The 57,671-nt window shown below is 49.2% G+C and carries 50 protein-coding genes and 2 tRNA genes (1 of these 52 running past the window's edge); 26 read left to right on the forward strand and 26 right to left on the reverse strand.

What is annotated here, in order from left to right; all coding sequences use genetic code 11:
- The first annotated feature begins 273 nt into the window (after positions 1–273).
- From H5985_RS02240 to H5985_RS02290, 11 genes are all read left to right on the forward strand, one after another.
- A complete protein-coding gene (locus tag H5985_RS02240) occupies positions 274–1,287 on the forward strand; it encodes an RNA methyltransferase (protein WP_205049697.1) in 1,014 nt (337 codons plus the stop codon).
- Positions 1,284–2,606 (forward strand): DEAD/DEAH box helicase, encoded by a 1,323-nt coding sequence (locus H5985_RS02245; RefSeq protein WP_205049698.1) that lies wholly within the window; start codon positions 1,284–1,286, stop codon positions 2,604–2,606. The genes H5985_RS02240 and H5985_RS02245 overlap by 4 nt, the downstream gene beginning before the upstream one ends.
- 47 nt (positions 2,607–2,653) lie before the next feature.
- The gene (locus tag H5985_RS02250) at positions 2,654–2,959 is read left to right on the forward strand and encodes a membrane lipoprotein lipid attachment site-containing protein (RefSeq protein WP_205049699.1); all 306 of its coding nucleotides are present in this window, start codon (positions 2,654–2,656) and stop codon (positions 2,957–2,959) included.
- On the forward strand, positions 2,959–4,626 hold the full coding sequence (locus tag H5985_RS02255; protein WP_205049700.1) for a M24 family metallopeptidase: 1,668 nt from the start codon (positions 2,959–2,961) through the stop codon (positions 4,624–4,626). Before H5985_RS02250 ends, H5985_RS02255 begins: the two co-directional genes overlap by 1 nt.
- A gap of 26 nt (positions 4,627–4,652) precedes the next feature.
- Positions 4,653–6,230: an AAA family ATPase gene (locus tag H5985_RS02260; protein WP_205049701.1), complete on the forward strand. Its 1,578-nt coding sequence runs from the start codon at positions 4,653–4,655 to the stop codon at positions 6,228–6,230.
- 87 nt (positions 6,231–6,317) lie between these two features.
- Positions 6,318–7,658, forward strand: coding sequence for an MATE family efflux transporter (locus tag H5985_RS02265; RefSeq protein ID WP_205049702.1), 1,341 nt, complete (start codon positions 6,318–6,320; stop codon positions 7,656–7,658).
- 90 nt (positions 7,659–7,748) lie between these two features.
- A complete protein-coding gene (locus tag H5985_RS02270) occupies positions 7,749–8,033 on the forward strand; it encodes a helix-turn-helix domain-containing protein (RefSeq protein WP_275096051.1) in 285 nt (94 codons plus the stop codon).
- A 130-nt stretch (positions 8,034–8,163) separates the two neighbouring features.
- On the forward strand, positions 8,164–9,150 hold the full coding sequence (locus H5985_RS02275) for a TRAP transporter substrate-binding protein (protein ID WP_205049704.1): 987 nt from the start codon (positions 8,164–8,166) through the stop codon (positions 9,148–9,150).
- Between the two features lie 20 nt (positions 9,151–9,170).
- Positions 9,171–10,448 carry a TRAP transporter large permease gene (locus H5985_RS02280; RefSeq protein WP_239481556.1) on the forward strand — a complete coding sequence of 426 codons (1,278 nt, stop codon included), beginning with the start codon at positions 9,171–9,173 and terminating at the stop codon, positions 10,446–10,448.
- 9 nt (positions 10,449–10,457) lie between these two features.
- The gene (locus tag H5985_RS02285) at positions 10,458–10,955 is read left to right on the forward strand and encodes a TRAP transporter small permease (protein WP_205049706.1); all 498 of its coding nucleotides are present in this window, start codon (positions 10,458–10,460) and stop codon (positions 10,953–10,955) included.
- 118 nt (positions 10,956–11,073) lie between these two features.
- Positions 11,074–11,961: a hypothetical protein gene (locus H5985_RS02290; protein WP_205049707.1), complete on the forward strand. Its 888-nt coding sequence runs from the start codon at positions 11,074–11,076 to the stop codon at positions 11,959–11,961.
- Between the two features lie 126 nt (positions 11,962–12,087).
- Here H5985_RS02290 and H5985_RS02295 read toward each other — a convergent pair whose 3' ends face one another.
- The 3 genes from H5985_RS02295 to H5985_RS02305 all read right to left on the reverse strand — a co-directional run bounded on the left by H5985_RS02295 (position 12,088) and on the right by H5985_RS02305 (position 16,003).
- Positions 12,088–13,704 carry a gamma-glutamyltransferase family protein gene (locus H5985_RS02295; protein WP_205049708.1) on the reverse strand — a complete coding sequence of 539 codons (1,617 nt, stop codon included), beginning with the start codon at positions 13,702–13,704 and terminating at the stop codon, positions 12,088–12,090.
- A 39-nt stretch (positions 13,705–13,743) separates the two neighbouring features.
- The gene (locus tag H5985_RS02300) at positions 13,744–14,922 is read right to left on the reverse strand and encodes a hypothetical protein (protein WP_205049709.1); all 1,179 of its coding nucleotides are present in this window, start codon (positions 14,920–14,922) and stop codon (positions 13,744–13,746) included.
- Between the two features lie 283 nt (positions 14,923–15,205).
- Entirely contained in the window at positions 15,206–16,003 is a 798-nt protein-coding gene (locus H5985_RS02305; RefSeq protein ID WP_205049710.1) for a hypothetical protein, read from the reverse strand.
- A 126-nt stretch (positions 16,004–16,129) separates the two neighbouring features.
- On the opposite strand from H5985_RS02305, the gene H5985_RS02310 reads away from it, so the two are divergent.
- Positions 16,130–17,041, forward strand: a complete 912-nt coding sequence (locus H5985_RS02310) for a DMT family transporter (protein ID WP_205049711.1) — start codon at positions 16,130–16,132, stop codon at positions 17,039–17,041.
- 278 nt (positions 17,042–17,319) lie between these two features.
- On the opposite strand, the gene H5985_RS02315 is transcribed toward H5985_RS02310, so the two are convergent.
- Positions 17,320–18,618, reverse strand: a complete 1,299-nt coding sequence (locus H5985_RS02315; protein ID WP_205049712.1) for a M20/M25/M40 family metallo-hydrolase — start codon at positions 18,616–18,618, stop codon at positions 17,320–17,322.
- A 201-nt stretch (positions 18,619–18,819) separates the two neighbouring features.
- Here H5985_RS02315 and H5985_RS02320 point away from each other — a divergent pair, with 201 nt between their 5' ends.
- The 6 genes from H5985_RS02320 (at position 18,820) to gltX (ending at position 25,251) form a co-directional block, all read left to right on the forward strand.
- Positions 18,820–19,962 carry an iron-containing alcohol dehydrogenase gene (locus tag H5985_RS02320; RefSeq protein ID WP_205049713.1) on the forward strand — a complete coding sequence of 381 codons (1,143 nt, stop codon included), beginning with the start codon at positions 18,820–18,822 and terminating at the stop codon, positions 19,960–19,962.
- Between the two features lie 239 nt (positions 19,963–20,201).
- Entirely contained in the window at positions 20,202–22,115 is a 1,914-nt protein-coding gene (gene thrS / locus H5985_RS02325) for a threonine--tRNA ligase (RefSeq protein ID WP_205049714.1), read from the forward strand.
- A gap of 211 nt (positions 22,116–22,326) precedes the next feature.
- Positions 22,327–22,848 carry a translation initiation factor IF-3 gene (gene infC, locus H5985_RS02330; RefSeq protein ID WP_205049873.1) on the forward strand — a complete coding sequence of 174 codons (522 nt, stop codon included), beginning with the start codon at positions 22,327–22,329 and terminating at the stop codon, positions 22,846–22,848.
- Between the two features lie 177 nt (positions 22,849–23,025).
- Positions 23,026–23,223 (forward strand): 50S ribosomal protein L35, encoded by a 198-nt coding sequence (gene rpmI, locus H5985_RS02335; RefSeq protein ID WP_022473627.1) that lies wholly within the window; start codon positions 23,026–23,028, stop codon positions 23,221–23,223.
- Between the two features lie 16 nt (positions 23,224–23,239).
- A complete protein-coding gene (rplT, locus tag H5985_RS02340) occupies positions 23,240–23,590 on the forward strand; it encodes a 50S ribosomal protein L20 (protein ID WP_205049715.1) in 351 nt (116 codons plus the stop codon).
- Positions 23,591–23,841: 251 nt separating this feature from the next.
- Positions 23,842–25,251 (forward strand): glutamate--tRNA ligase, encoded by a 1,410-nt coding sequence (gene gltX, locus H5985_RS02345; RefSeq protein ID WP_205049716.1) that lies wholly within the window; start codon positions 23,842–23,844, stop codon positions 25,249–25,251.
- Positions 25,252–25,310: 59 nt separating this feature from the next.
- On the opposite strand, the gene H5985_RS02350 is transcribed toward gltX, so the two are convergent.
- From H5985_RS02350 to H5985_RS02370, 5 genes are all read right to left on the reverse strand, one after another.
- Entirely contained in the window at positions 25,311–26,084 is a 774-nt protein-coding gene (locus H5985_RS02350; protein WP_205049717.1) for a hypothetical protein, read from the reverse strand.
- Positions 26,085–26,086: 2 nt separating this feature from the next.
- Positions 26,087–30,313, reverse strand: coding sequence for an acyl-CoA dehydratase activase (locus H5985_RS02355; protein WP_205049718.1), 4,227 nt, complete (start codon positions 30,311–30,313; stop codon positions 26,087–26,089).
- A 230-nt stretch (positions 30,314–30,543) separates the two neighbouring features.
- Positions 30,544–31,041, reverse strand: a complete 498-nt coding sequence (locus tag H5985_RS02360) for a peptidylprolyl isomerase (protein ID WP_205049719.1) — start codon at positions 31,039–31,041, stop codon at positions 30,544–30,546.
- Positions 31,042–31,044: 3 nt separating this feature from the next.
- The gene (locus tag H5985_RS02365) at positions 31,045–31,623 is read right to left on the reverse strand and encodes a peptidylprolyl isomerase (protein ID WP_205049720.1); all 579 of its coding nucleotides are present in this window, start codon (positions 31,621–31,623) and stop codon (positions 31,045–31,047) included.
- A gap of 12 nt (positions 31,624–31,635) precedes the next feature.
- Positions 31,636–32,211 carry a tetratricopeptide repeat protein gene (locus H5985_RS02370; RefSeq protein WP_205049721.1) on the reverse strand — a complete coding sequence of 192 codons (576 nt, stop codon included), beginning with the start codon at positions 32,209–32,211 and terminating at the stop codon, positions 31,636–31,638.
- 163 nt (positions 32,212–32,374) lie between these two features.
- Here H5985_RS02370 and cysS point away from each other — a divergent pair, with 163 nt between their 5' ends.
- Genes cysS through tilS form a run of 4 tightly spaced genes read left to right on the forward strand, consistent with a single transcriptional unit; the run spans position 32,375 to position 37,052 of the window.
- A complete protein-coding gene (cysS, locus tag H5985_RS02375) occupies positions 32,375–33,799 on the forward strand; it encodes a cysteine--tRNA ligase (RefSeq protein WP_205049722.1) in 1,425 nt (474 codons plus the stop codon).
- Positions 33,800–33,806: 7 nt separating this feature from the next.
- A complete protein-coding gene (locus H5985_RS02380) occupies positions 33,807–34,478 on the forward strand; it encodes a DNA-3-methyladenine glycosylase family protein (protein ID WP_205049723.1) in 672 nt (223 codons plus the stop codon).
- Positions 34,478–35,569, forward strand: a complete 1,092-nt coding sequence (locus tag H5985_RS02385) for an acetyl-CoA carboxylase carboxyltransferase subunit alpha (protein ID WP_205049724.1) — start codon at positions 34,478–34,480, stop codon at positions 35,567–35,569. The genes H5985_RS02380 and H5985_RS02385 overlap by 1 nt, the downstream gene beginning before the upstream one ends.
- A 49-nt stretch (positions 35,570–35,618) precedes the next feature.
- Positions 35,619–37,052 carry a tRNA lysidine(34) synthetase TilS gene (gene tilS, locus H5985_RS02390; RefSeq protein ID WP_205049725.1) on the forward strand — a complete coding sequence of 478 codons (1,434 nt, stop codon included), beginning with the start codon at positions 35,619–35,621 and terminating at the stop codon, positions 37,050–37,052.
- 85 nt (positions 37,053–37,137) lie between these two features.
- Here the strand turns inward: tilS and H5985_RS02395 are convergent, their stop codons facing one another.
- The 7 genes from H5985_RS02395 to pepT form a co-directional block, all read right to left on the reverse strand.
- A complete protein-coding gene (locus tag H5985_RS02395) occupies positions 37,138–38,241 on the reverse strand; it encodes an amidohydrolase (protein WP_205049726.1) in 1,104 nt (367 codons plus the stop codon).
- Between the two features lie 122 nt (positions 38,242–38,363).
- Positions 38,364–38,440: transfer RNA gene (locus tag H5985_RS02400), tRNA-Arg, on the reverse strand.
- Between the two features lie 48 nt (positions 38,441–38,488).
- Positions 38,489–39,856, reverse strand: a complete 1,368-nt coding sequence (locus H5985_RS02405; RefSeq protein ID WP_205049727.1) for an ATP-binding protein — start codon at positions 39,854–39,856, stop codon at positions 38,489–38,491.
- A gap of 118 nt (positions 39,857–39,974) precedes the next feature.
- Positions 39,975–40,766, reverse strand: coding sequence for an SDR family NAD(P)-dependent oxidoreductase (locus H5985_RS02410; protein ID WP_205049728.1), 792 nt, complete (start codon positions 40,764–40,766; stop codon positions 39,975–39,977).
- Entirely contained in the window at positions 40,757–41,440 is a 684-nt protein-coding gene (locus tag H5985_RS02415) for a hypothetical protein (RefSeq protein ID WP_205049729.1), read from the reverse strand. The genes H5985_RS02410 and H5985_RS02415 overlap by 10 nt, the downstream gene beginning before the upstream one ends.
- Positions 41,441–41,495: 55 nt before the next feature.
- A complete protein-coding gene (locus H5985_RS02420; RefSeq protein WP_205049730.1) occupies positions 41,496–42,272 on the reverse strand; it encodes a UDP-2,3-diacylglucosamine diphosphatase in 777 nt (258 codons plus the stop codon).
- A 115-nt stretch (positions 42,273–42,387) separates the two neighbouring features.
- Positions 42,388–43,674 carry a peptidase T gene (gene pepT, locus H5985_RS02425; protein ID WP_205049731.1) on the reverse strand — a complete coding sequence of 429 codons (1,287 nt, stop codon included), beginning with the start codon at positions 43,672–43,674 and terminating at the stop codon, positions 42,388–42,390.
- A gap of 271 nt (positions 43,675–43,945) precedes the next feature.
- Here pepT and dcuC point away from each other — a divergent pair, with 271 nt between their 5' ends.
- Positions 43,946–45,211 (forward strand): C4-dicarboxylate transporter DcuC, encoded by a 1,266-nt coding sequence (gene dcuC / locus H5985_RS02430; RefSeq protein WP_205049732.1) that lies wholly within the window; start codon positions 43,946–43,948, stop codon positions 45,209–45,211.
- Between the two features lie 148 nt (positions 45,212–45,359).
- On the opposite strand, the gene H5985_RS02435 is transcribed toward dcuC, so the two are convergent.
- The 9 genes from H5985_RS02435 to earP form a co-directional block, all read right to left on the reverse strand.
- Positions 45,360–47,111 (reverse strand): C69 family dipeptidase, encoded by a 1,752-nt coding sequence (locus tag H5985_RS02435; protein ID WP_205049733.1) that lies wholly within the window; start codon positions 47,109–47,111, stop codon positions 45,360–45,362.
- 161 nt (positions 47,112–47,272) lie between these two features.
- Complete coding sequence (locus tag H5985_RS02440; protein WP_205049734.1) at positions 47,273–47,626, reverse strand: DMT family protein; 354 nt, start codon at positions 47,624–47,626, stop codon at positions 47,273–47,275.
- Positions 47,627–47,733: 107 nt separating this feature from the next.
- Positions 47,734–47,810: transfer RNA gene (locus tag H5985_RS02445), tRNA-Arg, on the reverse strand.
- A 36-nt stretch (positions 47,811–47,846) separates the two neighbouring features.
- The gene (locus tag H5985_RS02450; RefSeq protein ID WP_205049735.1) at positions 47,847–48,788 is read right to left on the reverse strand and encodes a nitroreductase family protein; all 942 of its coding nucleotides are present in this window, start codon (positions 48,786–48,788) and stop codon (positions 47,847–47,849) included.
- A gap of 22 nt (positions 48,789–48,810) precedes the next feature.
- A complete protein-coding gene (locus H5985_RS02455; protein ID WP_205049736.1) occupies positions 48,811–49,200 on the reverse strand; it encodes a nitrous oxide-stimulated promoter family protein in 390 nt (129 codons plus the stop codon).
- An 8-nt stretch (positions 49,201–49,208) separates the two neighbouring features.
- Complete coding sequence (uriH, locus tag H5985_RS02460; protein WP_205049737.1) at positions 49,209–50,147, reverse strand: uridine-preferring nucleoside hydrolase UriH; 939 nt, start codon at positions 50,145–50,147, stop codon at positions 49,209–49,211.
- 7 nt (positions 50,148–50,154) lie between these two features.
- Positions 50,155–51,081, reverse strand: a complete 927-nt coding sequence (locus tag H5985_RS02465; RefSeq protein ID WP_205049738.1) for a ribokinase — start codon at positions 51,079–51,081, stop codon at positions 50,155–50,157.
- A 152-nt stretch (positions 51,082–51,233) separates the two neighbouring features.
- Positions 51,234–51,791 carry an elongation factor P gene (efp, locus tag H5985_RS02470; RefSeq protein ID WP_205049739.1) on the reverse strand — a complete coding sequence of 186 codons (558 nt, stop codon included), beginning with the start codon at positions 51,789–51,791 and terminating at the stop codon, positions 51,234–51,236.
- Between the two features lie 151 nt (positions 51,792–51,942).
- A complete protein-coding gene (earP, locus tag H5985_RS02475; protein ID WP_205049740.1) occupies positions 51,943–53,040 on the reverse strand; it encodes an elongation factor P maturation arginine rhamnosyltransferase EarP in 1,098 nt (365 codons plus the stop codon).
- Between the two features lie 58 nt (positions 53,041–53,098).
- On the opposite strand from earP, the gene uvrC reads away from it, so the two are divergent.
- From uvrC to H5985_RS02490, 3 genes are all read left to right on the forward strand, one after another.
- A complete protein-coding gene (gene uvrC / locus H5985_RS02480) occupies positions 53,099–54,967 on the forward strand; it encodes an excinuclease ABC subunit UvrC (protein ID WP_205049741.1) in 1,869 nt (622 codons plus the stop codon).
- The gene (pgsA, locus tag H5985_RS02485) at positions 54,957–55,559 is read left to right on the forward strand and encodes a CDP-diacylglycerol--glycerol-3-phosphate 3-phosphatidyltransferase (RefSeq protein ID WP_205049742.1); all 603 of its coding nucleotides are present in this window, start codon (positions 54,957–54,959) and stop codon (positions 55,557–55,559) included. The genes uvrC and pgsA overlap by 11 nt, the downstream gene beginning before the upstream one ends.
- A gap of 157 nt (positions 55,560–55,716) precedes the next feature.
- On the forward strand, positions 55,717–57,255 hold the full coding sequence (locus H5985_RS02490) for a Na+/H+ antiporter NhaC family protein (protein ID WP_205049743.1): 1,539 nt from the start codon (positions 55,717–55,719) through the stop codon (positions 57,253–57,255).
- 73 nt (positions 57,256–57,328) lie between these two features.
- Here the strand turns inward: H5985_RS02490 and H5985_RS02495 are convergent, their stop codons facing one another.
- Positions 57,329–57,671 carry the 3' portion of a NirD/YgiW/YdeI family stress tolerance protein gene (locus tag H5985_RS02495; RefSeq protein WP_205049744.1) on the reverse strand. Its footprint extends 47 nt past the window's final position, so the window shows 343 of its 390 coding nt (coding positions 48–390); its start codon lies beyond the right edge, outside the window; the stop codon is at positions 57,329–57,331.

Genomic DNA, 57,671 nt, shown 5'->3' on the forward strand with positions numbered 1-57,671 from the left:
TGATAAAGACTCTGGAAGGTGCGAAACAGCTCCTGAGAGACGCGGGGTATGTGATATTAAAACCATCGAGTAATGGGGACAATTGTCAGCCATTTGCGTCGGAGCCGAATGCTGCGACGCCGGAGAGGGTTCGTCTTGCAATCTTTTGTGGTACGGGTGACAGTCATCTGTAGCCCTATTGAGAAGAGATTCTTAATGGGGGCGGGTGAAAAAGTTCGTGCTTGGTCAAAAGAAATTTTCCCTCTTTAGAGGGGAGTTGTTTAGTTTATATTCATGACGCTAGAGACCCTTAACGAAAAGCTTCTGTCACTGGGAGCTAAACCGCAGCATATTCAACGCCTCTATCGAGCGATGATGGGGATTGTGGCTTGGCCATCAGAAAATGATCTCGCCTTTCCCAAAAAGGTTCGTGATGCGCTTGCCGATCTCCGCAACGAGTTAAATCAAGTACTCACCGTCGTCGCAAAGGACGAGGGTGAGGAGGGAGCCAGTCTTAAATTACTTTTTAGACTCACTGACGGCCACACAATCGAGAGCGTTTTACTGCCCCGTGAAGGCGTTTGTGTGTCCACGCAAGTGGGCTGTGCCGTAGGCTGCGTCTTTTGCATGACCGGGCAGTCGGGGCTCATCCGACAGCTCACCGATCTTGAAATCGTCGCTCAGGTGATGCATGCCAGAAAGCTTCGCCCTGAAACTAGAAAAGTGGTCTTTATGGGCATGGGCGAGCCCTCGCACAACTTAAAAAACGTGATGCGTGCCATTGATTTTCTGGGTCGATACAGTCAGATTCCGCACAAAAATCTGGTGCTCTCTACCGTGGGCGATCAGCGGGTATTCGATGCCCTAGCGGCTTCAGAAGTAAAACCTGCTTTAGCCATCTCGCTTCATTCAACGATTGAGGATAAACGCAGAAAATTGTTGCCCCGAGCAGGGAAAATTGCAATTGAGTCGCTCATTGATCAGGCCGAGCAGTACGCCCGCCAAACGGGCTATCCGATTCAGTATCAATGGACCCTGATTAAAGGAGTTAATGACGGTGATGATGAACTCGAATCGATTGCCGGGCTTTTAAAGGGCAAGTACGCTCTCATGAATTTCATTCCGGTCAATACGGTTGAGAATCGCACGTTTGAGCGCCCCGAGTGGTCTCGCTGTCAGGAAATGGCTGATTATTTAAAACGCGTTCGGGTGCTCGCCAAATTCAGGCACTCGGCTGCTCAGGATGTTGAGGGTGGTTGCGGACAATTAAGAAGCCGCTACAGCCAAGAAAAGGAAGGTCAGGTATGACTTCATTTCACGATTTAGGATTATCTTCTGCGCTTTGTGAGGCGGTAAAAAATAAGAAGTGGCAGGAGCCTTCCGCTGTTCAACAAAAAGCTATCCCGTCTGTTTTAGAGGGGCGCGACGTGATGGCCATTGCTCAGACAGGAAGTGGCAAAACAGGCGCTTTTTTACTGCCGATTCTTCAAAGACTCACGCAGGAAAAGGGTAAGAGTGGCTTCCCCTTGGCTTTGATTTTGGCACCGACCCGTGAATTGGCTCTTCAGATTTTTGAAAACGTCGAGTTTTTCGGAAACAGTGTCTCCAAAAGCGGTGCGCTTTTAATCGGAGGTGTGAGTCCCGTTCACCAGATGAAAGCGCTGCAGTCAAAACCCGACATCCTCGTGGCCACGCCCGGTCGTCTTTTGGATCACATCCGACAACAAAACCTGAGTCTGGATTCAATTAAATATCTGGTACTTGATGAAGCAGACAGAATGCTCGATATGGGCTTTTGGCCGGATATTAAAAAGATTCTTTCGCATTGCTCACAAAAGCGTCAGTCGCTTTTATTTTCGGCAACGCTCTCAGACGACATTCATCTTTTATCTCAATCGCTTTTACGAAAGCCGCTTTTAATTGAAATCAATGCCAATCGTGATGCAGCTAGCGTCAATCAAACGTTTTTTCAGGTGCCGACGAGCGAAAAAGCCCTTTTCTTGCGCGACTTAATTGTTGATAACGGCCTCGAGCAGGTGTTGGTGTTTACGCGTGAGAAAGCCTCGGCTGCAAAACTTGCGGCTCATTTGAAAAAAGACGGCTTCACGGTCGACGCTTTGCATGGTGATAAGACTCAGGCGCAACGCATCCGAATCCTTGAAGCGTTTAAAAACCATAGCCTTCGCGTTTTAGTGGCAACGGACTTAGCTAGCCGCGGTCTGGATATTAAAGCGCTTCCCGTTGTGATCAATTACGAGTTACCGGCTGATCCCCACGACTACATTCACCGGATCGGTCGCACCGGCCGAGCGGGCAGTGCCGGTTTAGCCTACTCGCTTGTAGGGGAAAAAGATTTCTACAGATTTCAGGCAATCGGATCGCTTCTGAAAAAAAGACCGGATCTTGAAACACCTGAAAAGTTTAAGGCCTACTTTGAAACGCTTCAAAGTCGGGAGCAAAAACAAAGAGAGTCTGATGATCAAAAAAGTTTTAAAAAATCGGTACGTGACCGAAAGTCGAAAGCTTGCCGACCTCCGCGGAAGGACTTTAAAAAGAATTCGCCGGATCGTGACAATAAGTCTTCTATCCAAAAAGACTCTTTTGAATACCTAATGCCTGATTTTTAGAACAGAATTCTCGATACAATGCTTACCGATGACGACTGAAAAAAATCATGAGAAAAGTAATTTTTATTTTGACTCTGACTCTGGCGCTTGCAGGTTGTTCAAATAGTCCCAGTGATCCGCTTTTTGATGCGCCGCTCGGGCAGCGAACGACTTGTGCAGCTGTCAACCCTGTGAAGGGCTCCGATACCTTAAGCGTTGTGCCGTTTAATTGTCCCGATTTGGAAATTTCCACAACGCTAAACGAATTGCGCGATGCCGGTTGGCGCTTAGAGAGCGTGAACATGGGTGAGGATGTTCGCATCAACGACACACTTGCCTCTGATGTCTCCATTACGGTAAGGAAGGCCTACTGATGTCTTTTATTAATCAACGTCTTCAAAACCTGCGCCAAGCGATGCACCGCCTTGGCGCAAATGCTTTTTATTGCACCTTATCCGACGCGCATTTATCGGAATACATCCAGGAAGCGGACAAATTTTTAACTTTTCTCTCTGGGTTTACGGGTTCAAACGCTCAATTAATCGTGACCGATCATCAGGCGCTTTTATGGACTGATTCGCGCTACTGGGAGCAGGCAGCACTTGAGCTCAATGACAGTGGCATCGTGTTGATGAGAGAAGGAAAAGAGGATGTCCCTGCGCCCGATAAGTGGCTCGCATCTCAACTCGATCACACACAAATGACTCTTGCCGTTGCGTTGGAGTCAGTGAGTTCGACAACTTTTAAAAAACTCAAGGAAAGTGTTTCGGCTGTTGTTGATTTTCAGCCATCCGAAATTGACCACCTTTGGACCGATCGCCCGCATCGTACGATCAAGGGCCTCTATATTCATCACGCGAGTTCGGTTTCAGCCCACGATAAACTCAAACGCCTGCAGAGCTATCTTCAATCGCAAAACGGTTTTGCCGACTCAGACAGTCTTTTATTGACGCGTCTGGATGATATTGCGTGGTTGACGAATCTGAGAGGCTCAGATATTGAATTTAATCCGATCTTTTTAAGTTGGGCTTTGGTCTCAAAACGTGAGGCGTGTCTTTTTGTTCATACCCAGGCACTAACCGAAGAAATCACCTTACATCTGCAAAGAGCCGGCTGGCGTGTTTTGCCTTACGAGACTTTCGAAGACGAGTTATCGAAAATGAACGCCTCGATTTGGGCTCGAGAAGAGGACTTAAATGCGAAAGTCTTCACACTGATCCACGATCGTTTTAAACCCTGCAAGCACCCGGTTGCTCTTTGGAAATCCGTTAAAACACCTGAGGAAATTGCGGGTTTAAAAGAAGTCATGAAAGCCGACGGGCAGGCGCTTGAAGACTTTATCGAAGAAATCAAAGATAGACTGGCAAGAGGGGAGCGCCTCACGGAAAACGATGCGGTGGATATTTTGCATCAGAAACGATCGGCTATCCCCGGTTTTATTGGAGAGAGTTTCGGCACAATTGCAGCGGTTAACGCCAATGCCGCATTGCCTCACTATGAACCGATCTCCGGCCTCGGTGCCCCGATTGAGCCGCCTTGCCTTTTACTTGTTGATTCCGGCGCCCATTACGATAAGGGGACAACGGATACTACACGGGTTTGGTTTTTAGGTGATTCCCAAGACTATCCGAGTGCAGACTTACAGGCGTTAAAGCGTGATTACACGGCAGTTTATAAAGCGATGAAGGCCTTATCTGAAGCAACATTTAAACCGGGGACAACGGGTTTTGAGCTCGACAAAATTGCCCGAGCGCCCATCCACGCCATCGGGGCGGATTTCGGTCACGGAACAGGACACGGAATCGGTTTGACGCTCAATGTGCATGAAACACCTCCGAGTATTTCCCCTCGCGAGCGAGAGGGGACGATGACGCCCTTTGAACCCGGCATGATCGTAAGCGATGAGCCCGGTATCTATCGGCCCGGCCAATGGGGTATTCGCATTGAAAATATGCTCGTGTGTGTTCAAAAGGCTGAAAATCTCTTAGGGTTTGAGACGCTCACACAATGCAAGATTGACACGACGTTATTGCTACAATGAAGAGGATTGAATTTGAGGAAAAAATAATGCCGAAACTGTTACCGTTGGGCACATCAGATTTTCAAGCCTTGCGTTTAAACAACGAAATCTACGTTGACAAAACGGATTTGATTTTCCAGTTAGCAAAGGGTCGTGGGAAAATTTTTTTGGCTCGTCCCAGACGTTTCGGCAAGTCCTTGTTAATTTCAACCTTTGAGTCGTTATTCAAATCCGGTCTTCAGAATTTCCGGGGTTTGGCGATTGAAGACCTTTGGGAAGATAAGCTTTACCCGGTCGTACGCTTGGATTTCTCAAAATTAAAGGGCTATGACAGTGTGGAATTTTTCCGGGAGGCCTTCTTTAACTATCTTCAAGAGTCTTTTTATCCTTTGGGTTTCCGCTATGACGCCTCTCGTACCTCAGTTTTGGCTCAGTTAGACAGTTGGACTCAAACGCTTGAGACCAGTTCGCTGGTCATACTGATTGACGAGTATGACGCACCTCTGACAGAAAGACTGCACGATGATTCTCAATTTAACCAAGTCAGAGACATTCTGTCTCAGTTTTTCGCGATTTTGAAATCCAATGAGGGATGCCTGCGCTTTTTCTTTATGACGGGCATCACTAAATTCAGTAACACGAGTATTTTCTCTGCATTTAATAATTTGCAGGACATCTCGATGAATCCGATCTTCGGGACTTTGTTGGGATATACGCAGGAAGAAATAATCGAAAATTTCTCAGAGTACCTGACATCGGCGGCTCAAAAACTGAAGGTGTCCGAACAGGATCTTTTGGATCAGCTAAAACTCCATTATGACGGATTCTGTTTTGATTCTTCGGCGAAGACGCATGTTTATTGTCCTTGGTCAGTTTTAAATTTTTTAAATTATCCGGAATTAGGTTTTCAGAATTATTGGTATAAGAGCGGCGGACAACCGACAGTGTTGTTGAAATTCCTGGTTAATCACGCCTTGGAAAAGCCGGTTGACTATGCCGAGGATAAACTCATTCGACTTTCGGATTTAAACACGGCCAGGCAATATGATGAAATTTGTCTGGATGCTCTATTAACTCAAGCAGGATACCTCTCGATCAGCGAAGTTTTAAAAAACGGCTATGCCGTGCTCACTTACCCCAATAAAGAAGTAGCTGTCTCGATGGCTCAGCTTTATGCCGACGAGTTGTTGAAAGGTCGCCCCCTTGAGCATTCCCGCGGTCCTTTGATTGCGGATGTAATGGCAAGCGGTCGCGTTGAAGACGTTATTGATGTATTCAATAAGACCGTAACTTCAATTGACTATTCTCGCTATCCGATCACGGATGAATCAACCTGTCGAGCCTATTTGCAAGTTCTTTTAATCGGTGCGGCGATGCTGCCGAGAGTTGAAGTGCATAACGCTTTGGGCCGAAGCGATTTGGAAGTAGAGATCGGTACTCGTCATTGGGTTTTTGAGTTTAAATTTGCGCATCGCAACAGTCAGGTTCAATCGCTCTTGAGTCAAGGTCTGGAGCAACTTAAGGCAAACCGTTATGGCAAACAGTCGACTTTAAACGAACTGATTCGCGTAGCACTGGTTTTTTCTGAAGAAGATAGAAAGTTTACGGCTTGGCAATGCGTATAGTCAAAGCGCTGAAGTTGAAGACTCGGATCGCGACTTATGACTAATGAGGATTCAGTCAAAAACACAGCAAACCGGACCTACCAAAAAATGACCCGGGAACCGGTCGCAGGTTTGGTTTTGAAATTGGGCATCCCGACGATGCTCTCGATGTTGGTGACTGCGCTCTATAACACGGCATCGACCTACTATGTGTCCTATTTAGGCACTTCTGCCGTCGGTGCTATGGGGGTCGTCTTTGCGCTTCAGACCATCATTCAGGCAATCGGTATCATGATCGGTCAGGGCTGTGCTTCGCAAACCTCCCGTCTTTTAGGTGCTCAAAACTACGTCAAAGCCAATGCTTTAGCTTCTTCTGGACTTTTTCTGAGTCTGGTCTTTGCATCCGTATTCGGCCTTATCGCTTTTGTGCTCATGGAGCCTCTCATGATGATTATGGGAGCCACACAAACCATTTTGCCGTATGCGGAGACCTACTCCGAAGTCATACTGTTAGCGGCGCCTTTTATGGCTGCGTCTTTTACTCTTAATAATCTTTTGCGCTCCGAAGGCTTGGCCGTGATCGGCATGATTGGATTGGGTGTGGGCGGTATTCTCAATATTGCGATCTGTCCGATCTTCATTTTTGTTTTTAATTGGGGAATCGCAGGGGCAGCTTGGGCAACGGCGCTTTGCCAATTCATTTCGTTTTTAATTCTGCTTACTCACTATTTGAGAGGAAAAGGCACGATGCAGATGCATTGGGCTTTTGTTTCCAAGTCACCGAGTCTATACGCATCAATATTTAAAAACGGTATGCCCTCCTTAACCCGCAACGGTTTAGGTGCTGTTGCGGCGAGCGCCTTAAATCTGATGGCCGGTCAATACGGCGATGCGGGCGTTGCCGCTATGAGTATTGTCGGTCGTGTGATGATGATCACCAACGCTTTTTTAATCGGTCTGGGGCAAGGGTATCAGCCGGTGTTGGGCTACAACTGGGGGGCCAAGCTTTTTACCCGAGCCAAAGCGGCGCTTGATGCAACAATCACCATAGGGATGGTCATGATGGCTGTCTTGGGGTCAATCGGATTTATTTTTGCCGAAGAGGTGGTGAGCTTTTTTGAAACGAATGACCCGGAAGTTCTCGCAATAGGCGTTTTAGCTTTGAAGCTTCATTGCTCGGCCGCTTTGATTATTCCTGTCAATGTCATTGGCAACATGTCCTATCAGGTTTTGGGGCGCGCAGCCATCGGGACGCTTTTAGCTGCCACTCGCCAAGGACTCTTTTTCTTACCGTTAATTTTCTTTTTGCCTTCTCAGATCGGACTTTTAGGTGTTCAGTGTGCTCAGCCTTTGGCTGAAGTCGGAGCGTTTTGTGTCTGCGGCTATTTCTTGTGGCATTTCAGAAATGAATTGAATTATCGTATTTCTGTTCAAAACTATAAATACTAAAATACGAATAATAAGCCATTAAAAATGACATTAACTGTTAAAATGAGCGTAATTAACAATCTTCGTCCGCCCAAAGATATTCGTTTGGAAATGGCTGAGCGTTTCAAACACGTCCGTTTGGACCGGAACATGACTCAGGAACAGCTCTCTGAGCGCTCAGGTGTTTCCCTAGGCTCGTTGAGACGCTTTGAAGCAGAAGGCGAGATTTCGTTAAAACATCTCGTTAATTTGTCCATCGCACTAAACTGTGCTCAAGACTTTGATGAACTGTTCCAACTTGAAGAAAAATTGGATTTGTTTAAACCGAAGCCGAAACGTAGACAGCGCGCAACAGGAAAACGTCGGTTGTCAAAAGTAGAGAACTTATTCAAATAAGAGCTTTTCTGAACTGACACTGCCTTGCCAATCTTGGGAATTGTCCGCAGAACTCGGTTAAAAGTGCACCGGACCGCTATACTTAAGAGATAATATTTTCAGTCGGCATTCTTCCCGGAGGATTCAATTTATGCGAACCGCTGTCAAAGCTATGTTTGTCGCAGGCGCTTGTCTTGTTGCTGCGGCGTTTTCCGCACAGGCTGCCCAAACCATTCGTTTGGCGCACACGGCCGCCACAAGTCATGCCCATCATGCGGCCGCTCTTCAATTTGCCAAGAATGTTGAAGCTCGGACAAAAGGGGAATTGAAAGTTGAAGTGTATCCTTCGGGAGAATTGGGTGATCAGCCTGCTCTAGCCGAACAGGTCACGATGAGTGCGCTCGATATGGCCGTGGTCTCTTTGGGCAATATGGCGATGTACGATAAGCGCCTTAACGCCATGACGGCCCCCTTCCTCTTTGAAAGCTACGATGAAGCCCACAAAGTCATTGATAACTTTGTAATGCCCTGGATGAATAAGGGACTCGCGGCTCACGACTGTGTGGGTCTATCCATGTTTGACTACGGTTTCAGACAAACCACGACTCAGGACGTGGTGGTAAATTCCGCTGAAGATCTCAAAGGTGTGAAAATCCGCGTGCCGCCTGCGACCGGCCTTTTGGCGGCCTTTGATGCAATCGGCGCCAATACGCAAAGCATTGCCTATTCCGAGCTTTATACGTCGCTCAAGCAGGGTGTCGTTGTGGGTGAAGAAAACCCGGTGTTCACGATTTTGGCCGACAGCCTTTTTGAAACACAAAACCAATTGGCCATGACCAATCACTATTTTGACTGTCAGGTGCTTTTGATTAATAAAACTCTCTATGAGGGACTCTCAGCCGAACAACAAAAGGTTTTGAAAGAAGAGGCCGTCAACGCTCAAAATCTCACACGCAAGATGATCAGCGAAGGCGAAAGTGCGGTGGTTGAGGAACTCAAGAAAAAGGGGATGAATGTCACCTATCCTGATCGTGCTTCTTTTGTGAACAAGATGGCGCCTGCCTACGAAAAGGTTGCCCAGTTGGCAGGTCAAGAAGCTATGGATGAAGTCTTAAACGCTGTGAAGGCCGGTCAATAGGAAGCGATTCGATTATGGTGATGTTTGCGATTTTTGCCGGCGTGCTCGTGCTGCTTCTATTGGGAGTCACCACGGCGGTAACGATGGGCTTTGCCTCAATTGCCACCTTTTTGATGGCAGGGGGCGACGCTTCGCGGCTCTTTCTTGTGCCCCAGCGAATGTTCTCTCAGGTCTCGGGCATCACCTTAATGTCGATTCCGTTTTTCCTGCTGATGGGTAACCTCATGAGCGTGGGCGGCATCTCCAAAAGCCTTTTCGGTTTCGGTCGTGTCTGCCTGGGGCATAAAGCGGGCGGTCTGTCCAATGCCGCCATTGTGGCCTGTATTGTGATGGCGGCGATGTCGGGGTCGGCCGCAGCATGCGCAGCCGGCATCGGCATGATTGCGATTGCCGAGATGACAAAATCAGGCTATGACCGGGCTTTCAGTTGCGCTACGATTGCCGCGGGCGGCGCCTTAGGTCCCATTATTCCGCCTTCGATTACCCTAATTTTGTTTGCCGGTCTCACTCAAACAAGCGTCAATGCTCTGTTCGCTGCAGGGACTGTCCCGGGGCTACTTTTAGGTTTGGCTTTTATGCTCTGGTCTTCCTACGTCTGTAAAAAAGAAGGCTACACGGTTACGCCTAAAGCTACGTGGGCCGAGCGCTGGGTAGGGTTTAAAGACGCTTTTTGGTCGCTTCTGACACCGGTGATTGTGATAGGCGGCATGTTCGCCGGCCTTTTTACCGCAACCGAAGCGGCTGCGGTGGCTTCCTTTTACGTGTTTATTCTCGGTCTTTTTGTCTTTAAGACGTTAAAACTCAAAGATATTCCCTCCATTCTCTGGAATACGGTCGAGCAGACAGCGAAGGTGATGTTTGTGATCGCTACAGCGGGCTTTTTCCAATATGTGTTGCTCTATACGCGTATCCCGCAGCAGACGATTGCTTTTGTCTCGACTACCTTCTCGTCCATGGCGGTTGTGCTTTTAATCATTATTGCGATACTCGTGATCATGGGCTGCTTTATGGAGGGGACGGCGATCCTTCTTATTACGGTTCCGATTTTTGTGCCGATTGCAAAGAGCTTCGGCTATGACTTAATCCAATTGGGCATTGTCATGTGTATCGCGTTGGCCGTGGGGGTGCTTACGCCCCCTGTGGGACTGAATCTTTATGTGATGGCTTCGATTACAGGCGAAAAAGTGATGGAAATTGCCAAGCACGCCTTGGGCTACGTAGTGATCATGATTTTGGTGGCGATTGCGGTGGCCTTTATTCCGGGGCTTTCCTTGGGACTGGCAGGCATTGTGGGGTAGAGGAGCGTCATGTTGAAAGTATTAAAAACGATCGATCATTGGGTAAGCCGCCTCACGCGCTTGATTTGTGTGTTGGCATTGGGTGCCATTGTCATCATGTTCCTAGCCAACGTTTTTGTGCGTTTTGTGCCCATTTATAACTTCACTCAAACGGACGACTGGATTCAGATTTGCCTCATATGGATGATCTTTCTGGGGGCGCAGGAATTGGTGCGGACACGCAACCATTTCGTGGTGGAAGTGATGACCGAGCGGCTCGAAGGTAACGCGGGGAGAATTTGCCGCATTTTAGTCTGCGCCATAGAGCTTGCCACCTATGCACTCATTTGCTACTACGGTTGGGTCTGGGTGATGAGAGCGCAGGCCTACATGCAATCGATTCCGTGGATGCAGGTAAAGGTGGCCTACGCAGCCGTCCCTGTGAGCGCCTTTTTCATGACCTGTTATGCGCTCCGAGACTTCTTTCTTGCGCTTCGTGGGCACTACGACGATTTTGAATTAGACTGAAAATTTTCGTAATTAAAAAGAGGCTAACTTATTGTATTTTTGGGCAAAAGCTGCGTATTTTTTGACAAAGACCGCCGTATACAATAAAAACATTATTGCAATAAAAAGGTAGTGCATTATGTTGGAGACTTGTATTTTGCCGCCCGCTCGCGAACATTATCTGTCTTTGCCCGTTGTTGACGGTTTTACTTCCTATTTAGCCCGATGGCTGGCCGGACGCGTGTTTGACCCGCCTTATCTCACGCAGCTTCATCGTCCCAAGATTGAGTATTGCTTTACAAGTATTCAGGATGCTTGGGAGCAGTACATTCAGGAATCGCCGAATGTTAAGTTTGAGCAGGCGATCCTCGAGTGCGAAGACCCCCTGAGAAAAGCGCTTTATAAGTTTGACGACAAGGGGTTTATAGAGGTCGTCAAAAAGATGTTTGCCACCCGCGAAAACCTCGCTAAAAGTAATTTACCGACGTTAGAAAAAACTCAGTATCTGTGCGAAAGTATTCTTTGTGCGGTCAGAGAGTTGTCCTCAGACTCGCCCGAGGTGGACACGTTCGGTAGTGTCGGAGGCCCCCGTTGCACGGCATTTTTCTCTCGCATTTATGCCACGCTCATCCCGAACTTTCTGACTTATGACAGCCGCATTGCCGCCGCACTTTGCTATTTCATTCGTGAATATTGCCTAAGCAGGGGGATTGCATTACCTGAAGAACTTCGCTTAGGTTGCGTTCTGGGGTGGGGCAAGAATAAAAAAGAGATGGGTAGAAACCCCTCATGGGGTGACAATACTTTTCTTGTATTTGATCTGATTAAAAAGCGCCCGCTAAAAGAAAGGACATTTGCGTTAAGTAACTATCGGGCGTCATGGCTCGTTGCCGATGCTATTTCAAAGGCTAAAAAGCTCGACTCCCGGGGTAGCGCCTGGATCGGTGACCCTCACGCAATCCATAAAGTGGAAGGGGCATTTTATATGATAGGGATTGAGGTGCCACCTTATGAAGCAAATGTTTAGAACTTTCGTTATCTGACTTTTTCGGTCTTTGACTCGGCGTGTCTGTGTGACAACCAGTTTAAAAAATTGAGGTGTCACCTTGGACGGTAACACCTCAAACGGTTTCAAATCAAACTGAATGCGTGATTAGAAACTTGCGATTTGACCGTCGGTACGTTTTTCAGTGCCGGCGCACAAAATACCCGTTTCCGGATCACGCAAAATCACTTGACCGCGGCCCATGTGATAGGGGTCGGGTTGAACCACGATGTCGTGGCCCATGCGTTGCAGCAGACGCACTAAGTGGTTGGGCATGTCGTGCTCGACTTCCACCTTCTTGCCGCCGATCCATTGCCAACGCGGAGCATCGAGCGCCTGTTGGGGATTTAAGTGGAAATCAATCATGTTCATGATCACCTGCAGGTGAGCCTGCGGTTGCATCCAGCCGCCCATGATGCCCATCGCAGAAATCGGCTTGTCACCCTTGGAGATGAAGGCCGGGATGATCGTGTGATACGGGCGCTTGCCGCCTTCGTAAGCATTGGGATGCTTTTCATCGAAGCGGAAGTTTTGAGCACGGTCATTGAGCGAAATACCGGTGCCCGGAACTACGATACCGGAGCCGAAGCCGCGGAAGTTACTTTGAATCATGCTCACCATGTTGCCTTCGGCATCAGCCGTGGCAAAGTAAACCGTGGAGCTGTAGCGCGGATCGCCCACTTCAGGCATGATCGCAGAATCGGGTTTGATGAGTTTTCTGCGGTCATCGGCGTACTTCTGGCTTAACAATTGCTCGGACGTGACGATCATATGGCTGGGTTCAGCCACGTATTCCATCGTATCGACAAAGGCAAGCTTCATGGCTTCGATTTGCTTATGAAGCGTATCGATTGTATCGCGTTCGCCGAACGTGAAGCCCTTCAAAATATTCAGAGCCATCAAAACCGTGATGCCGTGACTGTTGGGCGGAATTTCCCAAACGTCGTAGCCGCGGTAATCGGTCTTTAAGGGTTCAACCCATTCGGGGTGGTAGGCAGCCAAGTCTTCCTTAGATAAGAACCCGTTATGTTCTTTCATGAAAGCATCGATCTTTTCGGCCAATGCACCGCGGTAGAAGGATTCACCCTTCGTGCGGGCAATTTCGCGCAGCGTTTCAGCCATGTCGTGGCTCTTAAAGACATCGCCTGGGCGCAACCACGTATCGTTCGGCGCAAAAGTATCAAACCAGCCCTTGAATTCAGGACGATCGCGATATTTGCTGTAATTCTTGTAAGCTTCTTCCCACAAGCGGCTGATGTTGGGCGAAACAGGATAGCCGTTTTCAGCGTAATCAATGGCAGGAGCCATCACTTCTTCCAAAGGCAGACGGCCGAAGCGTTCGTGCATGGCCATCCAACCGCCTACAGCACCCGGTACATCGATCGGTTCGACACCGTAGGGAGGAATGCTTTCAAAGCCGCGTTCTTTGAGTTTAGCAATGGAGGCTGCCATGGGTAAGGGCCCCGAGCCGTTAATGCCGTAGAGCTTGCCTTTGTACCAAATAAGAGCAAAGCAGTCGGCACCCAAGCCGTTACCTGTGGGTTCAACCACAGGTTGAGCGCAGGCTACGGCAACAGCAGCGTCAATAGCGTTGCCGCCCTTTAAGAGGACTTTGAGACCGGCGGCAGCGCCTGAGGGGTTACCCACGCAGGACATGCCGTTTTTGGCGTACACAACATGGCGTTTGGATGCGTATGGATAGTCTTGTGCGTCAAACTTAAACATGATGCTTACCTTTCCTTTCGTTAGTGTCAAATCAATTCATTACGGGGTGATGAAGGTTTCAAAGATACCGGCGATGATGACCGAAACGCTCGTCACGGTTGTGAAACCGGCGACAAGGTACTTCGACATAATCGCATCGAGTACGACTTGTTTTTCTTCTTCATTTTCAGCCGCAGCCGTGGCGACTTCATTGGCAATGAGGTAAGTCGCGGGGAAGCCCAAAAGTTGAGCGGCTGCCACACCCAAAGCAACGTTTTTGTGGCCTTGCACTCTCCACAAGGGCAAAATGGCAAAGCAGACATAAAGCAGGACAAAAACGACAACGAAGACGATGATCGTGCTGTAGCCCAAAACCAACAATTCATGAAAGTCGATTTTTGCCAAACTCGGAATAATGGAGGCGAAAACGGCGACGTTAAAGATACCGCCGGACTTGGCTTGAGCCATAATGTTTTTCGGCACCAAGCCCGTCGTGGCCATCACAGCGCCCAACACCAAGCACCAAATGGTGTAGCTCAGGCCCGTTAATTGACCGATACCGGAAGCAACCCAGGAGAAAAGGGCCATGATGCCCAAGCAGACGAATTGACCGTAATACTTCTTGTATTTTTCGGCAAAGGTGGGCTTGGGTTCTTCACCGGGTTTGGCAACGGGCTTATTGGGATTAACACCCGTTTGACGGTAAACGGCAAGCACTTCACGCGCTTCACGTAAACCGAAATAGGAAGCAAAAGGCGTACCGAAGAACTTTTGCACGGCATACAAAATCGTGCCCAAAGCAGCGGCCATTTCCAGACCGTTTTCCATGGCAGCCGAGGTCATGATTTGCGTGGCGACGATACCGCCGTTAATAATCGGGATCGCGACGATCGTTTCGTTGTAGCCGATAAGGGGCACCAAGACGATCATGCCGAGCCAAATCACAGCCATCGAAAGGCAGGCAGTGGCCACTGTGCGCCATTCAGCCATGAGTTCACGCATATTGATCGTTGTACCCATGCCGAAAACCACAAAGCCCACGGCCCACTTGCCGATTTGAGTGAGACCGGCCTGATTAATGACATCATCAGGAATCCAGTCGGCCATGAAAAACACAAGGAACAATAAAAGGCTCACGAAAACAGAAGAAAGTTTTGCTTTCGTGGCCACACCCAGAAAGTCGCCGATGGCAAAAAACGCCAAGCAGACAAAAATGTAAAAAAGCATGCCTTCAAACATGAGAGCTTCCTTTCATTTTCAGTTAAAAAAGTGTGAAACTAATTCTTGTATTTTGCCCATCTGAAAGTGCAGAAAACGTCTTTACCGAAAGCTTTTTTGATACTTGTAAGCATTACGCTCTAAGGGAATTTCCTGATTGTCTGCTCGGTAGCCCTAAGAATCGGGAAAAAGGAAATATTTTGGGTACGTTTTGCTCTAAAAATGTCTGCTTTAATTGTCAAAAAAATGCCCCAAAATCTGTTTATAAGACTTTGGGGCACATTGTTAAATTTCAAACAAGGAATTACTCTTTCTGTTCTGTTGGTGCGGTGGTTGTCTGCGGTTGCGTCAGAGCCGGAGCAGTTTTAGGTTTGCGCGGGCGTCTGGCAGCGGGCTTGCGCGTTGTCGTCTTCTTTCCTTCAGCATTTGTATTGCGTTTGCGGGGAGCACGAGGTTTACGAGCCGTGGTTTTGACTTCTTTTTCTTCTCGGACCGCAGGGGCGACTTCCGCTACAGGCGCCTCTGCTGCAACAGGTTTAACCTCGGTGATTTGAGGTTGAGCTTCAACGGGCGATTCAGTCCGGGCAACGGACGCCGGTTTCACAGCAGGTTTGCGACGGGGAGCCTTGGGTTTTCTGACCTTGGTACTTTGTGTTGAAGTGGGTTTTTCAGCGACTTGAGCTTCTGCTGCAGGCGCTTGGGTTTGTTGAGTCCGAGCGCTCTGGCGCTTAGCCGGACGCTTGGTTTGGGCCGATTTTCTCTGCGCTTTTTGTGCTTCGCGTCTGGCGTGTGCTTCCTTTTGAGCCGGTGTGCGGCTATCGGTTAGCAGCAGAACCTGCTCTTCAACCGTTTCAGTGCTTTTAGCAAAGTAAAAAATCACGGCGGCTGCGACCGCAACCAATAATATCCAGATTGAATCCGTAGGTAGTAAATAACCTACGATGAAAAAAAGAAGCGCTCCCCACAAGGCCCATTGCCAGGGGATACGCTTTTTGTCTCGACGGCCTTTTTTATCGGCGAGGGCTTTAAGGCCGAAAATATCGCCGAACATGGCAGACCACTGTGTGCCGCCTGCCGTTTGTTTAGTTTGGGATTTTTTCATGAAATGTTCCTTTATTTAGGAAAATCCAACTCTTTGACTATATCACACGCAGGAGCTTGTCTGAAGGAAAAGCTTGGGTTGCGCTACAATTGGCGCCGATTTTTTGACCTCTCTTTTCTTTAGTTTATGCTTTCATACGCCTTTGTTCTGTTACACGCATCCATCCTTTTAGCGGGATTTACCGGCGTGCTCGGACGCTTGATTACCTTAAACGAGGGACTTCTTGTGTGGTATCGCGTCATGATGGCAAGCGTTTTCTTTTTTATTTATCTTGCTGTCACCAAAGGTCGTATTCGTCTGCCCTTTAAAGACATCATTCGTATTGCTTGGGTTGGACTCCTTTTGTGCATTCATTGGCTGCTTTTTTACGGATCGATTAAGTATTCCAATGTTTCAATCGGAGTGGTGTGTTTTGCAAGCGTCGGTTTTTTCACCGCACTCATTGATCCCTTCTGCAGCAAACGTCCCTTTTCCTTTCGGGAAGTCGCCTTCAGTCTGCTCACGATTTTAGGGATTGCTTTAATTTTTCATTTTGATGCCCGCTATCAAACGGGCATCATTTTGGGGATTTTCTCAGCGATTGCCGCTGCACTTTTGACTATCGAGAACCGCCGGGTGGGCTCAGACTACCCCTTGATGACCTTTCTTTTTTATGAAATTGCGGCAAGCTTTGTGATCATGAGTGCATTTTTGCCGCTTTATCTGTCGTTTTTCCCGGTGCCGACAATCGTACCGTCCATGAGTGACTTCATTTATCTTTTGTTGTTGTCCTCATTTTGTACGGTAGGCATGTTCTCACTTCAGATTGAGGCCTTAAAACGTCTGTCATCCTTTACAGTCAATTTAAGTTATAACTTGGAGCCGGTCTACAGCATCATTTTGGCGATGATCATTTTCAATGAAGCCAAGGACTTGAATTTCTCGTTTTATGTGGGGCTGATTCTGATTTGCGCGTCGGTTATTTTGCAAAGTTACGTGCACTGGAACACTTTCAAAAAGATACAGGCGGTTGCAAAGCGCTCTTCTAGGAAAAATTAATAATTGACTCATCCTAGATTTAGCAAGCACGCTAATAGACTTTCAGCACTCGTCGCAAGATGAAATAGTCTTTGTCAAAGTTTGAAATCGGTTTGTCGATAGATAACTTAATTTAATGATTTTTTAAAAATAAACCTTGTTATCATATTGATATATAAGGAGTTTTGAAAATTTAAAGTTGAAAGTTAAATTTTTAATCACAACTTAAGTTCTCTCAAATTAAAACACCTGCCGAGAAACTCCCGACAGGTGTCAAAAGCTAGATGGTGATTACTCGATTAACGGGCGCGCTTTTTCAAGAAACCCTTCGTAATACCGTCCACACCGCTCATGGCGCAAGCCATAAGGAAAGCCAATTGTGGGCCTTGGTAGGCATCCACGTGTTCGTAGACTTCGTCCAAGGTGTGCATCTTCCAGTTGCGGCCGCCTGCACCCATAGCGAGGCTCGGAATGCCCAAACTCAGGGAGACGTTATGGTCGCCGGACGTGGAAGCATACATATGAAGGGGAAGACCCAAAGCGAGAAGACCGGCACGGATTGCTTGGCAAACCGGGCTTTCATAGGGTTGTTGGCCAGCCGGACGATCACCGATCGGCGTAATCGTCACTTTCACCTTGTTGGCTTCATCAGTAATACCCCAGTGGGCGTTTTCTTCTTCGGCAGCCTTTTCAAAGCAGGGCAGAATCTTTTCTTTGATGGCTTGAAGTGAAGCGTTTTCCGTGCTGCGCATGTCAATATCAATTGAGCAGTGAGCGGCAATGGAATTGACGGTCGTGCCGCCTTTGACCACACCCACCGTGTAGGTGGTCTTCGGTTCTTTGGGCACTTCGAGGTCGCAGAGCACCTTGCCGGCACGCATCATGGCATGAATGGCAGAGGGTTGACCGAAACCCAGGTAGCTGTGTCCGCCGGGGCCGTCAAAGCTCACGCGATAGCGCAGGCTTCCCGTTGCACCCACGATGGCATCACTCGGATCACACCAGTCAAGCGACATGAACGCATCCACATCCACTTGCGGATCACGGAAGAGGTGTTTGACGCCGCGAAGATCGCCTTCGCCTTCTTCACCGACCGTGGCCACAAAGAGGATGTCGCCTTCGGTTTGGATGTTCAATTCCTGGAACATACGGATGACTTGCAGGAGACCGGCCAAACCGCGGGAGTCGTCACCGATGGAAGGAGCATAGAATTTGTTCCCTTCCTGACGAACCTTGAAGTTGGTGTCCTTGGCAAAAACCGTATCCAAGTGAGCCGAGATAATGAGCTTGGTGCGCGGTTCGGGACCGACACCGGGACGAAGGCCGAGAACATTGCCGACTTCGTCCATGTGAACGTCTTGCAAACCGAGTTTGGTGAAACGTTCAACGAAATCTTGACCGCGGATTTCTTCACCGAAGGGAGAGGAGGGGGTTTCGGTGATGGCGATTTGTTCCTGCAAGCATTGTTGGTCTTGGTCGACTGCCAATTGCAGGGCCTTCTTAATGAGGTCAGCTGCCATCAGCGTGTCCATGACTTCTTTCGTTTCAGGAAGAAGGGGCGGTAAGCCCGGTTCAAGATTCTTTTTTTCTGTGCTCATGGGTATTTCCTTTAAGCTTATGGGTTAAAACCTTATTATTTTAACGAAGCCTTTTTCTTAACAGTTTTATTTTTATCATTGTTTGGCGTATTAGTTCAGTCTGTATACAAGTTGATTTTTGACAAAATTGCACTTTGCCGTGCGACAATATCGCTCAAAGAAAATTGCGCTTACGTATTTCAAAATTCAATAGGAATCACCATGCTTAACTTTAATTACTGTAATCCGACCCGTATTCTCTTCGGTCGGGATGAACATAAAAAATTGGGCCAAGCGCTTCAAAAGGAAAACATCGGCAAGGTGCTCATCGTTTACGGAGGCGGCAGCGCTCTTCGTAACGGCACGGTCTCTGCCGTGCAAAGTTCGTTGGAAGAGGTGGGAATTGAGTACTTTACGATCGGTGGCGTGCGCCCCAATCCCACTTTGGATTTTGCCGGTAAGGTGAAAAAAATCGCCGTGGACTCTCAAGTAGATGCCCTTTTGGCTATCGGTGGCGGCAGCGTCATTGACACCTGCAAAGTCGCCGCTGCCTGGGCTAAGTACGAGGGGGATGCGTGGGACTTCTTCACAAAAGGCGTCGCTATTAAAGAAGCGCTTCCCGTAGCCTGTGTTTTGACGATTCCGGCTGCCGGAAGCGAGCAATCTATCCGCATGGTAATCAACCATAACGGTTTGAAATTAGGGACAGCAAGCGAAAAAATCCGTCCCTTGATTTCTGTTGTGAATCCGGAACTCTTTTTCACGTTGCCTGAAAATCAAATTGCAGCGGGCGTCGTGGATATGATCAGCCATATTTTCGAGCGCTATTTCACCAATACCGAGCACGTGGAATTTGTAAGCGGCCAGGCTGAAGCGGCGATTCGTACAGCCATTGAAATGGGTCCCAAACTTATTGAAAATCCCAAAGACTACGATGCCTGGTGTCAGGTCGCAATGGTAGGCAGTTGGGCGCATAACGGCTACTATGGTTTAGGCCAGGTTGAAGACTGGGCCTGTCACGCCATGGAGCATGAACTCTCTGCCTATGATCCCACGATTACTCATGGGGCTGGTTTAGCTGTCATTACGCCTGCCTGGCTGCGATACGTGGCCTCGGTCAATCCCGCCCGCATGCAGCGCTTTGCACAAAGCGTGATGGGAGAAGAAACGCTCGAAGGTGCCATTAAAAAATTGCAGGCGTTTTATCAGACGATGGAAATGCCCTCGAAGCTTTCTCAATTGGGACTCACTGAGGAGGCTTTAAAGGCCTGTGCCGAGAGCGCCTGTGCAAGAACAGGCACGATCGGGCAGTTTAAAAAATTGACCTCTGAAGATGTTCTTGCCATCTATCGCAGTGTCTTTTAGGCAAAAATGCTCAGCATTGCGCTTTACAAAGCACTTTTGACGGGACTAAAATAGGCCCATCAGTTTAATAGGAACTTTCAAGTGTATAGCTGTTTGAATACCGCTCGAACTACGACAACTCGTTAACAATTTGCTAACGAGCCCGCTTGTGTTGCTTGAAAGAATTCAAAATTTAAAAGTGTGGCTTTACAAAAAAGCCACACTTTTTTTATTAGTACCGAAAGAAAAGGAATCGAAAAATGTTATCCGTAACGCTTCCAGATGGATCCAAACGAGATTTTGAGGCACCGTTGTCTGCTGCCGATGTGGCTAAAAGCATCAGCACCAGTCTCGGTAAGGCTGCAATCGCTGCGCGTCTTGACGGCAAATTAGTGGATTTGTCCACCGTGATTGATCACGATGCAACATTGGCCATCATCACTGAAAAGGATCCTGAAGCGCTCGAGATCGTTCGTCACTCGACGGCTCACTTGATGGCTCAGGCCGTCAAGGAACTCTATCCGGAAGCTCAAGTGACGATCGGACCGGCTATTGAAAACGGCTTTTACTACGATTTCTCTTATACGCGTCCCTTCACGCCCGAAGATTTAGTGGCCATTGAAAAACGCATGGATGAGTTGGCTGCGAAGAATATCCCGATCGTGCGCAAGGAAATGAAGCGCGAAGACGCCATAGCTTTCTTCCTGTCGGAAGGTGAAAAGTACAAGGCTGAGCTCATTGAAGCTATTCCTGAGGGAGAAACCATTTCCCTTTATGAACAAGGCGACTTTATCGACCTTTGCCGCGGCCCTCACGTGCCGAGCACGGGTAAATTGAAGGTGCATAAGCTCATGAAGGTGGCAGGCGCCTACTGGAGAGGCGACTCCAAAAACGAAATGCTGCAGCGCATCTATGGTACGGCTTGGTTAAAGAAAGATGACCTCAAGGCCTATCTCACGATGCTTGAAGAAGCCGAAAAGCGTGACCACCGCCGCTTGGGCAAGGAATTGGATTTGTTCCACTTGCAGGATGAAGCGCCCGGCATGATTTTCTGGCACGCCAAGGGCTGGGCCCTGTGGCAGCAGGTCGAAAAGTACATGCGTACGATCTATCAGGATAACGGTTACGACGAAGTGAAAGCTCCGCAGGTCTTGGATCGCTCCTTGTGGGAACGCTCCGGTCACTGGGCCAAGTATCGTGAAAACATGTTCACAACGGAATCGGAAAACCGTTACTACGCCTTAAAGCCCATGAACTGCCCGGGCCACATTCAGATTTTCAATTCTGCTCTTCGCAGCTATCGTGATCTTCCGATGCGTTTGGGCGAATTTGGTCAATGCCACCGCAATGAACCCTCGGGCTCCTTGCACGGCTTGATGCGTGTAAGAGGCTTTACGCAAGACGACGGTCACATCTTCTGTACGGAAGATCAGATTCTGTCCGAATGCGAAGCCTACTCCAAACTCGTGCGCGAGGTTTACCACACGTTCGGCTTTGAAAACATCGCCTATAAGGTTGCGACGCGCCCGGCCATGCGAATCGGCGAAGACTCTGCTTGGGATAAGGCTGAAGCCGCTTTGATGAAGAGCCTGGATGATCTGGGGCTCGAATACGAAATTCTGCCCGGTGAAGGCGCTTTCTATGGTCCGAAGATTGAGTACCACTTAAAGGATTGCCTCGGTCGCTCCTGGCAGTGCGGCACGATTCAGGTGGACTTCCAGATGCCGGGTCGCTTGGGTGCTGAATATGTCGCTGAAGACAATTCCCGCAAGGTACCTGTCATGCTTCACCGTGCCATCATCGGTTCGATGGAACGTTGGATCGGTATGCTGATCGAACACTATGCCGGTGCCATGCCGGTGTGGCTCTCTCCGATTCAGGTGGCCGTGGCCAACATCACCGAACATCAGGCTGATTACGTTGATGAAATCGCTGCCAAGATGAAGGCTGCGGGTCTGCGCGTTCAAAAAGACGTGCGCAATGAAAAGATCAACTACAAGATTCGTGAATTGAGCTTACAGAAGATCCCCTACATTGCTGTCGTCGGTGAAAAAGAACGAGAAGCCGGTACCGTGGCCATTCGCGCTCGTGGCGGCAAGGACTTGGGTGTCATGAAGTTGGAAGATTTCATTGCCCGAGTGGTCGAAGAAAACGACAAGAAAGTTAACGGTTAAGTCTTAAACGACTCAATGCGTTAGACGGACCCGACTCTAGGCGTATTGACTTAGAGTCGGGTTAATTTTTGGGTTTGTTACCTGATTTGATACGCTTAATGTTGTTTTTTTGCGTGTCAGTTACCCAAAATTTTGGGAAAAAGTGCTAAAGTGAGCGCTTCGCGCCGTCTAGCGCGAAAACTATTCAGTTTGAGTTTTTAGGAGAACGATCATCGCTCAAGAACGTACGCACCGAATCAATCGTGAGATTCGCGTGCCTGAAATTCGCTTGACGGGTGTCGACGGCACCCAAATCGGTATTGTGCGCACTTCCGAAGCTTTGGCCATGGCCGAAGAAGCGGGGGTGGATTTGGTGGAAGTGGCTGCTAAGGCTAATCCTCCTGTTTGCCGCTTGATGGACTACGGTAAGTTCCGTTATCAGGAACAAAAGCGCCAGCAGGAAATGAAGGCTAAGCAAAAGGTCATCCAGGTCAAGGAAGTGAAGTTCCGTCCTGCCACCGACGAAAATGATTACCAAACGAAGCTGCGCGCGCTCATCCGCTTCTTGGGTGACGGCAACAAAGCCAAAGTGACGCTTCGTTACCGCGGTCGTGAAATGGCTCATCAGGATTTAGGCCAGGATGTGCTCACACGAATCCGCGAAGATCTGGCAGAAGTGGCTCAAGTGGAGCAATTTCCGAAGCTTGAAGGCCGCCAGATGATCATGGTACTTGCGCCCAAGCGCAAAAAGTAATATTATTCGCGTTTTTGAAGTCGAGTCATTCTTTTTAGGAATCCCTCGCAGGTGTTTTTATGCGCTGCGACAAGGCAAAAAGGGACTCGACATATAACAAGTGAGATCCGGCCGACAAGTCTTTTGCGGGGTGCAAAAGCGCCGGTGATCATCTAATAACAAAAGGAAATCGGTCAAATGCCGAAGATGAAGACAAAGAAGGCTGCCTCCAAGCGCTTTAAGGTGCGTTCCGGCGGTTCTATCAAACGTGCTCACGCCACCAAGCGTCACATTCTTTCCCATCGTACGACGAAGAACAAGCGTCATCTGCGCGGAATGGTCACCATTCACGACTCTGACAGCAAGTCCATCCATCGTATGTTGCCCTACGCTTAATTAAGAGGAGAGAAAGATGCCCAGAGTAAAACGTGGTGTTACCGCTCGTGCTCGTCATAAGAAGATTTTGAAGCTCTCCAAGGGTTTCATCCTTCGTCGCAATAATGTTTTCCGCGTTGCCAAGCAAGCGGTGATGAAGGCCGGTCAATACGCTTATCGTGACCGTCGCAACAAGAAGCGCGTGTTCCGTCGCTTGTGGATCGCTCGTATCAATGCCGGTGCCCGTGCCAACGGCATGACCTACAGCGTGTTCATGAACGGCTTGAAGAAGGCCAATATCGCTTTGGACCGCAAGGTTCTGTCCGATATGGCTATCTTTGACAAGGCCGGCTTTGCCAGCCTCGTGGAAAAGGTGAAGAGCCTCTAATTCGTCATAGACGAAGTTTCAAAAGAATTAAAGCCGCAAGACTTTGTGCCTGCGGCTTTTTTCATTCCGGCTTTAAAACAGTTTTTCACGACTTTTCAACTGTATTTTCAGAAGTTTTCCACAAGGTTTTAAACAAATTTTGTGGAAAAACTCGTACTTTTCCCTGTCGTCACGATCAATGAGCAGTCTAGACGAAACCCTGACGATGGCTTAAAATCAAAAAATTCTGTTTTTATTTTTTAGACGCAAAAATGAAAGAAATTCGCACGCGTATTGCCCCGTCTCCGACCGGGATGATGCACTTGGGTACGGCCCGCACAGCTATTTATTGTTGGGCTTATGCCCGCCATTTTGTGGGCGGTAAGTTCCTGCTTCGTATTGAAGACACCGATCAGGAGCGCTCCACGCAGGAAGCTGTCGATGTGATCATCAACGGTATGAAGTGGCTTGAACTTGATTACGATGAAGGTCCTGTCTATCAAATGGATCGTTTGGGCCGCTACAAAGAAGTTGTCGACATGATGCTCGAAAAGGGCTTGGCCTATAAATGCTATGCAACTAAGGAAGAATTGGAAGCCTTGCGTGAAGAGCAAATGGCCAAGAAGATTAAGCCTCGCTACGACGGCCGCTGGCGCCCTGAAAACTGTGTCGGTAAACCCATCCCTGAAGGCGTTACGCCCGTGATTCGATTCCGCAATCCCGATACGGGTACGGTAAGCTGGGACGATATGGTCTACGGTCACATCGCTTTTGAAAACACGGAGCTCGATGACCTCGTTATTATGCGCGGCGACGGCATTCCGACCTATAACTTTGCCGTTGTGGTCGATGACATCGATATGAAGGTCAGCCACGTGGTGCGCGGTGCCGACCATATCAATAACACTCCGCGTCAGATCAACCTCTACAAAGCTCTTGGCGCTGAGGTGCCGGAATTTGCCCACTTACCTTTAATCAACGGTCCTGATAACCGCAAGTTAAGTAAGCGCAACGGTGACGCAAGTGTCATGGACTACGAAAAGAAGGGTTATTTGCCCGAAGCGTTGGTCAATTATCTGGCTCGTTTGGGTTGGGGCCACGGCAATGATGAAAAATTCACCAAAGCCCAGTTGGCTGAATGGTTTGATTTGCGTCACTGCTCGAAGTCGCCTGCCTGTCTTGACCCCAAGAAGCTCAATCACTTAAATCACCTCTATATTGCCGAGGCTGATAATGATCGCTTGGCCCGCTTGGTGCGTCCGCGCATCGAAGCCCGAGGCGGTGTAATCGACGGCCACGCCGATTTGGCGCGCGTGATGGAAATCACGAAGCAACGCCCCGAAACGCTGGAAGCCCTGGCCGATAATTGCATGATTTTCTACCGTCCGCTGCAGCGTGATGAAGCCCTCGTGCGTGAAGTGCTCGCTAATGATCAAAGCCTAGCTGCCGTGAAGCTTTTCTTGGAACGCGCCCGTGCTGTTGAAGACTGGACCGCTGAAAATATCTACGGTGTTCTCAAGAGCATCATGGATGAAATGGGTATCAAGATGCCGGTGGTGGCTGTTCCGATCCGTGTGCTTGTCTTCGGTGAAAAGGTTTCGCCGATGTTTGATAAGACGCTTGAACTTTTCGGCAAAGACACGGTTATTGCCAACATTGAAAGCGGTCTGAAGCTCATTTAATTGAGTCTTTAGACAGAAAGTCCCACGAGTCAGGCAGTATTGAAAACTCGTGGGATTTTTTAACTTCGGAAAAATCGTCTGCCGCTTTCGTCAGATTGAGTGATCATTCCGATTTCTTCTAAAGCGTTGATCAGATCTTTAGCCCGTTGTTCAGAAATGCGAAGCCGATTTTGAATCGTTTGCAATGTGCGGGCTTCATCCAGTACCAAAAGATTTTTGGCCGCACCGATGAGGGCGTCGCCCGCATCTGAGAGGTCAAAGCTTGCCGTCTCAAAATTTTCTCTGACGGGCGCACTCAGGCTTCTGATGTAATCGTCCGTGGTATTTTTCGAAGGTGTCGGTAAAACGAGAAGCGAGGTGTATTCAAAACGTTGTTCGAGTGCTTTCAGGCGCATGGTTGTAATACGCCTGGGCGCACTTTTTGCTTTACCGATGACCGCACTGATGCGGGGCGCCACCGCGTCATCTGCCATCGCTTCATATAAGTAGGCACTGAGCACCAAAATAAGTTTCGGTCGAAGCGTTTCAATGGCATGAACCACTCGGTCGGCCGTTTGAACAAAGTATTTGACAGTCTGAGGGCCGTGAAGATGAGCCGGTACCTCATCGCACCAGATCACTTCTGTGGTATGGGCTTCAAGCCACGAGGGGTTGGCGGTTGAACGGGTAAGGGGGATTCCCCAAATCGCAAACCACTTCACCAACGCATCGCGAATTTTTCCCTGCTGGGCGCGGGGATCAAAGTAGTGAGTGGACAACTTCCCGACTGCCCCCTGTCCCGGTAGGGTCACAATGAGTAAACCCCCTTGTATGGATGATTCGTTGCCCGTCATTTTTACTTTCCAATGCTTTTAGCTTGTGCCATAAAGAGTTTAAGCCGATTGGTAAAGTTTGCACGAGAGGTGCCCGCCTCAAAGTCAATGGCGCAGAGGTTGGCACCGCGATAAAGTTCGCGCAGCACCCGCATGACGCCTTTGCCTGTGATGTGGTTGGGCAAACACGCAAAGGGCTGCAGACAAAGCACGTTGGGGGTGCCGGTTTCGAGAAATTCCACCATTTCAGCTGTCAGCAGCCACCCTTCGCCTGCTTGTTGAGCGGGAGACATGAGCGTTTTGAGGCGATTGAGGTGTTCATTAAGAGTGGGCATTGCTTCAAAGCCAGCTTCAACTAACGCTTGGTTTGCTATAGCGCGCAAGGACTCGAAGTACCTGACCAAAAGAGCAGAAACGAATGCACGGGTTTGGGGACCCTTTAACGCTTTAGCTTGGAAAACCGGATCGTAGAGACAATACAAAAGGAAACTGGAGATATCACCAAGCCTGGGTTCAGCGCCTTCGGCAAAGAGTTCTTCCAAAATCTGAAGATTCGCCTGTGGGTGGTATTTGAGCAAAATTTCCCCAACGATACCCACCTGAGGTTTTTGGGTGCGGTTAACGGCTACTGCTGCAAAATCCTCAGCCATGAGTCTGGCATTTTTCCGCAGACCTCTTCTGCCTTTATCGATGTCGCGGCAGGCAATGGCCTGCCACTTTTGCAGCAACGCTTGAGCGCTTCCTTTTTCAATTTCGTAAGATCGGGTTTTTAAGTACAGCTTTTGTAAAAGGTCGCCGTATAGAACGCCCAGAGCAATCCGATTGATCCCCTTTAGTCCGAGCGGCAGGTGCTCGGTACCGGTGATTTTGTAGGTGGAAATGGTGATGACGGGAAGATCTTCCATATCCAGATCTTTAAGTGCCCACTTCAGGAGAGTTGCGTAATTGGTGGCACGGCACGGCCCGCACGTCTGTGCGAGCAATAGTGCACTCGTTTCCCGATCGAAGTCTTTGGATAGAACAGTATCCAAAAGCTGACCGATTACTACGATAGCTGGGTAACAGGCATCGTTATTGACGTAGCGAAGCCCCAATTGGATGGCTTCGGGTCGCACTTCAGGCAGCAATTTGACGTTATAGCCCAGGCTTTTGAGCGCACTTTCCAAAATGGGGAAATGAATAGGCGCCATCTGCGGGATATAAATCGTTTTGACAGCCTTTGGATTCAGAGGCTTTTTTGGTGCGTTCGGATGCCAGACAACGGGCGACTCATGGATGCCGGCAACGTTGTTGCGGCGATCTTTCACTGCAGCAAAAAGTGAGCGCAAGCGAATGCGGGCAGCGCCCAACGTGTCGCCCTCGTCAATTTTGAGCATGGTATAGAGTTTGCCCGCAGGCTCCAGAATGCGCTTGACCTGTTCGGACGTGATGGCATCCAACCCGCAGCCGAAACTGACTAAATGAACCAATTCAGCCCATGATTTGTCGCGCACGAGTTCGGCTGCCCGGTAAAGGCGGCTGTGAAAGGTCCACTGATCGATTACATCCAGAGACGTCGTGTCAGGGGCCATGTGAGCAATCGAGTCTTCGGTGACAATTTCTACGCCCATAGATGCAATGAGCGTGCAGATCCCATGATTGACAAAGGGGTCCATGTGATAGGGGTGAGAGGCGATCACGACCAAAGGCGTTTTGGAAATTTCGTGCTCACGCCAACACTTTTCGCCCATCTGACGAATCTGACGTTGATAGGTTTGCTGCGCAGCCTCTGCGCTTTGAACGGCCTCTTTGATTTCAGAAACGTTGATCTCAGGAAAAGCCCCTGCTACAGCCTTAACGACTGTTGCCGCTTCATTTAAATCAACAAAAGGCGTGATGAGTGTACTTTCTTTATGCGTGCATTCAAAGTTAAGCTTTAACGCTTCGGGGTAACCTCCTACCACCGGACAGGCAAAACGACCCGGCACGTTTTGGAAATTGGTGCGCTCTTTAGGAACGCAGGGTAACCAAATCTTTTTAACGCCTTTTTTAGCTAACCACGTCACGTGCCCGTGGGCAAGTTTTGCCGGCAGACAAAGGCTCTGTGAGGGAATACTCTCTACGCCCAGGCCTGCAATGTAGTGATCGGAATAGGGTGAGAGTTCAACGTGAAAACCAAGCTTGGTAAAAAGCTCAAACCAATAAGGGTAGTGTTCGTAAATATTGAGTACCCGAGCCATACCGATCGTGCCTCTGGGGGCCGTATCAGCCGGCAGCGGTTCACGATTAAAGAGCAGGGCAAGCTTTTTATCGATAAAGTGTTCGGCGTTTTTCGCTTCGGCCCCTTTGAGTGCAAAGTCACAGCGGTTGCCGCTCACGTGCTTTTGGCCGCTTGCAAAGCGGTGCAGAGTGAGCAGACAGTGATTGTTGCAGCTTTGGCAGCGAAATTGTGTCGTTTTAACGTCCGAGAGATCAAGCGCCTTTTCGCTCAAATCAAGGGCAGGCGTATCCTTGGTCGTTCTTTCCTTGGCAATGAGTGCGGCGCCATAGGCTCCCATGAGTCCGGCGATATCCGGTCGAATGACCTCACGGCCGATGTAGACTTCAAAGGCGCGCAAAATGGCATCATTTAAAAAGGTTCCGCCCTGAACGAGCACGTGTTCGCCCAATTGTTTGGTGTCAGCGATTCGAAGAACTTTATGCAAGGCGTTGAGCACAATGGAGTGACAAAGACCGGCTGCAATATCATCGACCGTGGCCCCTGCGCTTTGAGCTTGCTTCACCTTTGAATTCATGAAAACGGTGCAGCGGGTACCCAAATCGCACGGGTGCTTTGCATGCAAGGCTCGCTCAACGAAATCCTTCAGTGTCAGGCCTAATTGCTTGGCATACGTTTCGATAAAAGAGCCGCAGCCTGAGGAGCACGCCTCGTTTAATTTCACGTCCGCAATTGCCCCACCTTTGACTTTCAGACACTTCATGTCCTGACCGCCGATATCGATGACATAGGACGTCTGGGGATCAAAAGCCACGGCCGCACGTTGGTGGGCGAGCGTTTCAACTTCGTTAAACTGACTGCCTAAAGCAGCTTGTGCAAGACTGGCTCCGTAGCCCGTGGTACAAATCGAGCGAATGCGAGCGGCTGGCGGCACTTTAGCTGCCAATTGCAAAACTTTCGGAATGAGTTTGGGCAGGGGATCGCCTTCGTTATGATCGTACCAACTGTCAATAATGGCGCCGTGCCTGTCGATGAGTGCGAGTTTAACCGTGGTGCTGCCCAAATCAATGCCTAAAAAGAGGTCTCCTGTCGAATTTTCCAAAGATGCTCTTTTTGCGCAGTGGGCGGCATGACGGGTTTTAAAAGCGCAGAGTTCCTCTTCATTTTTGAAAAAAGGAGCCAGTACATTTGTTTCGCCTGCGATCGTACTGATGGGGGCAAGTTTTTGTAAAAAGTCACTCAATGTGGGTTCAGACTTGGATGCATTATCCAAAGCGTCAAGCGCAGCACCGTAAGCTACTGCGTACTGCGAGTTGTCAAAATGCTCAAAAGTAGTGCCTGGGGCTTTTAATTTGCGTTCGAACGCATGGGCAAGCTCAGATAAAAAATGCAACGGACCGCCCAGGAAAGCGACTCGACCGGCAATGGGCCGTCCGCAAGCAAGCCCACTTATCGCCTGATCAGCCACCGCTTCAAAAATACTTCTGGCAATTTCCTCTCGTCTTACACCGCTGTTTAAAAGAGCAACGACGTCTGTTTTGGCAAAGACGCCGCAGCGTGAGGCAATCGGGTGGGACCGTTTGGCATGTTCTGCGAGATCATTCAAACCTTTGGGATCGGTATCCAAAAGAGACGCCATCTGATCGATAAAAGCACCGGTGCCGCCCGCACAGGCCTCATTCATTCGCAATTCCACCCCTTGCGTGAGGTAGATGATTTTGGCGTCTTCGCCGCCTAACTCAACGGCAACATCCAATAAGGGATCATTGGCACGCAGATAGGTACCGGCTGCGACCACTTCCTGAACAAAACCTACACCGGTTACGGAGGCCAACATCAAAGCACCGGACCCAGACAGGCGGACACGAGCCTGTTGACAGTCCATGCGGTCGGTCAAATCTTTTAATAATTCTTTGAGAGTTTGAACCACGGCACTTTTGTGGCGTTCATAGCGAGCGGCGAGGATCGTTTTATTGCCGTCAACCAATGCGTATTTGATGGTTGTTGAACCGATATCAATGCCTAAAGACAAACAGGCGTTATTGATCTGCATACATCCAAGAATAAAAATTATTTTTATTAAGTCCGGATCTGTGTCATACAACTTCCAGACTGATTTGAAATTGATGCAACCGATTGTAATAAAGATGAGGCTGAATGGAATGCCTAATTTTTAGCGAAATTGTTAATGAAGAGGGCAATTTAAAAGATAAAATTTGAACTAAAAAGAAAAATCCCGAAATTTTTCAATTTTCGGGATTTGAAAGCGTCAGTCGTGTGATATTAATCTTCAATCACTTCGGCTTTTTCAATGATGATATTTTCCTTCGGCACATCATCATGGAAACCCCAACGACCGGTTTTCACTCGGGCGATATCATCTACAACGGATTCGCCTGCGATCACCTTACCGAAAACCGCATAGCCCCAGCCTTGGGGAGTGGGGGCGGTGTGATTTAAAAAGTCGTTGTCGGCAACGTTGATGAAAAACTGAGCCGTGGCTGAATGGGGATCACTCGTGCGAGCCATGGCAATCGTGTACTTGTCGTTGCGAAGGCCGTTGGCGGCTTCGTTTTCAATGGGTTCTCGGGTTTGCTTTTGCTTCATGCCCGGCTCAAAGCCGCCGCCTTGAATCATGAAACCGGGGATCACACGGTGAAAAATCGTGTTGTTGTAAAAACCGTCACGAACGTATTGTTCGAAATTTTTGCTCGTGGCCGGAGCGTGTTCGTAGTCGAGTTCAAGGTCAATGATACCTTTGTTCGTTGTTAAGCGAATCATGCTTTATTTTCCTTTGATAATGGACATATTCTTGATAACCACGTCACGGATAGGAACGTCATCGTAGTAGCTCACCGAATGCGTTTTGACACCTGCAATGGCATCAACCGTTTCCATGCCGGAGATTACTTTGCCGAACACCGCATAGCCGTTGCCGTCCTGAGCTTGAGCGGCGTCCAAGAAGTGGTTGTCGCGCACGTTAATGAAAAATTGACTCGTCGCCGAATTCGGGTTGTTGGTACGAGCCATGGCGATCGTGCCGCGACGATTGGTTAAACCGTTGCGCGATTCTAAAGGAATCGGAGCACGCGTCTCTTTTTCTTCCATGCCGGTGATAAAGCCCCCGCCTTGAATCATGAAGTTGGGGATCACACGATGAAAAAGCGTGTTTTTGTAAAAGCCGCTTTTTACATAGGTTAAAAAGTTTGCGACGGTTTTGGGCGCGGCTTTGTCATTGAGTTCGAGTACAAAGCTTCCCATGTTGGTCTCTACCTTCACTTGGGTAGAGGAGGCCGCATAAACGCAAGGGGCCATGACAGCCAGTGCGGCAGCTGTGATGATAAAGCGTCGGGTCAGACTCATGAATAGCGTCCTTTAAGAATTTTGCAGGCGATCGCGCAGCGCTTTTACTTTTCTTGAAAGCGGTTTATCACGCGGGGTGAGTGACAAAGCCTTTTCGTAGTACTCAAGGGCTTTTTCTTCATCGGCGTGACGTCCTTGAAGGGCGAGGTCGCCTAAATTTTCGTAGCCCATCGCAAAGTTGGGATTTAACGTCACGGCTTGAGTGAGTAATTCCCGGGCTTTGTCTAAATTGCCTTCGGCGGCATAGATGGCCGCAAGGTTATTGTAGGGTTCGACAATTTCGGGATACTTATCAATCATGTCACCGAAAAGTGTTTTGGCGACGCGGCGGTTGCCCATGCGGTTATAGACAACGGCCTTTTTAAATTGCAGCTGCACGTTGCGGGGATTGGCTTTAAGAGCCAGATCAATTTGCTTGAGAGCGTCGTCAAATTGCTTTTCGACGATCAGACGATCGACAAGTTGGATGCGCTCGGTTTCATTTCTGGGCTCATCGTACTCAAACTCGGCCATAGCCGGAAAAGACGCTGCGGCACCGAACATGATCGCGGCGATCGAATAAGTTAAAAGTTTTTTGCGATTAGACATGGCGGGATAAGAAGTTTATTCCCGACGAATTATAAAGATGACGGACAGTTGATATCGATAAGAAATGCAACGAAGCGTTTCTCCACACGAAAGTTGAGGCGCTACAGATGACTGCACTTCCTATATACTGTTGAGGTCTTTTCTTTTATTGCATTGAATGGCCATGTCTTTAGAACTTTACTCAACGCTTTCTCGTCGCAAACAGGTTTTTGAGCCGATCAACGCAGGCGAGGTGAAAATGTACGTCTGCGGTGTGACGGTGTATGACTACACGCACATCGGTCACGGCCGCACGTTTATTTCTTTTGACATCATTCGCCGCTGGCTTGAAGCATCAGGCTTTAAGGTGACCTTTGTGCGCAACATCACCGATGTGGACGACAAGATTATTCGCCGTGCAGCCGAACGTCACGTCACGTGCGATGCGCTTACCGATGAATTTGCCCGTGCGATGCAGGAAGATATGCTCACTCTCGGCTGCCTTGCTCCCACTGTTGAGCCCCGAGCCACGCATTTCATTCCTCAAATGCTCAACATCATCGATAAGCTCGAGAAAAAGGGCTTGGCTTATCAGACCAAAAGCGGGGATGTGGCCTACGCTGTGCGCCAATTCAAGGACTATGGGAAACTTTCCGGTAAGTCCATTGATGACTTAATCAGCGGAGAGCGCGTCGCAGCCGATGAAAGCAAACGCGATCCGTTGGACTTCGTACTTTGGAAGAGCGCTAAGCCCGGCGAACCCCAGTGGGACAGCCCCTGGGGTAAGGGACGTCCGGGTTGGCACATCGAGTGCTCGGCGATGAGCTGCCACTACTTGGGTGAAACCTTTGACATTCACGGCGGCGGCCCCGATCTTATCTTCCCGCACCACGAAAATGAAATTGCTCAAAGCGAAGGCGCCAACGGCAAGCGCTTTGCCAACTACTGGATGCACACCGGTCCTTTGCGTGTCATGAATAAAGAAGGTAAAGAAGAAAAGATGAGCAAGTCGCTCGGTAACTTCTGGACCGTTCGTGATGCCATTGCCGAAACCGACGATAAGTTCGGTAAGGGAAACGGCGCTCAGGTGTTACGGTTTTTCCTCATGCGTACGCACTACAGAAGCCCGATTCTGTTCGGACCGGATTTGATCGTGGATGCCTACCAGAGCTTAAAACGTCTTTATACGGCTCTGAAAGATGTGCCTGCCGACAATGAACCGCTCGATTGGAATGAGGAATGCGCCAAGCGCTTTGCCGAAGCCATGAACGATGACTTTAATGTGCCGGTCGCCGTGGCTCAACTCTTTGAATTGGCCAATCGTGCCCAGGCGCAAAAAAGCGCTGCAATGAGCCGTCAGTTAAAGAAGCTCGGTGCCATTCTCAATATCTTGCAGGGTGACCCGGAAGCGTTCCTTAAAGGCTCTACCGAAGGGCTCGATGAGGCAGCCATTGAAGAGGCAATTGCTGCGCGTGCTGCAGCCAAAAAGGCTAAGGACTACGCCAAGGCCGATGAAATCCGTAAGCACCTTGCTCAAATGGGTGTGATGCTTACCGATACGCCGCAAGGCACGACCTGGCAGCGCGTGTTGGTTGAAAAGGCCCATTAACCCGGTTATGGCTGAACGCATGCCTCAAAGCGCCTTTCCTGATTATTGGGATAAGGCGCTTAATTTTCTGTCTGATCGCGATCCGGTGATGAAAGCGCTCATTGCGCGCTATCGCCATGTGCCTTTTCGTGCTCATCCGTCAGTTTTGGATTCTATTTTGCGAGCCATCGTCGGTCAGCAGGTATCCAATACGGCAGCCGCCACGGTTTGGACGCGTCTGACCGAACAAAAGCAAGGTCGATGGGAGTCCTTCATTTTGATCTCTTCGACTCAGTCGCTTATCGATTTAGGACTCAATACCCGGAAAGTAGCTGCCATGAAGGAAGTAGCCTGGCGGTGGGTGACGGGGCGCTGGAGTGAAGAGAAATTCCGCGCGATGAGCGATGAAGAAGCGATCACCGAAATCGTGAGAGTAAAGGGTCTGGGACCATGGAGCGCCATGAGTGTTTTGATCTTTGCACTGCAACGGCCGGACGTCTTTCCCGAGACGGATTTCGGAATTCGAGTTGCCCTTATTAAGAACTATTTACCGCACGAAAATATCAAAACCATTATCCGCAGTGAAGCGCAAAGCCGTGTAAAATTGATCGCTGACGTTTGGGCGCCGTATCGTACCGTCGCCACGTGGTTTTTGTGGCGTTCTCTCGAAAATACGCCCTTCGATAAAGAGAGTGAATAATGGCTAAACACGTTTTTCTTGAATTTGAAAAGCAAATTGAAGAGCTTCAGAGCAAGATCGATGAATTAAATGAAATGCAGGAAAAGGATGAGGGTAAAAAGATTGACCTCACCACTGAAATCGAACAGCTGAAGCTTAAAACGGAAGAACTCCTAAAAGAAACCTACGCGGATTTGACCCCGTGGCAGACCTCATTGGTTGCGCGCCATCCTCAGCGTCCCTATATGCTCGATTACGTGCGCATGGTGTTTACGGATTTTCATGAATTGCACGGTGATCGCGCTTATGCTGATGACACCTCGATTGTCGGCGGTTTGGCCCGTTTGGCAGGGCACCCCGTCGTGGTGATCGGACACCAAAAAGGGCGCGATACGAAAGAGCGCATGATGCGCAATTTCGGTATGAGCCGTCCTGAAGGCTACCGCAAAGCGCTTCGCTTGATGAAGCTTGCCGAAAAGTTTTCGCTTCCGATCTTTACCTTTATTGATACGCCCGGGGCCTATCCCGGCATCGGCGCAGAAGAGCGCGGTCAGTCTGAAGCCATCGGCCGTAACCTCTATGAGATGAGTCACTTGAAAACGCCGATTATCGCAACGGTGATCGGTGAAGGGGGATCGGGCGGAGCCTTAGCGATTGCCGTGGCCGATGTCGTCAACATTTTGCAGTATTCGATCTACTCGGTGATTAGCCCCGAGGGCTGCGCTTCCATTTTGTGGAAAGATGCCTCGCGCGCACCCGATGCGGCTCAAGCCTTGGGTTTGACGGCAGACCGTCTGCGTGAATTGGGCTTGGTTGACCGAGTGCTCTCAGAACCCTTGGGCGGCGCCCATCGTGATCCGCAGCTTATGGGGGCAAGCTTAAAGAAGACGCTTACGGATCAGATGCGTCAGTTCCTGCCCATGGATACCGATGAGCTCGTTGCGCGCCGTCTTGAACGCTTGCTTCAGTACGGCAAGTTTGAAGAAAAAGAGCTCGATAAGGTGCTCGAACCCATTGCCGAGCATGAATCGATTGAGGAAGAACAACCGGCCAAAACGACTAAAAAGCGCGTAACGCGCAAGGCCCACAATGCCGACAAGAAGAGTGAATAACACAGCGATCACGTCAAAACGTTCCATATCTACGCTATCGCTTCAGACGGTGCAGACAAAAATTTTGAAAGCACTGCGTGAAGCGATCCAAGAGGCGCGCGGCAGCGACCAAGGCAATCTTTTTAACGCTGCCGCCCACACCGATCGTAAAGTCCGAATCATCGTGGGTTTTTCGGGCGGCAGAGATTCTGTTGCACTTTTAAAAGCCCTCTGTGTTCTCAAAGATAAGAAAAACAGCCCTATCGAGGCGCTTCAAGCTGTGCATGTGCATCATGCAATCAGCCCCAATGCCAACAAATGGGCTCGCTTTTGCCGCCGTATGGCCGAAGAGCTTGAAGTAGACTTTAAGGTCGCTTACGTTCGGGTTAAAAATACGGGAGAAGGCGTTGAAGCAGCGGCTCGTCAGGCTCGCTATGACGCCATCTTTAAAGCAGCTCACGCGTTTAACGCTGACATGGTGATGACGGCGCACCATCAGGATGATCGTCTGGAGACGTTCCTGATTCAATGGATGAGGGGCTCCGGTGTGGACGGTCTGGCCACTTTCCCTGTTACTCGCGATGTGCAGGGTACTAAGCTCGTACGTCCTCTGATGGGATTGCCCCGAGAGCTTTTGGAGCGTTATTTGGAATTGACGGAACTTACCTGGGTCGAAGATGAAAGTAACGCTGATACGGCTTATTTGCGCAACGCCATTCGTCACGAAATATTGCCCGTGATGCACAAGATTCGTCCGGGCTTTAAAGAAGCCGCGGCCCGCTCGGTGGAACTGGTTGCACAAAGCGCACAGGTGCTCCGTGAGGTGACGCAGGAAGATTTAAAGAAAGCTCAGGATTCGGAGCGCGGTCTGAGTATCGATTATCTTTTGGCTTTGTCTGAAGCCCGTCAGGCGCTTGTCCTGAGAGCCTGGATTGAAAGTTTCGGTTTGATGCCACCGACTAAGGCAAAACTTGATGACTTACTCAAACAGGTTCGCATGAGCGGCCATGACACCAAACTTGCCGTTAAGGTCGGGGGTAATTTACAGGTCAGGCGTCATGGGTTAAAGCTTCTGATGCGTGAAGTGGCGCAGACCAAAAAAGACAAAACGCGCTTTGAAACGCTCGTTTGGCATGGAGCCGGCTGCTATTCTCTGCCATCTTGGGCTGGGGAGCTGGTGATTACTGAAGTTGAAGGTGACGGCACGGGTATTGGTGAAGGGTACTTTGAAAACCGTGTGCTTGAGGCCCGCCCCCGTCAGGGCGGTGAAAAGCTTAAGCTTTACAAAAATCGCCCGAGAAAACACTTAAAGGACCTTTATCAGAAAGCAGGGATTGCCGAGTTTGATAGGCCCAATCTTCCGCTTTTGTGGAGTGGAGAAGAGCTTTTATTTGCGGCCGGTCTCGGTATGGATGTTCGATATGAAACGGATAATCCTGAGGTCAAACGTTACCGTATTGAGTGGAAGCCAGATGCGACGTTGCTCACCATGATGCAGGACTGAAATCTCCAAGCAGCTCAATTGCTGAAAAAAATTGCCCGGTTCTTGAAAATTCAGAGCCGGGCAACATTTTCTTGGGACTAGCGGATTAGCCCAAATACTTCAAAGCAAACGCAACCATGACCTTCACGCCGTTAATGAGCGAGGCGGGATTCATGTGCATATCGGGGTGATGAAGGCCGGGCGTTGCACCGGTACCCACACCGATATAAGCCGTACGAAGAGACGGTTTTTTGATCTTGAAGAAGTGGAAGTCTTCTCCGCCGCCGATACTGGTGGCGCGAAGTTTGTCAGCCCCCAACGTTTCAGCAATGCAATCGCTCATTTCTTTGACGAGTTCATCGTCGTACTCACAAGCAGGGATCACATCGCCTAAGAGCTTCATCGTGGCTTTGCCACCGAAGGCAGCCGCGGTGCTTTGGGCGCTGCGTTCGAGCTTTTCAAGCATATCCTTCATCAAGGGATTGGTTTCGGCACGCACGTCATACATGCAGTAGCCCTTATCAGGAATGACGTTGACGGCTGCACCGCCCACTTCAATCTTCGTGCACTTCATCGACCAGGTAAGAGTCGGGGCAAACTTCAAAAGGCCCGCATTTTGAACAATGGCAGCAAGCATTTCTGCACAGTTAACGCCAAGATGCGGACGAGAGGCGTGAGAGGCCAAGCCTTCCACATCGATACGAACGAAAATACTTGCCGAATGCATGAGGGTTGCCGCGACCGTTCCGTCAGGAATATCCGAGCTCGGGCGAATGTGCAGGCCCAAGGCGATATCCACATCGTCTAAAACGCCGTCTTCAATGACCGACAGGGCACCTTTTAAGGTTTCTTCGCCGGGTTGAAAGAGAAGTTTTAAAGTACCGCGCTTGATTTTGCCCTTGAGGCGTGAAGCAATGGCCAAGAGCATGGCACAGTGAGAATCGTGTCCGCAGGCATGAATCACCTTGTCTTCGCCGTTAATTTTGAAGGGCAGGGCGTCCATGTCGGCACGAATCATTACGCACGGTCCTTTTTCACCGCCTTTTTCAACAGCGACCACACCGGTTTTGCCGACGCCGGTTGTGACTTCATAGCCCATTTCCTTAAGTTTTTGGGCGATATAAGCACTGGTTTTAAATTCTTGAAAACCCAATTCCGGGGTTTTGTGAAGATCGTTGTACAGTTCGACAACATCGAGCTCTTGAGCCATGGGTTTCTCCTGCTAATAAGATGAATGATCTGTTTAATTTAAGCAAGACCGGACAGAAAAACAATAAGGCGAATTAGCTAGAAACGAAAAAGGGGAAGCTTTTTTGAGCTTCCCCTCGAATTTGGTGCGCCGGGTAGGATTCGAACCCGCGACCCCCTGGTTCGTAGCCAGGTACTCTATCCAACTGAGCTACCGGCGCGTGGACTGGTATTATGCACACTTTTTATTGAACATGCAATAGTATCGGTTAATTTTTTTTGGTGTTTCCTAATTCCTGCATTTGCTCAAGTGTTAAAGCTTTTATTGAGAGTTTATACGATTGCAATTTAGAGTTGAATCGCAGGAAATTTTCAGCTTTTTGAGCTAAAAGATGCTCATTAACCTTACTCTTTTGGCGTTTGACCTCGACTATTTCGATTTTTTTCTCCAAACTGTTAAGTGCAACCAGATCAATTTCGTTTTCTCCTTTTTTATCCCACCATGTGCCTACCTCAGTCCATTGACCGGAATATGAATATTGTTTCCTAAACCAGGATTCTAAACATCGACCGGAAAAGGTCTCAAAGTCTTTTTTGCAGAGTTTTTGCATTAATGACCACTGCTGACTTTCGGCTAAATTTTTCATGACAGGTGTGTCAATGAAACGGAACCAAAAACGGAAATATTCGTCAGAAACGCTATAGCGTACATTTCTTGATGAAATTGACCTAAGCGGATAAACGCGTTTAATCAGGTTGTATTGACCTTCCAGACGGTTCAAGTAAGGGCCGATTTGTCCCGGTATCACGTTCTGCAATTCGCTCCATTTGCTTAGGCCGGATGCGATGGCTCGCAACAGAGAATAATAGATTGAAGACTCGATTCGGAATTCATTAGCCAATACGACATCGCCGTCGCTACGAAAGGCTGAACCTGACGGAGAGAAAACAAAATTGAGCATATCATTTTGCTTGAACGAGCCGATAGAACTCAATATTTCAACATATCGAGCGACTCCTCCGGTGAGTGCGAACAAAGCCAATAGATCCTCCGACTTTCCTTTTGGATAAATGTCTTGAAAAATTTCTGTTAAAACATTTGGAGAAAATGGCTCAACAGTCAAGCTCAGATCCATTCTCCCATACAGCGGTTCGCTGATCGAGCCAAAAATATGCTTTAAGGCTGAAGTAACTGAACAGCTCATAATCAGCATCAGTTTGGAGGAATTTTTATTCAAGTCCCATATTTGCTGTAATTCTGACCAAAACGACTCGTTAATAAAATCAAGTTCCTGACATTCGTCGATAACTAAGATGATCGGCTGATCCACACTTTTTTGCATCACAAAGCGAATGACAGAGGTCAGTTTCAGACGAGCGGGCCCATCATCTTCAGTCAAATTAAATTGCTGCCGAACTTGTGATAACCATTCGCTGGCCAATTCCTGTTCGGAATATTTTCGTTGAACAAAAAAGTACAGATAGGGCAGACCGCTTTGTTGGCAAGCTTTTAAGATGAGTGTGGTCTTCCCAACTCTTCTTCGTCCCGTAATAACAGCCAATCGGGAACCGGAGGTGAGGTTCGAAAATTCCGATTCAAATGTTTTCAGTTCTTCTGTTCGTCCATAAAATTTCATACGTACCTTGAACCGTCAGATATTGTACTGTCAGTAATTGTACTGTTATTTGTTGTATTATCAGGTTCTGGAGAAAATTTGTTTTCCAGGGATGATATTTTCAAAGAGATCTGTTAATTCAGTTCTTAAGCGATTGAAGAACTTTTTTTGAAATAACCCTGACTAAAAATCGGGGAGCAATCTGCGCAGTCAATACCAGAATCTTATTGATCCAACCGTAAGTGACAACGGTTTTGTTGGTAAACATGGCTTGGAGACCGCACTGGGCAACCGCTCGGGCAGGTGTAAAAGCAAACTCAAAATGATTGTTATCGGCTACACCGGCTCGTTGCCAGAAGCCGGTTTTGACGGGGCCGGGACAAAGAACTGTGACATGCACACCGCTCGTTTTAAGTTCTTCATGCAACGCTTCAGAAAAACTCAAAACGTAGGATTTGCTGGCAGCATAAATGCCAAGAGAGGGACACGGCATAAATGCAGCAATCGAGGCAACATTGAGAATATAGCCCGAGCCTCTTGCTTTCATTTCTTTGGCAATCGCTAGGGTGAGTGCGGTCAGAGTTCGGATATTGAGGTCAATAAGGTTGATGTTTTCGGACGTGTCCTGATCAAGTGTGTCACCAAAAAGACCGAAGCCGGCATTATTGATCAGCACTTCAAGTTTGATGCCGTTTTCGTTGAGCGTTTTAATGAGATTGGCCAGACAAACGGGGTCGGTGAGGTCGCCCGCTAAAGCCATCTCGACCTGTTTAATCTCTTCGCGAATTTGCGCTAACTTTTCAGTATTCATTCCGGTGACGATCAGACGATAGCCACGGGCGGCCAAAAGTTTGCAAAATTCAAGTCCAAGACCACCCGTAGCACCGGTAATGAGGGCCCAATGCTCTTGATTGATATCGTTTAACGGCATACGTCCGTGACCTCAGGTAACTCCACCACCTTAACGGTACCGTCTTGTGTGTAGAGATTATCAATGGCCGACTGAACCATGTAGGGCAAAATGTCATCAATGCGGTTGCAACCGGCCTCATTTCGTACGACTGCACTGAAAACAGAAGTGGCTTTAGAACCCTTCATTTCATAGAGTTTCAGTACCAGCTCGCGCATATATAACTGCTCCGGATAGGCTCGTGTGACAAAGCCCATCTGAGGACCGAAGTAGGGACCGCCGTGCCAACCATGATGGTGGTAGCGACCCCAACCGTATCCTCCGCCGATAACAGTCACCGGCACGTTCTCTGTTCTTTGAATAATACGTGACGGTTTAACAGACCAATCCACACTCAGACGGTATTTTTCACCGCTTCCGCGGCTGACGGTTTCCAGATGAGCGGCATCAAGAAGGCTCTCCAGACTTCCGACAACGGAAGAATAGACCGGATCATTTTTCTTGGATGAGACGGCAGGCATGATGGCAATTTTGTCTCCCCAATCAGGCATCGCATGAAGCCCCGGGTTGAGATCCGGTGTCATGGAAAGCTTGGAGGAAATCGCCACATTGGTTTTGACGGTGGGCGCGGCGCACCCGGAAACCGCAACGAATGCGGCAGCGATGAGAGCGACTTTGAAAAATTTGCGCAACACTTTAAAACCCCGGTTAACTGCCTATGGTGCTTTAATTCTAGTCGAGGACTCTTCGTTAAGAAAAGCGGCAAAGCTCGGGTTTTGTGTCAGAAAATGTCAGGTAACCGCCCCGATAAGCATTGGAGGCTCTGAAGTCCCAGTCGGGGAGTACAAAGCGCGAGAGTTTTTCATCAATCGGATATACGCCCGGCCGATGCGTGTGACCGTGAATAACCAAGTCACAGCCCAAGCGCAAACACTCATTTTTAACGGTTGAGTTATCCACATCCATTAAAAGAGCATCCTTTTTCACCTTGCTGACTTTCGAGCGGGCTCGGGCGTTGTGGGCAATGTCAAGACGCTTACTCAAGGGGAGTCTTAAAACCATCCACTGCCACCAAAAACTTCTGACTTTTCGCCGCACTTTCTGATAATCCTGATCATTAATGCACCAGATGTCTCCGTGCGATAAAAGCACTTTCTTGTTACCGATTTGAGCAGTCGTGGGATCCGATAGCAGCGTGGCACCGAGCCGCTTAGCGAGCCTTTTTCCCATCATGAAGTCGCGATTGCCGTGCATGATGAAAAGGGCGTGACTGAGGGCGAACTGTTTTAACGGTTCAAGAATTGAAGCGGCACTGTCCCAGGCATCGTCTCCGACCCAGTAGTCAAAAAAGTCACCGAGAATCACGAGTTCTTTATGCTTATCGGCCACTTCATTGAGAAAACGCGAAAAAAACGCTGCATGAGCACTGACTTCGGTATTGAGGTGCAGATCGGAAATGAGGCACGGATCGGAAAGGGTGATCCGATCGGTTTGCGTTTCTATCGTAGGGCAGGAAAAAAGCGACATCTTGAGGGTTAAATAAAAAGTCTATCCGTGCCATTGTAGCGAAAGATGCTAAAGACGAAAAAGCCGCTCAAAAGACTGAACTCTCAAGCGGCTCTTGTCTTAAAGACTGATGAGCTTAGTCAAGCGTTTTGACTTCGGCAGACATCTTGCCGAGCATGATACCCAATTCCAGAGCGCGTTCAATGCCGGTGACCGACAGGCACTCAAAGATGCCGTGATAGTTCATGCCGCCCGTAAAGAGGTTCGGTGTGGGCAGACCGCGAGCCGACAAACGGGCACCGTCCGTGCCGCCGCGCACCGGTTTTTCATTGATTTCAACTCCGATGCGACGATAGGCTTCACGGGCCAATTCGCACACAGCCGGATGCTTATCCAAATAGTTCTTGAGGTTGTGGTACTGAACCTTGATATCGGCCGTGACACGATTGCCCCAGACCTTATTCATTTCTTCGACCATCTTGCGCACGTAATTCATGCGTTCTTCGAAACGGAAGTTGTTGTGATCACGAATGAGCATCTTCAGATCCACGCCGCGCACGGCACCGGTGATGCCCATCGGGTGGAAGAATCCTTCATGACCTTCGGTCTTTTCAGGGATGGATTCGGCAGGCAACCGGGAGATGAAGTCCATAGCCATACGAATGGCATTGACCATCTTGTTTTTGGCAGAGCCCGGGTGCGTGTTCAAGCCTTCAAAATGCACCTTCACCATGGCAGCGTTGAAGGTTTCGGTTTCAAAGCCGCCCAATTCATCACCGTCAAAGGTGTAGGCGTATTGAGCGCCGAAAGCGGGGATATCAAAGTTTTCTGTGCCGCGGCCCACTTCTTCATCAGGGGTGATCGCAAAGCAGAGCTTGGCATGGGGCACTTCGGGGTGTTCGACAAAATAACGGGCCGTTTCAACGATAATGGCGATACCGGCCTTGTCATCGGCACCGAGAAGCGTCGTGCCGTCGGTGACGACGAGCTTTTCACCTGCATACTTAGCCACACCGGGGAAACGATCCATCGTCAAAACGATGTTCTTTTCAGCATTCAATACAATGTCGCCGCCCTTGTAATCGACTACTTGCCACTTGGCGGGTTCGCCCGAGGCTTCAGGAGAGGTGTCCATGTGAGCAATCAGACCCATGGCAGGAGCATCTTCCAGACCGGCCGTGGCGGGCAGGTAAGCCATCACAATACCCTTGTCGGTCACTTTTACGTCCGTGAGGCCGACACTTTCAAATTCAGCCTTCAGAAGTTGAGCGTAAGCGACTTGTGCTTCGGTAGAAGGAGCCGTCGTGCTGTTGGGATCAGACGTCGTATTGTATTGGGTGTAAGACAGGAAGCGCTGCAAAACCAGGGGAAGTTCAGCAAAGCTTTCCGCCGTGTAATTGCCGTAGTAGTTATGCTTTAACATGGGAACACCTATTGAAAAAAGTTAAGCGTCCGTTCATGGGCGCCGATAAAATCACGCAAAATTCTAACGATCTCCTATTCTCTTCCTTTTATGAAAATAGGTACTTTTGCTTAATCTCAAATGTTTCCGAAATTTTGACGATGCTTAGGGGTTTTAACCTATTTTTACGACTAGTTACTTTTACCTATAATCGCCAAGACTTTTTGTCAAAACAGTTTGTCACCTCTTTCTATAGGGGTTGATCCGTTTTAATTACATTCCGGAGAACAACATGACTTGGACTATGTGGGCTGCTTTGATCGTGGTTGTGGGCACGGTCTGGGCTCTCATCAAGCGCTACGAAACCCGTTTAGTGCTTTTGACTTCCGGCTTGATCATGACCATCCTGTCTTTGGACCCGATGGCTGCCTTTGCGCAGTTTGACAAGTCGATGACCAACAATTCGCTCATCATCGTGATCTGCTCGTCGATGGGTTTTGCCGCGACGATGAACCTCACCAAGTGTGACTTGCACTTGGTGTCTTTGCTGACCAAGCCTTTAAATAAATTAGGGCTTTTGTTGTTGCCCTGCTGCATGATCGTGACGGGCATTACCTCTTTGGCCATTTCTTCCCTCTCGGGTATGTGCGCCGCTATCGGTCCGACGATCGTTGCTTTGATGATCCGTGCCGGTTTCCGTCCGGCCATGGCTGCTGCTACGGTGATCTGCTCGACGCTGCCGTCTTTCTGGTCGCCGGGTTCTTCTCACAACGGTTTCGTTGCCAAGCTCGCCGAATGGCCCGTGATGGACTTCATTACCTATACGGGTTTCCGCACGCTTTTGATTTCCGTCGTTTGTATTGTTTTCCTGACGATCGCCTGCTTGATCTTCGGTGACTTCAAAAAGGGTGGTTTCGAAAATGACGGCGTTCACAAGAGCAATGTTGAATTGCCTGAAAACCCGAACGTGCTCTGGGCTTTTGCCCCGTTGCTTCCGGTTGTGCTTTTGTTCGTCATCGCTTTCTGGTTCCCGGGTGTGAAGATGAGCGTGGCCACCGCCATGTTGTTCGGTTTCATCTATACCTTGATCGTTACGCGTTCTAACCCGACCGAATTGATCAAGAAGTTCTTCGACGGTATGGGCCACGGCTACGGCAGCATCATCGGTTTGATCATCGCTGCCGGTGTGTTTGCCGCCGGTTTGCGCACCTGCGGTGTGATCGACGTCTTCGTGGAATACTTGAAGAACTCTTCTGAAGTCGCCAAGCTCGGTGCCGCTATCGGTCCGATGGCTTTGGGTATTATGACGGGTTCCGGTGACGCCGCAGGCTTTGCTTTCAACGAAGCCGTGACGCCGCACGCTCCTGAATTCGGTATGACAATTCCTGACTTGGGTTACTTGGCCATTGTGTCGGCTACCTTAGGTCGTGTGTCTTCTCCGATTGCTGCCGGTGTGATCATCATTGCCGGTATTGCCAACGTCTCTCCGATTGAAGTGATTAAACGTTCGTTACCGGTGAACGCCGCCATTATGGTGTTCTTGTACTTCATCAGTTGATGACTGACGTTTAAAGCAGACTTCAATGGTCTGCAATAAACCATCAATCCGCCCGGTTTCCCCACAAGAGCCGGGCGTTTTGTTAAGGATAAAAAAAGGCCTCGGGCGTTATCGCGAATCCCGAGGCCTTAATGACTATTAAACCGGATTAGGCTGTGAATTCAACCGTATCCATGGCGACAAAGCGGATGCAATTGCAGATACCGCGCAGGTACGTATCAATCGTGCTGCCGGCAATCGCAAATTGAGCAACCTCGTGCGCATTGAAGGTGAGTACACAGTCCATGATGCCGTCGTTATCGACATCTTCAAAGCGATGGGCGATCGGACGGGCAGGGGCATTGACGGATTCTTTCTTACCCGTAAAGCCCAGACTCCAGTAAACCGTTTCCATATCCAGACCCGTGACGTCGAAATCGGCACTGCCGTAGAGCACCACTTCAACTTGTGCTTCACGACTCACGCTCAACGATTCAGCTTCCACACTCATCGTGTGAAGACTGATTTGCTTGAGCATCTTTTCCCACGTTTCGTCAGCCAGAGCGCATTCACGAGCCGTGAATTCGCCGAGATAACGGCGGGCCGCTTCGCGATCAAGAGTCTTAGCTTGCGTCAACGCTTCTTCGTAATCGGCAAGGAGTTTTTGCTCAAATTTCTTTTGCGTGCGCAAAATGCCGGGCAGAAGACCGCGGTTAAAGTTCGTGAGCTCACCGATCGTGGCATAGATGAAGTAGCTCTTATCCAAGTCGTAGTCGAGGTAATGAGGTTCAAGATGGAAGTGATTGCGGCGAGCCTCTTCAATCGTCATCCATTGATAACCTTCGGGGATCACGCCCGACATCGGGAACCACGGTATGTAGATACCCGTATCCTGGTAGCTCGTGCAGCGCCACATCGTGTTGTAGACCGGGTCGTCAGCCAAATCCATCACCCAGGATTCACGCGTTTGAGAGCGGGAAATGTCGCGAGCGGAGACGTGGAAGGCGTCTTCACGGCCGTCGCCTCGCGTGGCATAAGATTCGTAGCATGTGAGGCGCAGTACATCGCGGACCTCTTCCCAACCCATGGGATTAGCCGGAGCGAGCAATTCCGGATAGTGAAGTTCGTCTTTGTAGTAATCGCCCGTGATAGCCCACCAGCCCAAGCGCATGCGGCGGGACTTGGTCGGTGCATGACGGTTTTCATCGCTTTGGTAAGCCATGGCAAAATCAAAGTCGCTGTAGTCGCCCGGCACCTTCGGTGTGTAGCGGCCTTTTTTGATGGCGTATTCAATCAAATCGGCCGGAGCAATGACGTTTTCATGGTCGTTGAGATCCACGTGACGGATGGCAAGCATGTTCGAGATGAGCATCACTTTGTCGTCCGGAATGCGTTTGGCAACGTAGTGGTGGCCCTTGACTACATTCAGGCACCAGGCTTCATTTTTGTCTGCAACGGTGTAATTGCGGGCAGAACCGAAGTAGCCGTATTCATCCAAGAGTTTTGCTGCAATTTCCATGGCTTCGCGAGCCGTGTGAGCACGTTCGGCCATGATGCGGCGAAGCAAGAACCCGACGCCCCCTTCTTTCAAGCCTAAAGAGGCTTCATCGGGATCGTCTCCGTCAAAGGAAGAACCGCCGCCGTTTGAGCAGATAACGAGCCCCGCTTCGTTGGCGTAGCCCTGATCGAAAGAAGAACCATCAATTTGGATCATGTTGGACCAATAGGTGGCCAAGGTTTCATCGGCTTCGGGCACTTCGGCTCGGCCGGGTTCAGCCACGAGTACTTCGCCTGCGGCGTGCTTGCCGCCCGGCACAAAGAACTGTTGGTGGAAAACACGACCGCCCGAGTCTTCGTTATGACCGACGATGACACGGCCTGTTTTGGATACTGCCTTACCGACAATAACGGTGGTACACATGAACGTTTCTCCTTTCCTTGTTCAAAACAGAGTGATGAAGTCCGATATCACGGACTACGGAAAAATAACTAGGCAATGTTACCAATAACAGGGCAAAAAAATGCGGCCGTAAGCGTAATTGCTAATACGACCGCAGACTTGCGTCAAAAGAATATCAGGTACTACCACTCATGGAAAATAATAAAGGCAGCCGCCACGATCAGGGCAAAACCCACCACGTAATTCCATTTCAGGGGTTCTCCCAGATAGAGCACGGAAAAACCCATGAAGATACTGAGCGAAATAATTTCCTGAATGGTTTTTAATTCTGCCGCATTAAAGTAACCGTATCCGAATCGGTTGGCGGGAACCTGAAAGCAGTATTCAAAAAAGGCGATGAGCCAACTAATGACCACAATGTGCCACAGGGCCACTTTCGGAAACTTTAAGTGACCGTACCAGGCAAACGTCATAAAGAGGTTGGAGCATAGCAAAAGTCCGATGGTGACAACCGGAACGGGCAAATGCGACAACATGGCAATTCCTTTTTGATAATTTTGATCCGAGAGCGCGATTATAGGAGCGCAGTCCGAAGTGCGCAAAACGAAAAAGGGGAAGCTTTTTTGAGCTTCCCCTCGAAATTTGGTGCGCCGGGTAGGATTCGAACCCGCGACCCCCTGGTTCGTAGCCAGGTACTCTATCCAACTGAGCTACCGGCGCGCAGAACCGTTATATTACGTCATTTAATTTTTTTTGTCAAATGACATGATCAAAAATTGAAGCCGGATGTTCGCCGACGGAACAGATGGCCATAATTTTTTCTTCAGGCGCAAGTTTCATGAGGGTGCGCGCCTCGCGATCATCTCTGAGTATCCGACAGGTGCATCCCAGGCCCAGAGCAGCCGCTGCCAGATAAACCGCCTGAACTTTCACGCCGACATTGATGGCACGTGCCCGATCATTGAGTTCACCTTCAGAGAAATCAGTCTTAAAAGCTTTTTGAACCAATTTCGTAGTAAAAGTCTCGGTTTTTCGTTTATCGGACACAAACACCAGGTGTTGGCTTGCAAGCTTCATCCAGGTTTTGATTTCACCGAAGTGCTCGCGTTGGTCTTTTCCTTCGATAAAGAGCAGGGCGTGGCGTTTGGGCAGATACTTCCAAATGCCATTGGCCTGTACTACGTAGATTGTCACATCCTGCCAATTCAAGGCCGAAGGGGTGGTTCGCTTCATGCCCTTTTTCCGATTGATGCCGCTTGCAGCCCATAAAAGCGAGGAGACCATTTCTTCGTCAATGGGTTCGCCTGAGAAGTCGCGCGAGGAGCGACGTTTTTCAAGCGCTTGCTGCAGCGTCATATTAAGCGGACGCGGCATCGGGAGCATTCTTAAAACATCGTTTTCACCGATCGGTTCGAGCGGTTCACTCTCTTCCTTATAACGATCAAGCATCGTTTCAAGTTCATCAATTTCAAAACGATCGAGCCACTGATCGAATTTGTCCTTGTAGCGCTCCTGTACATCGTCCCACTCGATGAGAAACTCATCTTGTTTGGCTTTAACTTCTCGGGTGAAAAGTTTCTGGCGTGCTTTGATGCCGATTTTGGCGTTTTCCCAGTCTTCGGTCAGCCGCGTCTGTTTTTCTTTCAGTTCAGCTTTCAGATTTTCAATGGATTTTTTCAGTTTCGCTTTAACGGGCATGATTAAATCCTTAATTTCTTATTCAAGCGTCTTTCTTCTTCGCTTTGGGATTACGAGGTTTGTCAGGCGCCTCTTTCGTATTTTTAATCAAATGTTCAATGGTTAAAAGCGGATGCTTCAGAAGCATTCTGGGGCCTTCTTCACGCATGATCTGGCGAGCCTTTTCTTTCTCCTCTGCCCGATAGCAGTGAATCTTGCATTTGAGACACGTCGGTTTTTGCTCTCCGAACGGGCAGCAGGCCAGGCGCGTTAACGCATAAACGAGAAATTCCCGACAATCCTCACACAACGTGTCTCCTCCATGGTGACGCTTGCAATAGTCTTTCACCATGGATTTGAGCATGGTTGCTTCTCGCTTTAACGCACCGCTTTGGAGTCGTTCGGCTTTGACCTTCGGTTCAATGTTGTCCATCGTAGTCCTTAAAGATTTTTAACGGCTGCAATGATCATGTCCCAGAAACGCTTATGATCAAGTTTGAGCGCGACGCTGGTATGACAATCCTCAGGAGCAGGTTTTCTCAAATCCACTACTGTCATGCCGTTTGTATAGAGACCCCGGTACTCAACATGAACGGGGGCCTTGCGCACTTGCATCATCGTCGGATCAATGACGTAGGCGACGGCGCAGGGATCGTGTACGGGCGGTTCATCAAAGCCTTTGGAGCGCTTGTAGGTTTCAGAAAAGCGTGCGAGTACCTGAGTTAAAAAGCGGGCGGCATCGGTGTCAATGGCAGCGATCTCATTTTTCACTTCGGCGGTGGCAAGCGCCTGATAGGTGAGGTCAAGCCCGATCATCACGATGGGCCACTTCTCTTCAAAAACGATGTGAGCGGCTTCCGGGTCATTTTCAATATTGAATTCAGCCATGGGCTTGATGTTGCCGATGTGGCACCCTCCGCCCATCAACACCACTTCTTTGACCCGTTCAACAATTCGGGGTTCCATGCGCACCGCTAAGGCTATATTGGTTAAGGGACCGATGGGGACAAGGGTGACGGTTTGGGGCGGCTCGCGCATGACGGTATCGATAATGAATTGCGCGGCGTTGCGCTGATCGACCGTGTAGTCGGCCTCAGGCAACGTACAGCCGTCTAGGCCTGATTCACCGTGGATATTGGCCGCGACCACAACTTGGTCACGCAGTAACGGTCGGGCAGAACCCGCCGCAACGCTGACATGATCCAAATGAGCCAGCTTGGCAATTCGAAGCGCATTTCGAGTGACTTTTTCCAATGTTTGATTACCGGCAATCGTGGTGATACCCAACACTTCCACATTGGGGTTGCCTGCGGCCAGTAAGAGTGCCACAGCATCGTCGTAGCCGGGATCGCAGTCAATGATGATTTTTTTCTTATCCATATAAGCCTCAGAGTTGAACTTTTTGTTTGCGTACTTCTTTGATATCGGGAATGGAGGGTACAGCACCCGCCTGAGTGACGCAGATTGCAGCAGCAAGCATGGCTTCATCAATGCGTTTTTCAAAGTCCTCGATTCTGCCATGTTCGAAGTAAGTCATGACAGCGCCGATCGCGTAGCCTACAAAGGTGTCACCCGCTGCGGTGGTATCAACTGCCTGAACCTTGTAAGCTGGAAAAAGCCGTCGATAGGGGACAGGACCCGAGAGCTCGCAGATCATGCCTTTTGAGCCTAAAGTCAGAAAGAGGTGAGCATGGAGCAGGCGTGCGCGAAGTTTATCCAAAAGCACTTCAGGGTCTTTTTCTTGAGTTTGTAAAATCCCTTCGGCTTCTGTTTCATTGACAATGAGCACATCGACAAGTTCCAGGGGATAGCTTAAAACTTCGTCACTGAAGGGGGCCGGGTTAAAGACCGTGTGAAGCCCGCGCTTTTTCGCTTCCGAAAGAATATCGGGTACTCCGTTGACTTCATTTTGCATGAGCACCCAATCGCCGGGTGTCAAATCATCGAGTGCACGACAGAGATGTTCTTTGGTGATTAAATGGTTGGTGCCCGCAAAGTACAAAATGGCGTTTTCCGCATCAGGTGTGACCTGAATGACGGTGTGGCCGCTCGGGACCGTGTCATTGACAGTCAAAAAACGGGTATCAATCCCGACGCTTTTGATGAAATCCAATATAAAAAGGCCGTCTTTTCCCAATACACCGGCGTGATTCACGTTAAGCCCGCTTCGAACGGCAGCAACCGATTGGTTAAGACCTTTGCCACCCATGAAAATGTCTCGTCTTGTTGCTTCAAGCGTTTCGCCTGCCCGCAGGAAGTGTTCTACCTGATAGACGTAATCAATATTGATGGATCCGATATTAAGCAGACGCATGAGTTGACCTTTCGTGGGTTTTTGATGGAGGTATTGTAGCGAAAGGAAGGGGAGGGGAAGGTTGAAGAAATTGTGCGCAAATGTATTTTCAAAAAGAAACCCCCGGAGGTCAATTGCCGCCGAGGGTTGTTCTTTTTGAAGCGATCGAAGGATTACTTCACGCGAGAGCGGTATTCGCCCGTGCGGGTATCCACTTCGATCTTGTCGCCCGTTTCAACGAAAGCGGGGACTTGGAGGACGTAGCCCGTCGTCAGGCGAGCAGGCTTCATCACCTTACCGGACGTATCACCCTTGACAGCCGGTTCCGTGTATTCCACTTCGCGAACGAGGATGGTGGGCAATTCGATGCTGATGGCGCGACCTTCGTAGAAGACCACTTCTGCGGGCATGCCGTCTTCGAGGTACTTCAAGGCGTCTTCCATCACGTCGGCTTCCACTTCGTATTGGTTGTAGTCGGCGTCCATCCAGACATAGTGCGGATCGGCAAAGTAGCTGTAGGTGACTTCCTTACGGTCGAGGATGAGGTCCTCGAACTTGTCGTCGGCACGATAAACGGTTTCAGTACCGGCACCGGTGAGCAAGTTCTTCAACTTCATCTTCATCACGGAGGCGTTGCGGCCGCTCTTGGAGTATTCAGCCTTCAACACAACCATCGGTTCCTTGCCGATCATTACCACGTTGCCGGCGCGCAGTTCTTGTGCAATTTTCATCTTTTAACTTTCCTTTTCGAACCCGAGCTTGCTCCGATTTTTTCGGTAGCGACCCGAATTGTCGGACAGTCGGGTTCTTTAAAAATAGTGATATCGGGGATTAACCCCAAAGAAACGTTTCTCTTTTCGCTCTTGGCGAAAACGCGTTATTTTATCCGTTTTTGATGATTTGCGAAAGTTTTCGGGATAAGGACCCCATCTGACGCAGATCGGTGGCGAAGGCTTCAGTGGCCTGACGCCAATCGACAAGGTTATCGATGAGTTTTTTTAAACTTGGGGCACTGAAGCGGCCTTGATTCATCATTTCCTGAAGTTCGCACCAGGTATCAAAAAGCTTCTCATCTTTAAAGTAAGGCTTTAAACGATTCTGCAGAGCCCGAAGTTTAACCATATGCACTTCATCGTCTTGGTGATAGATATGCCACAGGAAGGGGACGCCTGCAATCATGGCGCGGGCTGCGCTGTCTTCTCCCCGCACAAAAGCGACGTCACTTTTCCACAGTAACGGATCAAAATCCTTCTGGGCCACAAAAGGTAAAAGCGTGCGATGGATTCCTCGGGCGTTAAGTTTGTCTAGGGCACTATTTAAAAGTGATCCCGCTTCGCTTTTTGAGATACTGAGCTTAATCGGATAATTGAGTTCGTTCAAAGCTCGGACAATTGCCTCAATGGGACCGTAAGGGTAAGCAAAAAAGAAAATATTGAGAGCCCGATCGTCCTTTGGAGAGGATTTTTCAAATGCCGCTTTGTCTTTTTCGTAATCGTTTTCGATGATGAGACCTCCCGAAGCGGGGGTGACGCCCGGGAAATAATTGATTTTGATAAGGCCGGATGTCGGATCAATCGAAGGAACCAAGTGACACCCTTCAATCCAATCCTCAGCACTGAAGTAGTCGATATTGAACCACTTGGGCTTACGTTGAGACATTCTGTGCTGATAATCTGGTGGCAGCCTGCAGGCAAAACCCTCTATGACGACATCGGCACACTGAAGTGTGCACGCTCCCTCATCCCAGTCTTTTTCCCACAGGCAAACAGTGATACCCTCAGCCTCACCAATTTTTTCTGTCGGACAATTTTGTAAGCAGCCTGCAAGATACTTCAGCGTCCCGGGCTCGTCGATAATGAGACGCACCGCAAAGCCCTCGGCATGCAAGGCCCGTGCCAGACGCCACATGACCCCCGCGTCACCGAAATTGTCGATTACACGGCAAAAGATATCGATTGACTGAGATTGCGTACAGGTCATAAACAATTACAATGTCTGAAATTGAAAATTGAGTAAGTGTAAGCCAAGCGAGAACAAAATGGCGTTTGATGCAAAACCCATCCTTCAGAATTTACCGGGTCTGCCCGGCGTCTACCGTTATTTTGATGAAGCGGGGCATTGTTTATACGTGGGCAAGGCTCGTGATCTCAAGCGTCGGGTGAGCAGCTATTTTCAGAAAAAAGATTTAAGCCCTCGCATCGCCATTATGGTTTCTCAGATCGCACGGATGGAAACCACCGTGACTCGGTCTGAGGCCGAAGCGCTCTTGCTGGAAAACAACCTCATAAAAACACTCAGTCCGAAATACAACATTTTGTTTCGTGACGATAAAAGTTATCCCTATTTAAAAATCAGTGCAGAAGACTTCCCGCGCGTGTCCTATTATCGGGGAGGCGTCGATAAGAAAAACCATTTTTACGGGCCCTATCCCAATTCACAAAGTGTGAAGGAAGCGATTCAGATTCTGCAGAAAGTCTTTAAGTTGCGTACTTGCGAGGGTCCCGTATTTAAAAATCGTTCCCGTGTGTGCCTGTTGGCTCAGATCGGACGTTGCTCAGGACCTTGTGTGGGAGCAATCAATAAGGAAGATTATGCGCGCGATGTGGCCCGCGCTCAGCAGTTTCTTGATGGGAAATCCGAAGATTTGATTCAAGAGCTGCAGGCGAAGATGCTTCAGTTTTCCGAAAACCTGGAATTTGAAAAGGCTGCTGTTGTGCGCGATCAGATCGCAGCGCTCTCCAACGTTCTTCATAAGCAAACCGTAGAGACCACCGGGGGCGATGTGGACGCGGACATTATCACGGTTGCTGCGCGAGGCGCGGATGTGTGCGTGAATCTGGCGATGGTCAGAGGTTCGAGGCACTTGGGTGATCGTGCGTACTTTCCGAATATTCCGAAGGGGCAGGATGTTGATGAGGTGGAAATTTTTGAAGCCTTTGTGAGCCAACATTATGAGACGATGCCTGTGCCTTCTTTAATCATTACGGACGTGCCGGGCGAAAAAGAGGAGTTGGAAAGCGTTTTGACCGAGCTCTCTGAAAGACGGGTGACGGTTGTTCATTCACCCACCGGTGTCAGACGAGAATGGCTCAATATGTGCAAAACAAACGCCGATATTGCGCTTGCTCGCCATATGGCTATAGAGGGCTCACAACTGTCTCGCTTAAAAGAGCTCTGTGAAGTTCTCGATATTTCCGTACCGAACGACGATTGGATGAAGGTGAGGTTGGAGTGCTTTGATATCAGCCACACGGCAGGTGAAGCCACACAGGCTTCCTGTGTTGTCTACGAGGGAGCCGGCATGGCGCACAACCTCTATCGGCGCTTTAATATTACGGGCATTGAACCCGGAGACGACTACGCAGCGATGCGTCAGGTAATTGAAAGACGCTATTTGCCTGTGAGTCGCGGCGAGGCTGAACTGCCCACTGTTGTTCTGATCGATGGCGGTAAAGGTCAGGTGAAAATGGCCAAAGAGGTTTTCACTGAACTTGGGCTTGATACGTCGGTCATTGTGGGGGTGGCCAAAGGCGAAGGACGCAAAGTGGGATTGGAAACATTGGTTTTTGCCGATGAAGGCCGAGAGCCTTTGGTGCTCGGACGTCGGTCTCAGGCTTTGATGTTGGTAGCTGAGATTCGGGATGAGGCTCACCGATTCGCCATCACCGGCATGCGAGCCAAACGAGCCAAAACCCGAAACACATCAAAATTGGAAGATTTTGAAGGGATAGGCCCCAAGAGAAGGCAGAAATTATTGAACCGATTCGGTGGAATGCGTGGATTAAAGAACGCAAGTATCGAAGATATTGCTAAAATCGAGGGGATTTCGCGAAAGCTTGCCGAGCGAATCTATTCTCAGTTGCATGGGCAAGCGCCAAGAGTTTTACAAAACACAAATGAGTCGTAAACCTTTACCGGTCAATGTACCGATGATTTTAACCTGGGCTCGTATCGCCCTGATTCCGTTAATCATCGCGGTTTTTTATATTCCGGATCAAATTCTGTCGCCCTTTATGCAAAATGTCTGGGCCACAATCATTTTTGTGATTGCGGCACTCACGGACGCCTTTGACGGCTACTTCGCCAGACGTTACAACATGGAAAGCGCAATCGGCGCTTTTTTGGATACCTCAGCTGATAAATTAATGGTCTGCGCGGCGCTCATCGTTTTGTTGGATTTCAATCGGGTCGACATGTTGGTAGCACTCATTATCATCGGCCGGGAAATTACCGTGACGGCGCTTCGCGAATGGATGGCCAAGGTCGGGGCTGCAGCCCGTGTGAAGGTGAACTGGTACGGAAAGATCAAAGCCATTGCACAAATGGTGGCCATTCCGATGCTGCTTTTCTATGAACCGATTTTCGGAATTTCGATGGCCTGGTTGGGTACGATTTTGATTTATGTGGCGGCTATCCTTACCGTGTACTCGATGATTGTTTACTTGAGAGCGGCAGGGCCCTACTTAAGTTCGGAACCCAATACCAAACAGGATAAATGATCCTTTAATTCTTTCTCGTAAGGCTCGATTACGGTCGGGCCTTTTTTATTGGCTCCGAAATTTTAATCGCGCCCATCTCAAGCTACGGCTACTCCAATACAGTCATCTTTTGTTACAATAATTAATTCTACTTTTACTACTTTGAGGACTCCTGACGATGGATCCGTTTAATGCAGGGTGGCTGTCAATTTTGCCGCCGGTAATCGCCATTGTTCTGGCGCTTTGTACGAAGGAAGTGATTTCTTCCCTTCTGATCGGTATTTTGTCCGGCACATTGATTTATACGGTCGGTATGGATCAACCCAATATTCTGATGGGGACGGTTGAATCGACTTTTAAATTGATGAGTACCAAGGTGGACTTCAATATTTTGATGTTCTGCACCATGTTGGGGGCGCTCGTTTATGTGATCAGTATGGCGGGCGGCAGCCGAGCCTACGGCGAGTGGGCCATTCGCCGAATTCGCAGCCGTCGTGCATCTTTGCTCGCTTCGGGCGGCTTGGGTGCTTTCATTTTTATCGACGACTACTTCAACTGCCTGACAGTCGGCACCGTGATGCGTCCGGTGACTGACACCTATCGAGTCTCGAGAGCCAAGCTTGCCTATATCATCGACTCGATGGCCGCACCGGTCTGTATCATTGCTCCGATTTCTTCCTGGGCTGCGGCGGTCGGCAGCAGCTTGAAATCAACCGGCGCGTTCGAGAGCGATTTTGCAGCCTTTGTTTCCACCATTCCGTATAACTTCTACGCTTTGTCCTGCATCGGGCTCGTTTTTATCCTGTGTTTCTTTAAGCTTGATTTCGGCCCCATGCGCCGCTCTGAAGAACGAGCTGAGTTGGGCGATGTCGGCAGTACCGATACGGCTACCGATCAAATGCGCGTGAGCGAAAAGGGCACGATCTGGGACATGGTGGTACCGATCGGTGCATTGATTGTTTTTGCCGTTTTATGCTTGATGTATTCGGGCGGTTACTGGGGAGACGATCCGGCTTATCACACATTTTCCTCTTCTTTAGGTAACAGTTCGGCATCCTCTGCCTTGGTTTGGGCTTCGTTTGGCGCCATGGTTGTTGCCTTTTTCATGTTTGTGCCGCGCAAGGTGGTTTCTTTCCGTGACTTCATGGACGGTTCTGTTGAAGGGATGAAGATGATGTTGCCGGCCAATATCATTTTGGTGTTGGCCTGGACAATTTCCGGCGTCTGCCGTGATCTGCTGCAAACACCGTTGTTCGTTGAGTCGCTTGTGACTACCGGAGGCTTCTCGGCCATGTGGTTGCCGGCTGCGGTATTTGCCCTGGCAGCCTTCCTCTCGTTCTCGACAGGCACAGCGTGGGGTACTTTCGGTATTTTGATTCCGATTATTGTTCCGGTGGCTCAAGCCTTGGATCCGGGTCTTGTCGTCGTTTCCTTGTCTGCTACGCTTGCTGGCTCTGTTTTCGGTGATCACTGCTCGCCCATTTCCGATACAACCATTTTGTCGTCGGCAGGGGCGGGGTGCTCGCATATCGAACACGTTGCGACCCAATTGCCTTATGCCTGGGTGGCTGCTATTGCAACTTTTGCCGGTTATGTTACGGCAGGCTTAACGGACGCTAATGTTTACCTCAGTCTCACGGTAACGTTTGTGGTCTTAGTCGGCTTAGTGGTGACGTTGCACCTGATGGGCAACAAAAAAGAACCACAGACTGCTTAAAAATTAAAGATAAGCAAAAAGGAGGCGGTTCTTGCGAACTTTGCCTCCTTTTTTGTAAGGATATCAGTTGAAACTATTTGAGTACTTTAGCCTCAATGGCATCAAGTTCCATCGACGTAAAGTCTTTATCCACCTCTGCAGTGAGTTCCATCAACGCATCCTTTTTCACATGAGACCAGTTTTGATCGTCATCGAGATCAACAAGGATTGTGTCGCCCTTGGCGTCGGTGAATTCATACTTGTCTTTCTTCACTTGCTTGGTAAAGCGCCCGTCGATCACAACAATTTGATCGTCCTTGGCTTCGCTCTTTAATTGTTCAATAGACGCCATCTTTTGATGGGTAAAGCCTTGGGGAGCACCGGGGCGATCCTTTGAATCAAAACCGGTGGGACCGGCAGCCAAAGCGGCAAAAGGA

It is taken from the genome of Parasutterella secunda (genome assembly GCF_016901835.1).
Taxonomy (GTDB): Bacteria; Pseudomonadota; Gammaproteobacteria; order Burkholderiales; family Burkholderiaceae_F; genus Aphodousia; species Aphodousia faecavium.

What these genes read in the sequence shown, in the direction of transcription:
- H5985_RS02240 (WP_205049697.1), top strand. Translation starts at nt 274, where the DNA reads ATGACGCTAGAGACCCTTAACGAAAAGCTTCTGTCACTGGGAGCTAAA.
- H5985_RS02245 (WP_205049698.1), top strand. Translation starts at nt 1,284, where the DNA reads ATGACTTCATTTCACGATTTAGGATTATCTTCTGCGCTTTGTGAGGCG.
- H5985_RS02250 (WP_205049699.1), top strand. Translation starts at nt 2,654, where the DNA reads ATGAGAAAAGTAATTTTTATTTTGACTCTGACTCTGGCGCTTGCAGGT.
- H5985_RS02255 (WP_205049700.1), top strand. Translation starts at nt 2,959, where the DNA reads ATGTCTTTTATTAATCAACGTCTTCAAAACCTGCGCCAAGCGATGCAC.
- H5985_RS02260 (WP_205049701.1), top strand. Translation starts at nt 4,653, where the DNA reads ATGCCGAAACTGTTACCGTTGGGCACATCAGATTTTCAAGCCTTGCGT.
- H5985_RS02265 (WP_205049702.1), top strand. Translation starts at nt 6,318, where the DNA reads ATGACCCGGGAACCGGTCGCAGGTTTGGTTTTGAAATTGGGCATCCCG.
- H5985_RS02270 (WP_275096051.1), top strand. Translation starts at nt 7,749, where the DNA reads ATGGCTGAGCGTTTCAAACACGTCCGTTTGGACCGGAACATGACTCAG.
- H5985_RS02275 (WP_205049704.1), top strand. Translation starts at nt 8,164, where the DNA reads ATGCGAACCGCTGTCAAAGCTATGTTTGTCGCAGGCGCTTGTCTTGTT.
- H5985_RS02280 (WP_239481556.1), top strand. Translation starts at nt 9,171, where the DNA reads ATGTTTGCGATTTTTGCCGGCGTGCTCGTGCTGCTTCTATTGGGAGTC.
- H5985_RS02285 (WP_205049706.1), top strand. Translation starts at nt 10,458, where the DNA reads ATGTTGAAAGTATTAAAAACGATCGATCATTGGGTAAGCCGCCTCACG.
- H5985_RS02290 (WP_205049707.1), top strand. Translation starts at nt 11,074, where the DNA reads ATGTTGGAGACTTGTATTTTGCCGCCCGCTCGCGAACATTATCTGTCT.
- H5985_RS02295 (WP_205049708.1), bottom strand. Translation starts at nt 13,704, where the DNA reads ATGTTTAAGTTTGACGCACAAGACTATCCATACGCATCCAAACGCCAT.
- H5985_RS02300 (WP_205049709.1), bottom strand. Translation starts at nt 14,922, where the DNA reads ATGTTTGAAGGCATGCTTTTTTACATTTTTGTCTGCTTGGCGTTTTTT.
- H5985_RS02305 (WP_205049710.1), bottom strand. Translation starts at nt 16,003, where the DNA reads ATGAAAAAATCCCAAACTAAACAAACGGCAGGCGGCACACAGTGGTCT.
- H5985_RS02310 (WP_205049711.1), top strand. Translation starts at nt 16,130, where the DNA reads ATGCTTTCATACGCCTTTGTTCTGTTACACGCATCCATCCTTTTAGCG.
- H5985_RS02315 (WP_205049712.1), bottom strand. Translation starts at nt 18,618, where the DNA reads ATGAGCACAGAAAAAAAGAATCTTGAACCGGGCTTACCGCCCCTTCTT.
- H5985_RS02320 (WP_205049713.1), top strand. Translation starts at nt 18,820, where the DNA reads ATGCTTAACTTTAATTACTGTAATCCGACCCGTATTCTCTTCGGTCGG.
- thrS (WP_205049714.1), top strand. Translation starts at nt 20,202, where the DNA reads ATGTTATCCGTAACGCTTCCAGATGGATCCAAACGAGATTTTGAGGCA.
- rpmI (WP_022473627.1), top strand. Translation starts at nt 23,026, where the DNA reads ATGCCGAAGATGAAGACAAAGAAGGCTGCCTCCAAGCGCTTTAAGGTG.
- rplT (WP_205049715.1), top strand. Translation starts at nt 23,240, where the DNA reads ATGCCCAGAGTAAAACGTGGTGTTACCGCTCGTGCTCGTCATAAGAAG.
- gltX (WP_205049716.1), top strand. Translation starts at nt 23,842, where the DNA reads ATGAAAGAAATTCGCACGCGTATTGCCCCGTCTCCGACCGGGATGATG.
- H5985_RS02350 (WP_205049717.1), bottom strand. Translation starts at nt 26,084, where the DNA reads ATGACGGGCAACGAATCATCCATACAAGGGGGTTTACTCATTGTGACC.
- H5985_RS02355 (WP_205049718.1), bottom strand. Translation starts at nt 30,313, where the DNA reads ATGCAGATCAATAACGCCTGTTTGTCTTTAGGCATTGATATCGGTTCA.
- H5985_RS02360 (WP_205049719.1), bottom strand. Translation starts at nt 31,041, where the DNA reads ATGATTCGCTTAACAACGAACAAAGGTATCATTGACCTTGAACTCGAC.
- H5985_RS02365 (WP_205049720.1), bottom strand. Translation starts at nt 31,623, where the DNA reads ATGAGTCTGACCCGACGCTTTATCATCACAGCTGCCGCACTGGCTGTC.
- H5985_RS02370 (WP_205049721.1), bottom strand. Translation starts at nt 32,211, where the DNA reads ATGTCTAATCGCAAAAAACTTTTAACTTATTCGATCGCCGCGATCATG.
- cysS (WP_205049722.1), top strand. Translation starts at nt 32,375, where the DNA reads ATGTCTTTAGAACTTTACTCAACGCTTTCTCGTCGCAAACAGGTTTTT.
- H5985_RS02380 (WP_205049723.1), top strand. Translation starts at nt 33,807, where the DNA reads ATGGCTGAACGCATGCCTCAAAGCGCCTTTCCTGATTATTGGGATAAG.
- H5985_RS02385 (WP_205049724.1), top strand. Translation starts at nt 34,478, where the DNA reads ATGGCTAAACACGTTTTTCTTGAATTTGAAAAGCAAATTGAAGAGCTT.
- H5985_RS02395 (WP_205049726.1), bottom strand. Translation starts at nt 38,241, where the DNA reads ATGGCTCAAGAGCTCGATGTTGTCGAACTGTACAACGATCTTCACAAA.
- H5985_RS02405 (WP_205049727.1), bottom strand. Translation starts at nt 39,856, where the DNA reads ATGAAATTTTATGGACGAACAGAAGAACTGAAAACATTTGAATCGGAA.
- H5985_RS02410 (WP_205049728.1), bottom strand. Translation starts at nt 40,766, where the DNA reads ATGCCGTTAAACGATATCAATCAAGAGCATTGGGCCCTCATTACCGGT.
- H5985_RS02420 (WP_205049730.1), bottom strand. Translation starts at nt 42,272, where the DNA reads ATGTCGCTTTTTTCCTGCCCTACGATAGAAACGCAAACCGATCGGATC.
- pepT (WP_205049731.1), bottom strand. Translation starts at nt 43,674, where the DNA reads ATGTTAAAGCATAACTACTACGGCAATTACACGGCGGAAAGCTTTGCT.
- dcuC (WP_205049732.1), top strand. Translation starts at nt 43,946, where the DNA reads ATGACTTGGACTATGTGGGCTGCTTTGATCGTGGTTGTGGGCACGGTC.
- H5985_RS02435 (WP_205049733.1), bottom strand. Translation starts at nt 47,111, where the DNA reads ATGTGTACCACCGTTATTGTCGGTAAGGCAGTATCCAAAACAGGCCGT.
- H5985_RS02440 (WP_205049734.1), bottom strand. Translation starts at nt 47,626, where the DNA reads ATGTTGTCGCATTTGCCCGTTCCGGTTGTCACCATCGGACTTTTGCTA.
- H5985_RS02450 (WP_205049735.1), bottom strand. Translation starts at nt 48,788, where the DNA reads ATGCCCGTTAAAGCGAAACTGAAAAAATCCATTGAAAATCTGAAAGCT.
- H5985_RS02455 (WP_205049736.1), bottom strand. Translation starts at nt 49,200, where the DNA reads ATGGACAACATTGAACCGAAGGTCAAAGCCGAACGACTCCAAAGCGGT.
- uriH (WP_205049737.1), bottom strand. Translation starts at nt 50,147, where the DNA reads ATGGATAAGAAAAAAATCATCATTGACTGCGATCCCGGCTACGACGAT.
- H5985_RS02465 (WP_205049738.1), bottom strand. Translation starts at nt 51,081, where the DNA reads ATGCGTCTGCTTAATATCGGATCCATCAATATTGATTACGTCTATCAG.
- efp (WP_205049739.1), bottom strand. Translation starts at nt 51,791, where the DNA reads ATGAAAATTGCACAAGAACTGCGCGCCGGCAACGTGGTAATGATCGGC.
- earP (WP_205049740.1), bottom strand. Translation starts at nt 53,040, where the DNA reads ATGACCTGTACGCAATCTCAGTCAATCGATATCTTTTGCCGTGTAATC.
- uvrC (WP_205049741.1), top strand. Translation starts at nt 53,099, where the DNA reads ATGGCGTTTGATGCAAAACCCATCCTTCAGAATTTACCGGGTCTGCCC.
- pgsA (WP_205049742.1), top strand. Translation starts at nt 54,957, where the DNA reads ATGAGTCGTAAACCTTTACCGGTCAATGTACCGATGATTTTAACCTGG.
- H5985_RS02490 (WP_205049743.1), top strand. Translation starts at nt 55,717, where the DNA reads ATGGATCCGTTTAATGCAGGGTGGCTGTCAATTTTGCCGCCGGTAATC.